The organism is Mesorhizobium sp. LEGMi-168a (assembly GCF_058312955.1).
Window position 1 is genome coordinate 1 of sequence record NZ_JBZEGV010000020.1, and the last position, 57,671, is coordinate 57,671.

General features: G+C 63.7%; 50 protein-coding genes and 1 pseudogene (1 of these 51 running past the window's edge). 27 read left to right on the forward strand and 24 right to left on the reverse strand.

The features are described from left to right. Positions 1–186, forward strand: a pseudogene (locus AC4FWB_RS23065) (hypothetical protein); the annotation flags it as partial. A gap of 117 nt (positions 187–303) precedes the next feature. Here the strand turns inward: AC4FWB_RS23065 and hisG are convergent. The 3 genes from hisG to hisS form a co-directional block, all read right to left on the reverse strand. Beyond that, a complete protein-coding gene (gene hisG / locus AC4FWB_RS23070) occupies positions 304–1,002 on the reverse strand; it encodes an ATP phosphoribosyltransferase (protein WP_491028538.1) in 699 nt (232 codons plus the stop codon). Then, on the reverse strand, positions 999–2,120 hold the full coding sequence (locus AC4FWB_RS23075; RefSeq protein ID WP_491028539.1) for an ATP phosphoribosyltransferase regulatory subunit: 1,122 nt from the start codon (positions 2,118–2,120) through the stop codon (positions 999–1,001). The genes hisG and AC4FWB_RS23075 overlap by 4 nt, the downstream gene beginning before the upstream one ends. A 270-nt stretch (positions 2,121–2,390) precedes the next feature. Next, on the reverse strand, positions 2,391–3,902 hold the full coding sequence (gene hisS, locus AC4FWB_RS23080) for a histidine--tRNA ligase (protein WP_491028540.1): 1,512 nt from the start codon (positions 3,900–3,902) through the stop codon (positions 2,391–2,393). A 497-nt stretch (positions 3,903–4,399) separates the two neighbouring features. On the opposite strand from hisS, the gene AC4FWB_RS23085 reads away from it, so the two are divergent. After that, positions 4,400–4,636 carry a hypothetical protein gene (locus AC4FWB_RS23085; RefSeq protein ID WP_491028541.1) on the forward strand — a complete coding sequence of 79 codons (237 nt, stop codon included), beginning with the start codon at positions 4,400–4,402 and terminating at the stop codon, positions 4,634–4,636. Between the two features lie 82 nt (positions 4,637–4,718). On the opposite strand, the gene AC4FWB_RS23090 is transcribed toward AC4FWB_RS23085, so the two are convergent. After that, on the reverse strand, positions 4,719–5,357 hold the full coding sequence (locus AC4FWB_RS23090; RefSeq protein WP_491028630.1) for a DNA-3-methyladenine glycosylase I: 639 nt from the start codon (positions 5,355–5,357) through the stop codon (positions 4,719–4,721). A 216-nt stretch (positions 5,358–5,573) separates the two neighbouring features. Between AC4FWB_RS23090 and AC4FWB_RS23095 the strand changes: the two genes are divergently transcribed. Together AC4FWB_RS23095 and AC4FWB_RS23100 are read left to right on the forward strand one after the other, a co-directional pair. Then, positions 5,574–6,311 carry a L,D-transpeptidase gene (locus AC4FWB_RS23095; protein ID WP_491028542.1) on the forward strand — a complete coding sequence of 246 codons (738 nt, stop codon included), beginning with the start codon at positions 5,574–5,576 and terminating at the stop codon, positions 6,309–6,311. A 337-nt stretch (positions 6,312–6,648) separates the two neighbouring features. Then, the gene (locus tag AC4FWB_RS23100; protein WP_491028543.1) at positions 6,649–7,569 is read left to right on the forward strand and encodes a bifunctional 5,10-methylenetetrahydrofolate dehydrogenase/5,10-methenyltetrahydrofolate cyclohydrolase; all 921 of its coding nucleotides are present in this window, start codon (positions 6,649–6,651) and stop codon (positions 7,567–7,569) included. Here the strand turns inward: AC4FWB_RS23100 and glcF are convergent, their stop codons facing one another. The 4 genes from glcF to AC4FWB_RS23120 form a co-directional block, all read right to left on the reverse strand. Beyond that, positions 7,570–8,895, reverse strand: coding sequence for a glycolate oxidase subunit GlcF (gene glcF, locus AC4FWB_RS23105; protein ID WP_491028544.1), 1,326 nt, complete (start codon positions 8,893–8,895; stop codon positions 7,570–7,572). It lies immediately after the preceding gene. Between the two features lie 10 nt (positions 8,896–8,905). Then, complete coding sequence (locus tag AC4FWB_RS23110) at positions 8,906–10,111, reverse strand: FAD-binding protein (RefSeq protein WP_491028545.1); 1,206 nt, start codon at positions 10,109–10,111, stop codon at positions 8,906–8,908. A 253-nt stretch (positions 10,112–10,364) separates the two neighbouring features. Beyond that, positions 10,365–11,861: an FAD-linked oxidase C-terminal domain-containing protein gene (locus tag AC4FWB_RS23115; RefSeq protein WP_491028546.1), complete on the reverse strand. Its 1,497-nt coding sequence runs from the start codon at positions 11,859–11,861 to the stop codon at positions 10,365–10,367. 282 nt (positions 11,862–12,143) lie between these two features. After that, on the reverse strand, positions 12,144–13,466 hold the full coding sequence (locus AC4FWB_RS23120; RefSeq protein ID WP_491028547.1) for a DUF3422 family protein: 1,323 nt from the start codon (positions 13,464–13,466) through the stop codon (positions 12,144–12,146). Between the two features lie 213 nt (positions 13,467–13,679). Here AC4FWB_RS23120 and AC4FWB_RS23125 point away from each other — a divergent pair, with 213 nt between their 5' ends. From AC4FWB_RS23125 to AC4FWB_RS23135, 3 genes are read left to right on the forward strand one after another with little or no spacing between them, the layout of a single operon-like run. Next, complete coding sequence (locus tag AC4FWB_RS23125; protein WP_491028548.1) at positions 13,680–14,483, forward strand: FCD domain-containing protein; 804 nt, start codon at positions 13,680–13,682, stop codon at positions 14,481–14,483. Positions 14,484–14,505: 22 nt separating this feature from the next. Further along, positions 14,506–15,642, forward strand: a complete 1,137-nt coding sequence (locus AC4FWB_RS23130; RefSeq protein WP_491028549.1) for an alpha-hydroxy acid oxidase — start codon at positions 14,506–14,508, stop codon at positions 15,640–15,642. Positions 15,643–15,700: 58 nt separating this feature from the next. Further along, positions 15,701–16,471 carry a metallophosphoesterase gene (locus AC4FWB_RS23135; RefSeq protein WP_491028550.1) on the forward strand — a complete coding sequence of 257 codons (771 nt, stop codon included), beginning with the start codon at positions 15,701–15,703 and terminating at the stop codon, positions 16,469–16,471. Between the two features lie 52 nt (positions 16,472–16,523). On the opposite strand, the gene AC4FWB_RS23140 is transcribed toward AC4FWB_RS23135, so the two are convergent. From AC4FWB_RS23140 to AC4FWB_RS23150, 3 genes are all read right to left on the reverse strand, one after another. Then, complete coding sequence (locus tag AC4FWB_RS23140) at positions 16,524–16,664, reverse strand: hypothetical protein (RefSeq protein ID WP_124997890.1); 141 nt, start codon at positions 16,662–16,664, stop codon at positions 16,524–16,526. Between the two features lie 547 nt (positions 16,665–17,211). Further along, positions 17,212–18,507, reverse strand: a complete 1,296-nt coding sequence (locus AC4FWB_RS23145) for an MATE family efflux transporter (RefSeq protein ID WP_491028551.1) — start codon at positions 18,505–18,507, stop codon at positions 17,212–17,214. Between the two features lie 335 nt (positions 18,508–18,842). Then, positions 18,843–19,547, reverse strand: coding sequence for a type 1 glutamine amidotransferase (locus tag AC4FWB_RS23150; protein WP_491028552.1), 705 nt, complete (start codon positions 19,545–19,547; stop codon positions 18,843–18,845). Positions 19,548–19,634: 87 nt separating this feature from the next. Here AC4FWB_RS23150 and AC4FWB_RS23155 point away from each other — a divergent pair, with 87 nt between their 5' ends. The 3 genes from AC4FWB_RS23155 to AC4FWB_RS23165 all read left to right on the forward strand — a co-directional run bounded on the left by AC4FWB_RS23155 (position 19,635) and on the right by AC4FWB_RS23165 (position 22,625). After that, positions 19,635–20,282, forward strand: a complete 648-nt coding sequence (locus AC4FWB_RS23155; RefSeq protein ID WP_491028553.1) for a hypothetical protein — start codon at positions 19,635–19,637, stop codon at positions 20,280–20,282. 31 nt (positions 20,283–20,313) lie between these two features. Continuing rightward, positions 20,314–21,048, forward strand: coding sequence for a 16S rRNA (uracil(1498)-N(3))-methyltransferase (locus tag AC4FWB_RS23160; RefSeq protein ID WP_491028554.1), 735 nt, complete (start codon positions 20,314–20,316; stop codon positions 21,046–21,048). 203 nt (positions 21,049–21,251) lie between these two features. Beyond that, the gene (locus AC4FWB_RS23165; RefSeq protein ID WP_491028555.1) at positions 21,252–22,625 is read left to right on the forward strand and encodes a glutamate--cysteine ligase; all 1,374 of its coding nucleotides are present in this window, start codon (positions 21,252–21,254) and stop codon (positions 22,623–22,625) included. An 83-nt stretch (positions 22,626–22,708) separates the two neighbouring features. Here the strand turns inward: AC4FWB_RS23165 and AC4FWB_RS23170 are convergent, their stop codons facing one another. Next, positions 22,709–23,371, reverse strand: coding sequence for an outer membrane protein (locus AC4FWB_RS23170; protein ID WP_491028556.1), 663 nt, complete (start codon positions 23,369–23,371; stop codon positions 22,709–22,711). A 268-nt stretch (positions 23,372–23,639) separates the two neighbouring features. Here AC4FWB_RS23170 and AC4FWB_RS23175 point away from each other — a divergent pair, with 268 nt between their 5' ends. Then, a complete protein-coding gene (locus tag AC4FWB_RS23175) occupies positions 23,640–24,662 on the forward strand; it encodes a DUF937 domain-containing protein (protein ID WP_491028557.1) in 1,023 nt (340 codons plus the stop codon). Positions 24,663–24,822: 160 nt separating this feature from the next. On the opposite strand, the gene AC4FWB_RS23180 is transcribed toward AC4FWB_RS23175, so the two are convergent. Continuing rightward, a complete protein-coding gene (locus AC4FWB_RS23180; RefSeq protein ID WP_491028558.1) occupies positions 24,823–25,113 on the reverse strand; it encodes a DUF1127 domain-containing protein in 291 nt (96 codons plus the stop codon). A 235-nt stretch (positions 25,114–25,348) separates the two neighbouring features. On the opposite strand from AC4FWB_RS23180, the gene AC4FWB_RS23185 reads away from it, so the two are divergent. The 3 genes from AC4FWB_RS23185 (at position 25,349) to AC4FWB_RS23195 (ending at position 29,107) form a co-directional block, all read left to right on the forward strand. Beyond that, positions 25,349–26,305 (forward strand): LysR substrate-binding domain-containing protein, encoded by a 957-nt coding sequence (locus AC4FWB_RS23185; protein ID WP_491028559.1) that lies wholly within the window; start codon positions 25,349–25,351, stop codon positions 26,303–26,305. A gap of 110 nt (positions 26,306–26,415) precedes the next feature. After that, positions 26,416–27,981, forward strand: a complete 1,566-nt coding sequence (xseA, locus tag AC4FWB_RS23190; RefSeq protein ID WP_491028560.1) for an exodeoxyribonuclease VII large subunit — start codon at positions 26,416–26,418, stop codon at positions 27,979–27,981. A gap of 7 nt (positions 27,982–27,988) precedes the next feature. Beyond that, positions 27,989–29,107, forward strand: coding sequence for a DmpA family aminopeptidase (locus AC4FWB_RS23195; protein WP_491028561.1), 1,119 nt, complete (start codon positions 27,989–27,991; stop codon positions 29,105–29,107). Positions 29,108–29,257: 150 nt separating this feature from the next. On the opposite strand, the gene AC4FWB_RS23200 is transcribed toward AC4FWB_RS23195, so the two are convergent. Then, entirely contained in the window at positions 29,258–29,512 is a 255-nt protein-coding gene (locus AC4FWB_RS23200) for a hypothetical protein (protein ID WP_491028563.1), read from the reverse strand. Positions 29,513–29,549: 37 nt separating this feature from the next. Between AC4FWB_RS23200 and AC4FWB_RS23205 the strand changes: the two genes are divergently transcribed. From AC4FWB_RS23205 to AC4FWB_RS23220, 4 genes are all read left to right on the forward strand, one after another. Next, complete coding sequence (locus AC4FWB_RS23205) at positions 29,550–29,867, forward strand: hypothetical protein (protein ID WP_491028564.1); 318 nt, start codon at positions 29,550–29,552, stop codon at positions 29,865–29,867. 231 nt (positions 29,868–30,098) lie between these two features. Continuing rightward, positions 30,099–31,961, forward strand: coding sequence for an ABC transporter ATP-binding protein (locus AC4FWB_RS23210; RefSeq protein WP_491028565.1), 1,863 nt, complete (start codon positions 30,099–30,101; stop codon positions 31,959–31,961). Continuing rightward, positions 31,961–33,853, forward strand: coding sequence for an ABC transporter ATP-binding protein (locus AC4FWB_RS23215; protein WP_491028566.1), 1,893 nt, complete (start codon positions 31,961–31,963; stop codon positions 33,851–33,853). The genes AC4FWB_RS23210 and AC4FWB_RS23215 overlap by 1 nt, the downstream gene beginning before the upstream one ends. 413 nt (positions 33,854–34,266) lie before the next feature. Continuing rightward, the gene (locus AC4FWB_RS23220; protein ID WP_491028567.1) at positions 34,267–34,395 is read left to right on the forward strand and encodes a hypothetical protein; all 129 of its coding nucleotides are present in this window, start codon (positions 34,267–34,269) and stop codon (positions 34,393–34,395) included. A gap of 164 nt (positions 34,396–34,559) precedes the next feature. Here the strand turns inward: AC4FWB_RS23220 and AC4FWB_RS23225 are convergent, their stop codons facing one another. Both AC4FWB_RS23225 and AC4FWB_RS23230 read right to left on the reverse strand, forming a co-directional pair. After that, positions 34,560–34,808, reverse strand: a complete 249-nt coding sequence (locus AC4FWB_RS23225) for a hypothetical protein (protein WP_491028568.1) — start codon at positions 34,806–34,808, stop codon at positions 34,560–34,562. Positions 34,809–35,171: 363 nt separating this feature from the next. Next, complete coding sequence (locus tag AC4FWB_RS23230; RefSeq protein ID WP_491028569.1) at positions 35,172–35,585, reverse strand: hypothetical protein; 414 nt, start codon at positions 35,583–35,585, stop codon at positions 35,172–35,174. A gap of 556 nt (positions 35,586–36,141) precedes the next feature. Between AC4FWB_RS23230 and AC4FWB_RS23235 the strand changes: the two genes are divergently transcribed. Continuing rightward, on the forward strand, positions 36,142–36,672 hold the full coding sequence (locus AC4FWB_RS23235) for a transglutaminase-like cysteine peptidase (protein ID WP_491028631.1): 531 nt from the start codon (positions 36,142–36,144) through the stop codon (positions 36,670–36,672). A gap of 130 nt (positions 36,673–36,802) precedes the next feature. Here the strand turns inward: AC4FWB_RS23235 and AC4FWB_RS23240 are convergent, their stop codons facing one another. Both AC4FWB_RS23240 and AC4FWB_RS23245 read right to left on the reverse strand, forming a co-directional pair. Continuing rightward, complete coding sequence (locus AC4FWB_RS23240; RefSeq protein ID WP_320274906.1) at positions 36,803–37,285, reverse strand: hypothetical protein; 483 nt, start codon at positions 37,283–37,285, stop codon at positions 36,803–36,805. A gap of 7 nt (positions 37,286–37,292) precedes the next feature. Then, positions 37,293–38,081, reverse strand: coding sequence for a response regulator transcription factor (locus AC4FWB_RS23245; protein WP_491028570.1), 789 nt, complete (start codon positions 38,079–38,081; stop codon positions 37,293–37,295). Positions 38,082–38,696: 615 nt separating this feature from the next. Here AC4FWB_RS23245 and AC4FWB_RS23250 point away from each other — a divergent pair. The 5 genes from AC4FWB_RS23250 to AC4FWB_RS23270 all read left to right on the forward strand — a co-directional run bounded on the left by AC4FWB_RS23250 (position 38,697) and on the right by AC4FWB_RS23270 (position 48,755). After that, positions 38,697–40,601 carry a hypothetical protein gene (locus AC4FWB_RS23250; RefSeq protein ID WP_491028571.1) on the forward strand — a complete coding sequence of 635 codons (1,905 nt, stop codon included), beginning with the start codon at positions 38,697–38,699 and terminating at the stop codon, positions 40,599–40,601. Between the two features lie 133 nt (positions 40,602–40,734). Next, a complete protein-coding gene (locus AC4FWB_RS23255; RefSeq protein ID WP_491028572.1) occupies positions 40,735–42,777 on the forward strand; it encodes a type I secretion protein in 2,043 nt (680 codons plus the stop codon). Between the two features lie 809 nt (positions 42,778–43,586). Then, a complete protein-coding gene (locus AC4FWB_RS23260) occupies positions 43,587–45,749 on the forward strand; it encodes a type I secretion system permease/ATPase (protein ID WP_491028632.1) in 2,163 nt (720 codons plus the stop codon). Positions 45,750–45,761: 12 nt separating this feature from the next. Further along, complete coding sequence (locus tag AC4FWB_RS23265; protein WP_491028573.1) at positions 45,762–47,102, forward strand: HlyD family type I secretion periplasmic adaptor subunit; 1,341 nt, start codon at positions 45,762–45,764, stop codon at positions 47,100–47,102. A 30-nt stretch (positions 47,103–47,132) separates the two neighbouring features. Beyond that, positions 47,133–48,755, forward strand: a complete 1,623-nt coding sequence (locus tag AC4FWB_RS23270; protein WP_491028574.1) for a GNAT family N-acetyltransferase — start codon at positions 47,133–47,135, stop codon at positions 48,753–48,755. Positions 48,756–48,839: 84 nt separating this feature from the next. On the opposite strand, the gene derI is transcribed toward AC4FWB_RS23270, so the two are convergent. Genes derI through AC4FWB_RS23300 form a run of 6 tightly spaced genes read right to left on the reverse strand, consistent with a single transcriptional unit; the run spans position 48,840 to position 55,180 of the window. After that, entirely contained in the window at positions 48,840–49,295 is a 456-nt protein-coding gene (derI, locus tag AC4FWB_RS23275; protein ID WP_491028575.1) for a D-erythrulose-4-phosphate isomerase, read from the reverse strand. Positions 49,296–49,307: 12 nt separating this feature from the next. Then, entirely contained in the window at positions 49,308–50,075 is a 768-nt protein-coding gene (locus AC4FWB_RS23280) for a triose-phosphate isomerase (protein ID WP_491028576.1), read from the reverse strand. Positions 50,076–50,082: 7 nt separating this feature from the next. Continuing rightward, positions 50,083–51,045 (reverse strand): sugar-binding transcriptional regulator, encoded by a 963-nt coding sequence (locus tag AC4FWB_RS23285; protein ID WP_491028577.1) that lies wholly within the window; start codon positions 51,043–51,045, stop codon positions 50,083–50,085. A gap of 43 nt (positions 51,046–51,088) precedes the next feature. Continuing rightward, a complete protein-coding gene (locus AC4FWB_RS23290; protein WP_491028633.1) occupies positions 51,089–52,021 on the reverse strand; it encodes a sugar phosphate isomerase/epimerase family protein in 933 nt (310 codons plus the stop codon). 47 nt (positions 52,022–52,068) lie between these two features. Next, the gene (locus AC4FWB_RS23295) at positions 52,069–53,586 is read right to left on the reverse strand and encodes a glycerol-3-phosphate dehydrogenase (protein WP_491028578.1); all 1,518 of its coding nucleotides are present in this window, start codon (positions 53,584–53,586) and stop codon (positions 52,069–52,071) included. Then, complete coding sequence (locus AC4FWB_RS23300) at positions 53,576–55,180, reverse strand: FGGY-family carbohydrate kinase (protein WP_491028579.1); 1,605 nt, start codon at positions 55,178–55,180, stop codon at positions 53,576–53,578. Before AC4FWB_RS23300 ends, AC4FWB_RS23295 begins: the two co-directional genes overlap by 11 nt. Before the next feature lie 183 nt (positions 55,181–55,363). Between AC4FWB_RS23300 and AC4FWB_RS23305 the strand changes: the two genes are divergently transcribed. From AC4FWB_RS23305 to AC4FWB_RS23315, 3 genes are all read left to right on the forward strand, one after another. Continuing rightward, positions 55,364–55,618 carry a hypothetical protein gene (locus AC4FWB_RS23305; protein ID WP_491028580.1) on the forward strand — a complete coding sequence of 85 codons (255 nt, stop codon included), beginning with the start codon at positions 55,364–55,366 and terminating at the stop codon, positions 55,616–55,618. 341 nt (positions 55,619–55,959) lie between these two features. Beyond that, complete coding sequence (locus tag AC4FWB_RS23310) at positions 55,960–56,616, forward strand: DUF2291 family protein (RefSeq protein WP_491028581.1); 657 nt, start codon at positions 55,960–55,962, stop codon at positions 56,614–56,616. Next, positions 56,613–57,671, forward strand: the 5' portion of a protein-coding gene (locus tag AC4FWB_RS23315; RefSeq protein WP_491028582.1) for a sugar ABC transporter ATP-binding protein. It continues 480 nt past the right edge of the window; only the first 1,059 of its 1,539 coding nucleotides appear in the window; it begins with the start codon at positions 56,613–56,615; its stop codon lies beyond the right edge, outside the window. Before AC4FWB_RS23310 ends, AC4FWB_RS23315 begins: the two co-directional genes overlap by 4 nt.

Sequence of the window (57,671 nt, forward strand, 5' to 3'; positions counted from 1 at the left end):
GCGCTCCGCTTCTATGCCCACCCGCTCGGCATCATCGACGGCAGACACAAGAAACTGGTCCGCCGCAGCCCCATCCAACCCCGACCAGATGGCGCCGCGGCGGACACAAACTCAGGGGGAAAACTGTCACCCATGTATCCGGTTCAAAGTGTTACCCATCTATCGGCTGGACAGCGTCGCCGCTGATTTCGCCAACTACCAACGTCGCAGAAAGAATGCGGAGACCGCGGCCAGCTTCTTTCTCCCCGTTAACGGGGAGAAATGTCCGGCAGGACAATGAGGGGCAGCGCCGACTTCGGCCCGCTATCTCTCCACTGACGCCATCTTCGCCGCAATGTCGAGCAGGACCGCCCTATCAGCCGCATCACGCTGCTTCTTCGAAGCGACCAGACAGGCCTGCGACTGCAGGATCACGCCGTCGCCCAGCACCTTGAGGTGGTTGGCGCGCAGCGTCGAGCCGGTGGTGGTGATGTCGACGATGACGTCCGCCAGGCCAGCCGCCGGCGCGCCCTCGGTGGCGCCGAGGCTCTCGACGATGCGGTAGACCTGGATGCCGTGCTTCAACGAAAAGAACTGCTGCGTCAGCCGCCAGTATTTGGTGGCGATCCTGAGCCGCCTGCCGTGACGCTGGCGGAAATCGGCGGCGACATCGTCGAGATCGGTCATGGTGTCGACGTCGAGCCAGATGTCGGGCACCGCCACCACGACATCGGCATGGCCGAAGCCGAGGCGGGCGACAATCTCGGCGCGCGCCTCCCAGTCGGCGAGGTTCTCGCGCAGCAGGTCCTCGCCGGTGATGCCGAGATCGACCGCGCCCTGGCCGATCTCGCCGGCAATCTCGGAGGCGGAGAGGAAGGCCACCTCGACATTGTCGAGGCCGTCGATGCGGGCGCGGTACTTGCGGTCGTCCTGCGGCAGGGTGACCGCGAGGCCGGCCTTGGCCAGCACTTCGAGAGACTGCTCCTTGAGACGGCCTTTCGACGGGATCGCCAGCGTGATCATCGCGCGCCCTCCCGCAAGGCCTCGATGCGGTCGAGCCAGACCGAGAAGCCGACGCCGGGGATAGGCTTCTTGGCGCCGAGCAGCGTCAGCAGCCTGTCGTAGCGGCCGCCGCCCACCAGCGGCCGGTCGCCGCCCTCGGCCACGATCTCGAAGACGAGGCCGGTGTAATAGTCGAGCGGACGGCCGAAGGCGGCGTCATAGCGAATTTCCGCTATCGGCAGGCCGTGCGCTTCGATCGCCTTGGCGCGGGCGGCGAAATTCTCCAGCGCCGCGCCCAGCGACAGGCCGGTGTCGGCGGCGAATTTTTCGAGTGCTGCGGTCGCGCCACCCAGCGCGACATCGATCTCGAGAAAGCCTTTCAGCGCCGAGAACGCCTCGTCGGACAATCGCACACTGCGCAGTTGCGCTTTCTCGATCAGCCGCCGCGCTATGTCGGCGGGCGTGCGGCCGGATGAAGCGGACAGCCCGGCCTCCTCCATGCCGGCGGCGATATGCTCGGCAAGAGCTCCCGCATCGCCATCGAGCACCAGCGTGGCCACCGGACCCGAGAGCTGGGTGTTGCGCGGCGGGTTGGCGAGATCGGCAAGGGCGGCTTCCAGCATCGCCGCCGAGCCGAAAGCGCGCGCCAGCCGCATGCGCCAGCCCCGCGGCAGGCCGAGCGCCGCCAGCACCGCCTCGAACACGGTCTGGTCGCCGAGCGTGATGGCGAGTGCTTGCTTGGGCAGCGTCAGCGAGAGCAGTGCATGCGCGTCGGCCAGCGAACGGGCATCGGCGGCGGCCGTGTCGCGGTCGCCAAGATCCTCGATGCCGGCCTGGAAGAACTCGTTGCCACCCTCGCGGTGCTGGCGGAACACCTCGCCAAGATAGGAATAGCGGCGCGGCGTGCCGGCCTGGCTGGCGATGTGGTCGAGGCAGACCGGAATGGTGAATTCGGGCCGCAGGCACAGCGTCTTTCCGGTCTCGCTCTCGGTGAGGAAGATGCGGCGGCGCAGGTCTTCGCCCGCCATGTCGAGGAACGGATCGGCGGGCTGCAGCACGGCGACTTCGACCGCGTGGGTGCTGCGCGCGGCGAAGAGTTTTACGATGTCGGCGGCGATGGCGGGGTAGCGGGAGGTCATGCGGCACGCCCTTCCCTACTCCCCTTGTGGGAGACGGTGGATTGGCGCGCCGCGCCACGCCGGATGAGGGGAGCGGCCAAGGTCGGCGCTCTACGACGCCCCCCTCTGTCCTGCCGGACATCTCCCCCACTTGGGGGGAGATTGGCTGTCGCCTCTGCTTTCGCCAATCGCAAACGCTGCAAGACCGGCGCCGACAGTGAAGCTGCCGATCTCCCCCCTTGTGGGGGAGATGTCCGGCAGGACAGAGGGGGGCGCGAAGGAACGCGACCTCTACTTTCCACGTGCCCGCTCCTCGGCCTGCGCAGCGAGAATCTTCCTCACCTCACCAACCAGATCGCCCTCCGCCACCGTAGCCTGCGCCGGGCGCGCGGCGCGCCATTCGGCATTGTCGGTGATCTCGGCCGACAGGCGCGCGCCTTCGATGAGGTCCTTGATTTGCACCTCGCCCTTGGCGCGCTCGTCGCCGCCCTGGATGACGGCGACCGGGCTGCCGCGGCGGTCGGCATATTTCAACTGCGCCTTCATGCCGGCGCCGCCGAGATACATTTCGGAGCGGATGCCGGCGGCGCGGAGCTCTGCGACCATCTTCTGGTAGCGGCCGAGGCTTTCCGTGTCCTTGTCCATGACCAGCACGACGACCGGAGCGACCACGTCCGAGGTGTCGAGCTTGCCGAGGTTCTTCAGCGCCGTCATCAGCCGGGAGACGCCGATGGAGAAGCCCGTCGCCGGCACCGGCTCGCCGCGGAAGCGCGAGACCAACCCGTCATAGCGGCCGCCGCCGCCGACCGAGCCGAAGCGCACGATCTGGCCGTCCTCGTTGGGAATCTCGGCCAGCAGCTCGGCCTCGAAGACCGGGCCGGTGTAGTATTCCAGGCCGCGCACGACGGAACGATCCATCACGATACGATCCTCCCCGTACCCGGCTGCTCTGACCAGCGCTTCAATAGTGGACAACTCCGCAAGACCGTCATTGAAGAATTGGCTGGCTCTCACAGCAGAATCTTGGTGGCCCTCGCTGGCCCGATCTGGCTTCGCGGTGGCAAAAAGAACCGCCTCGGTCTGAACATCATCCAGTCCGGCTCCCTTGGTGAAATCGCCCTCCCCTTCCTTGCCGCCATCCCAGCGACCCTTGCCGAGCAAGAGCTTCACGCCTTCCGGCCCAAACTTATCCAGCTTATCGATGGCCCGCAGCACCTGCAGCCTGCGCCCGATATTTTCGTCTCCGGCGAGACCGATCGTTTCCAACACTCCGTCCAGCACCTTGCGATTGTTGACGCGGATAACATAATCGCCGCGCTTGATGCCTAGCGCTTCCATCACGTCGGCCATCATCATCGCCATCTCGGCGTCGGCTGCTACGCCCGGCGTGCCAATGGTATCGGCGTCGAACTGCATGAACTGGCGGAAGCGGCCGGGGCCGGGCTTCTCGTTGCGGAACACCCAGCCGGAACGATAGCTTCGATAGGGTTTCGGCAGCCTGTCGTAATTCTCGGCAACGAAGCGCGCCGTCGGCGCTGTCAGGTCGTAGCGCAGCGACAGCCACTGGTCGTCGTCGTCCTGGAAGGAAAACACGCCCTCGTTCGGCCGGTCCTGGTCGGGCAGGAATTTGCCGAGCGCATCGGTGTATTCGATCATCGGCTGGTCGACCGGCTCGAAACCGTAGAGCTCATAGACTCTCCGGATGGTCGCCATCATCTTCTCGACGGCGCGGATGTCTTCGGCGCTGCGGTCTGCAAAACCGCGCGGCAGCCGCGCTTTCGTCTTTTCCGATTTGTCGGCCATGGGATGAGTACTCAGTGTTTCGTGGCGCTCGATAGGCAATAGAGCTACCGCTTCCTGCGGCGGGCGTGTCCTAACCGATGCGGCTTGGTGCGGCAAGAGTTTGCGGCCCGGCCCGCCAGGAACCGAAGCCGTTCGATAATTTGCCGGCGCAGCGCCGCCCCTCATCCGCCTGCCGGCACCTTCTCCCCGTATAGTGACGGGGAGAAGGGGGAGACTTCGGCGCGTGCGCCATTGCTCCAATGTAGGCGATCGGCGAAACCGGCGATGACGGCGTCCTTCTCCCCGTCACTATACTGGGAGAAGTGCCCGGCAGGGCGGTGAGGGGCAGCGCCGAGCGAACGAACATTAGTGCCAGTCTTCGTCCTTCGAAGTTTTCGAGAGGCCAACGCCTTTCGAAACAAAACCCCGCCAAAAACGAAACAATTCCGCCATGGCTGCGGCATGCTGCAGACACAATCGAAGACGATAAAACGCGCCGAAACAAGGGGTTCGGGGTCATGACCACGGCGCACGACATCATAGAGAGCGGTAAGCCAGCCAGGCTGCGGCCAGCCGGCAGCGCCGCGCTCAAGCCTGCGCAGCAGCCGGCCGGGCCGTTCGAGGTTGCGGCGGAAGCCCGCAAGCCGACGGTGCGCGACGCGCTGGTGACCGGGCTGCTGGTGATCTACCCGGCCTTCGCGGCCGTGGCGGCCATCATTGCCGGGCTGTTTCTGGCCGGCGCCGGCGGCGCGTGATTTGTCATCTCGAAAGTACGCGCCGCCCCTCATCCGCCCTTCGGGCACCTTCTCCCCGTCAACGGGGAGAAGGGAAAAGCACTCACTTCGGCCTTTTGAACGTCTTCCGTTCCGTTTCCACCTCGGCCCGGCAGACGCAGCCTTCGAGGTGATCGTTGACCAGCCCCATCGCCTGCATGAAGGCGTAGACTGTGGTCGGACCGACGAAGCTCCAGCCGCGCTTCTTCAATTCCTTCGATATCCTGACCGAGACCGCCGTCGTCGGGTTGGCGCGCAGATGCGCGAGGTCGACGATTTCGGGCCGCTCATCGGAACCAGGCTCGAACTTCCAGAACCACGCCGCCAGCGAGCCGAATTCATCGACCATCTCGCGCGCCCGTTTGGCGTTGTTGACGGTCGAGACGATCTTGCCGCGATGGCGGATGATGCCGGCATTGCCGAGCAGGCGCTCGACATCCTGGTCGGTGAATTGAGCCACCTTGTCGAAGTCGAAGCCAGCGAAGGCCTCGCGGAAATTGTCGCGCTTGCGCAGGATGGTGAGCCAGGAAAGGCCCGACTGAAAACCTTCGAGGCAGATCTTTTCGAACAGCCGGCGGTCGTCGGCCACCGGCCGGCCCCATTCATGATCGTGATAGTGGAGGTAATCGGGCAGATTGCCGTGCCAGAAGCAGCGCGCGATACCGTCGGGGCCGTCGAGCAGGCCGGCATTTTCATGTCCCATCACTAGCAAATCCGTTCGTTAATGCGCGTCAGCGCCGGTTTTACCGTGGCTTTACCAGATTCCTGAACCGGCCGGTAACCACACCGAAATGTTTACTGACAAACCGGCATTTTACGCATTCCGATTCATGTTTTGCTTGCGGCTCCGCGCCAAGGATCGCGACACCCGAGGCCTCTTCCCCGCCTCGGACGAGTTCGACGATCAAGGTGCGTTCCGATGAAGACAGCGTTTTGTTCCCTGCTTGGCGCCGTGGCGGTGCTTGCCGCCGGCGCGACGACCTCTTTCGCCGACCGTTATGCCGACAGGCCGCCGGTGATGGTGAGCCCCGACCTTTCGGCGCCCTGGGTGCTGCAGCTTGGCCACGCTCCGGGCGTCGTGCGCCCAACCCGGCAGGCAACGCAGCAGCCGATGCGGCGGCTTTTCCAGGCCCAGCCCGACCGGCAGCGGACGGCGGCCGTGCAGCAGCCCGCCAAACGCATGGTGATGCGGCCGCAGATCGACCCGATCTACCTGCCGCAGGAAGTGGACTATGACGGCGCGCAGAAACCGGGCACCATCGTCATCGATACCCACCAGAATTTCCTCTATCTGGTCGAGAAGAACGGCAAGGCGCGGCGCTACGGCGTCGGCACCGGCAAGCCCGGCTTCGAGTGGTCGGGCACGCACAAGATCACCGACAAGAAGGTGTGGCCGGACTGGCGCCCGCCGGCGGTGATGATCAAGCGCGAGGCAGCCAAGGGCCGCTACCTGCCGACCTATCTGGCCGGCGGCATCGACAACCCGCTCGGCGCGCGCGCGCTCTATCTCGGCACCACCGAGTATCGCATCCACGGCACCAACCAGCCCTGGACGATCGGCGGCGCGGTATCATCCGGCTGCATCCGCATGCGCAACGAGGACGTCGTCGATCTTTACGAGCGTGTGAATGTCGGAACGACCGTCGAGGTGATATAGTGAATGCGAATCAGCCGGTTAGGCAGCGCCAAGCAGTTTTGGCGCGTAGTGTTGCCCTCAAGCCATAGCGCGCTTTTGGGAGACGTGCTTAGACTGGTAATGAGTTAACGGGGGACGGGCCGTGTGGGGATACGGCCAGTCACGAAAGGGCAGCACGGGCAACCGCGCTGCCCTTTACGCTTTCGTGCCGATGCGACCTGGTCGTCACCCCAGGTGCGACCTTGTCGTCACGACTGCGACAGGTCGCCCCGGAAGCACGGTGTTTCGTTTTCAGGGCTGATTTCCGGGCCATGCTCTGCTATTGCAGCGCACAATCGCCCCACCAAAGGTTCGAACTATGTCCCGGTCCGACAACAGCCGCTATCTCAAGGGTGGTCCGGTCGCCCAGCGCATCATCGCTTCCGTGCGCGAGGACGCGGCAATCGCCACCGCCGAAGGTTTTCCGCCGAAGCTTGTCTCGATCACCGTCGGCGACATCGACGCGGTCGACGTCTATGTGCGCAACCAGCGCGCCAAGGCCGGGCTTGCCGGCATCGGCTTCGAGGAAAGGCGCTTTGCCGCCGACATCACGGCGGGCGAGCTGGAAGCCGCCATCCACGGCCTCAACGCCGACCCGCGCGTCACCGGCATCATCATCCAGCGGCCGGTGCCGGCGCACATCCCGATCAAGACGCTGCAGGCGGCGGTGCATCCGCTGAAGGACGTCGAGGGCATGCATCCGGCCTCGATCGGCAACATCGTCTACAACCAGCTCGATCTGGCACCCTGCACGGCGGCGGCCTCGGTCGAGCTGCTCAAGGAAACCGGCCTCGACCTCAAGGGGCTCGAGGTGGTGGTCGTCGGCCATTCCGAGATCGTCGGCAAGCCGATCGCTTTCCTTTTGATGAGCGAAGGCGCGACGGTGACGGTCTGCCATCACATGACCCGGTCGGTCGCGGCGCACGCACGGCGCGCCGACGCGCTGTTCGTCGCCGTCGGCAAGCCGCGGCTAATCAAGGCCGACATGGTGAAACCGGGCGCCTGCGTCATCGACATCGGCATCAATTCGGAAATCGGCCCGGACGGCGAAAGCCGCATCGTCGGCGACGTCGATACCGAAAGCGTCAAGGAGGTCGCCTCCTGGATCACGCCGGTGCCGGGCGGCGTCGGCCCGCTGACGGTCGCGATCCTGCTGCGCAACACGATGGTGGCGCTCAACCGCCAGCGCGCGCTTTACCGCGCGACCTACGGCGTGGCGGACAAGCTCGCGGCGGAATAACTACTCGGCGGCGACCAGCTTCGCGTCTGAAACGCCTTCCGGCTTCGGGCCGCCATAGGCCCAGTCGAGCAGCTTGATCGTGTGCACCACCGGCAGCCTGGCGGCGGACGCGATCTGGGTGATGCAGCCGATGTTGCCGGTGGCGACAATTTCGGCGCCGGTCGCCTCGATATTCCTGACCTTGCGGTCGCGCAGTGTCGCCGAAATCTCGGACTGCAGGATATTGTAGGTGCCGGCCGAGCCGCAGCAGAGATGGCCTTCGCGCGGCTCGCGCACGACGAAGCCCGCCTTGGTCAGAAGCTCCTTCGGCTGGCGGGTGATCTTCTGGCCGTGCTGCATCGAGCAGGCGGAATGATAGGCGACGATCGTGCCGGGCCTGCGCACCGGCTCGGGCATGTCGAGGGTGGCGAGATATTCGGTGATGTCCTTGGCTAAAGCCGAAACGCGCGCGGCCTTTTGCGAATAGGCGGGATCGAGGCGCAGCATGAAGCCGTAGTCCTTGATCGTCGTGCCGCAGCCCGATGCGGTGATGATGATGGCGTCGAGCCCACCCTGATCGATGGCGCGGGTCCAGGCGTCGACATTGCGCCTCGCCGAGGCAAGGGCCTGATCCTCGCGGCCCATGTGATGGACGAGCGCGCCGCAGCAGCCCTCGCCTTCCGGCACCACGACCTCGACGCCGAGCCTGGTCAGCAAGGAGATGGTGGTCACGTTGATGGCGGGATCGAGCACCGATTGCGCGCAGCCGGTGAGGATGGCGACGCGGCCACGTTTTACACCCTGCCCGGCATGGACGCCGGGCGAGGCTAGCGGCGATGCCGGCGGGATCGACGACGGCGCGAGCTTCAGCATGGCTGCGACCGGCTTCAGCGCCGGCAGCTTCTCGAACAGGCCTATGAACGGCCGGCCGAGCCCGGCAAGCCTCAGCGCGGCGCGGAAGCGGCCTGGATAGGGCAGCACGAAAGCCAGCATGGCGCGTGTCAGCCGGTCGAGCAACGGCCGCCTGTAGGTCTGCTCGATATGGGCACGGGCATGGTCGACCAGATGCATGTAGTTGACGCCCGAGGGGCATGTCGTCATGCAGGCAAGGCAGGAGAGACACCGGTCGATATGGGTGACGATCTCCTTGTCGGCCGGGCGGCCGTTCTCCAGCATGTCCTTGATGAGATAGATGCGGCCGCGCGGGGAATCGAGCTCGTTGCCCAAGGTCACATAGGTCGGGCAGGTGGCGGTGCAGAAGCCGCAATGCACGCATTTGCGCAGGATCTTTTCCGATTCCGCGACGTGCGGATCGGCGAGCTGTGCGGCGGAGAAGTTGGTCTGCATCTCTTAGTTCCTAGGCCATGCGGCCGGGGTTGAGAATCTGCTGCGGGTCGAACTCGGCCTTGAGCCGCGCCGACAGCGCCGCCAGATGCGGCGGCTGCGGCTCGAACACCGGCAGAGCCGCGCGATGCGAGGCCGCGGCACGGACCAGCGTCGCATGGCCGCCGCCATGTTTGCGGATCAATCCGCGCAGCAGCCCTGCCTCCGGGTCGTCATCGCGCATCGACAACCAGGCCAAGCCGCCCTGCCAATCGTAGAATGCGTCGACAGCCGCCTGCATGCGCAGCGCCATGACCATATGATGCGCCTGCGACGGCGCCATCGAGACGCGCCACACGGGCCTGGTGCCGCCATCGGCGAAAGGTGCGCAATCGCGGATGTCGCGCCAGATGGTTTTTGACGCCTCGCCCGCGATCTCTTCCAGCGGCCCGGCCTTGCCGAGCAGTTGTTTCAGCGCCTCGATGCGATAGACGACCGACGGGCCAAAGCCCTCGACCCGCAGCAGTGTAGCCGCGTCGCTGCCGAGCTTGCCATCGGCGACGCGCGCGGCGATCCGCTCCGGCAGATGCGCCGCGCTCGAGACTTCGGCGCTGGAGCCTAGCGCCAGCGCCATGGCGGCAACCGCGGCATCGTCGAGCAGACCACGGATGGCCAAAGTCACCTCGGTCTCGGCAGCAGGGAGAACCTTGAAGGTGACGTCGGTCAGCACGGCCAGGGTGCCCCAGCTCCCCGCCATCAGCTTGGAGAGATCGTAGCCGGTGACGTTCTTGACGACGCGGCCGCCCGACTTGAAGGCCTCGCCTCGGCCCGAGACGGCGCTAATGCCAAGAATATGGTCGCGCGCCGCGCCTGCCTTCAGCCGGCGCGGGCCGGACAGGTTCGACGCCAGCACGCCGCCGATGGTGCCTCTGCCCGGCTCGCCGCCGAAGAGCAGGCCATAATCCATCGGCTCGAATGCGAATTGCTGGCCGTTCTCGGCGAGCAATTTTTCGACCTCGGCGAGTGGCATGCCGGCCTTTGCCGAGAGCACCAGCTCGGCCGGCTCGTAGAGGGTGACGCCGACGAGTTTCGACAGGTCGAGCGTGTGCTCGGTCTGCAACGGGCGGCCGATGCCGCGCCTGGAGCCGTGACCGAGGATCTCCAGCGGTGTTTCTTCGGCCGCCGCCCATTGGATGGTGGAGAGGATTTCGGCGGGAGTATCGGGGGTGAAGGTGGTCATGGGTAAGCGCCTTTCCTCGCCCCCGCAACGCGGGGGAGAAGAGTTAGGCCGCGTTCCTTCGCGCCCCCCTCTGTCCTGCCGGACATCTCCCCCACTTGGGGGGAGATTGGCAGCTTGTGCGACCGCGCCTCACTTGCAACGCCGGAGATTAGCGAAGGCCGCGATGACAGCCGATCTCCCCCCTTGTGGGGGAGATGTCCGGCAGGACAGAGGGGGGCGCGACAGAACGCCGGAGTGTGAATTTCAACCCCCATCAAAACCTCGGAATATCCGGAAAAGCCACCTGGCCGCGATGCACGTGCATGCGCCCCAGCTCGGCGCAGCGGCGGAGCTGCGGGAAGACTTTGCCGGGGTTGAGCAGATGGTTGGGGTCGAAGGCGCATTTGACGCGCATTTGCTGGTCGAGGTCGATCTGGTTGAACATTTCGGGCATCAGGTCGCGCTTCTCGACGCCGACGCCGTGCTCGCCGGTGAGCACGCCGCCGACCTCGACGCAAAGCCGCAGGATGTCGGCGCCAAAACTTTCGGCCTTGTCGAGCTCGCCCGGCACGTTGGCGTCATAGAGGATCAGCGGGTGCAGATTGCCGTCGCCGGCGTGGAAGACATTGGCGACGCCAAGTCCGTATTTCTCGGAGAGGTCGCGCATGCCGGCGAGCACCCGCGGCAGTTCCTTGCGCGGGATGGTGCCGTCCATGCAGTAATAGTCGGGCGAGATGCGGCCGACCGCCGGGAAGGCCGCCTTGCGCCCGGCCCAGAAACTCAGCCGCTCCTCTTCCGACTGCGAGATGCGGCAGGTGGTCGAGCCGTTCCTGTAGGCGATCGCCTCGACGAGGCCGATCAGGTGGTCGACCTCGACGCTCGGCCCGTCGAGCTCGACGATGAGCAGCGCCTCGACATCGAGCGGATAGCCGGCATGGACGAAATCCTCCGCCGCGTGGATCGCCGGCCGGTCCATCATCTCCATGCCGCCCGGGATGATGCCGGCGCCGATGATGTCGGCGACGCACTGGCCGCCCTGTTCGCTGGTCGGAAAGCCGATCAAAAGCGCGCGCGCCGTCTCCGGCTTCTTCAGGATGCGCACCGTGACCTCGGTGACGACGCCGAGCAGGCCTTCGGAGCCGGTCATGACGCCGAGCAGGTCATAGCCTTCCTGGTCGAGATGGCTGCCGCCGAGCCGCACCACCTCGCCATTCATCAGCACCATCTCGATGCCGAGCACATTGTTGGCGGTGAGCCCGTATTTCAGGCAGTGCACGCCACCGGAATTCTCCGCGACATTGCCGCCGATCGAGCAGGCGATCTGGGAGGATGGATCGGGGGCGTAGTAAAAGCCCTCCTGCTCGACGGCGGTGGTGATGCCGAGATTGGTGACCCCCGGTTGGGCGACGACAACGCGGTTGGGATAGTCGATTGCAAGGATGCGGTTGAAGCGGCTCATCACCAGAAGCACCGCGTCCTCGATCGGCAGCGCCCCACCTGACAGCGAGGTGCCGGAACCGCGCGGCACGACGCGGATGTTGCGCTCATTGCAGTATTTTAGTACCCGCGAGACCTGCGCCACCGTTTCCGGCAGCACCACCACCAGCGGCAATTGCCGATAGGCGGTGAGGCCGTCGCTCTCGAAGGCGCGCATTTCGTTGGCCGTGTCGACGACGCCCTCGCCCGGCACGATGATGCGCATGTCGGCGACGATCTCGGCGCGCCGGCGCATCGTCTCGGCGTCTGGCTTAGGCATGGCAAGGCCGGACATGGACAGCCTCATCTGGCTTGACTGGTCAAAATCTTTTACCAGCTAGGACCATTCGTTGCAAACGCTGCTTTGGTCGGAATGGGATAGCGAACGATGGCCGAGGTTCCGCAGCGGCAATCTGCCGCTGGCTTCTCCCCCTCGAGGGGAGATGGCCGCATAGCGGCCAGAGGGGGTCCTAGCGCGTGAAGTGCCAACGTGGTCTCTCGTTGGGAGGCGTTGGCGCTCGACGCGCGGCGACCCCCTCTGTCGCCTTCGGCGACATCTCCCCCTCAAGGGGGGAGATTATTCGCCAGGATGCTTTGCCGGCTCGGAGTGCATGCGCCGCACGCGGCGCACGCCCCACCAGACGAGCAGGATGGCGACCGGCACGGAAGCTGCCGTGACGACTTCCGGCGCGAAGGCATGGCCGAAGGTCGAGGCGCCCTTGGCGACATAGCCGATGAGGCCGACGACATAATAGGAGACGGCGGCGACCGAGAGGCCTTCGACGGTCTGCTGCAGGCGCAATTGCAACCGGGCGCGGTTGTTCATCGACGCGAGCAGGTCGCGGTTCTGCTTCTCGACGTCGACATCGACCCAGGTGCGCAGCAGCGTGGTGGCGCGGGTGAGTTTGCGCGACAGGTTGGCCTGGCGTTCCTCGACCGAGCGGCAGGTGCGCATGGCCGGCGCCATGCGCCGCTGCAGGAAGCCAGCCCAGGTGTCGTAGCCTTGCACCGGCTGTTCCTCCAGCGCCCCCAGCCTCTCGGTGACGATGCCGTCATAGGCGCGGCTGGCGCCGAAGCGGTAGAGGCTGGAGGCGGCATCGGCCTCGAGCTCAGCGGCAAGTTCGGTAAGGTCGGCAAGCAAGTTCTGGCTGTCGCGGGTCTCTACCGCCTTCATTTCCAGCGTGGTCTGCGCCAGCCGGTCCTCGATGCGGCGGGCGCGGCCTGACAGCGTCAGCGCCAGCGGCAGGCCAAGCATGGCAAGCGTCCGGTAGGTCTCGATGTCGATCAGCCGCTGCGACAAGGCGCCGGTGCTGGCCGGCGTCAGGCCGCGGTCGAGCACCAGCATGCGGGTCAGGCCGTCGCCGTCCTGGCGGAAGTCGGTGACGATGGCCGCCGCCCCTCGCTCGACAAGCGAATAGCACAGGCTGGTGGGATCGAAGCCGGCGATCAACTTCTCGCTCGCCTGCGTCCATTTGCGGATTTCGAGCCGGATGCCGGAAATCACCGTTCCCGGTGGCGAAAAACCGTTGCCGAAGGGCGAATCCTCCTGGCCACGGCCGTTTTCGGCAAGCGGCCCTTCCCAGAGATAGGTGGAAAATTCCGTGTGCCGTTCCCAGCGCAGCGTGCCCTTGCCCCATCTCATGGCGTGGTGGCGGGCATGACGCTCGGGGGCCGCAATGCCAAGGCGCCGCGACAGTTCCGACAGCACGGCATGGTCGACGCCGGAGCCGCCCTCGGTCATGAAGGAAAGCTGGATGAGCACGCGCGGCTTCTCGACGAGCGGATGCGGCCGGGCATGGACTTCGCCCAATGCGCCGGGGCGGCCCTCATGCGCCGGAAAGCCCATGACGCTGCCCTGGGCGCGCGACTGGAATTCGAGATTGGACGTCTCGTCCGACACGTCTGGTCCCCCTGGTTTCGACCACCCTTCGTGCAATGGCGTTCTCCCTGCGGCAATCGGCAAGGCACGTAAACAGCAAATTTTAGCAGCCGCCGATGCAAGGGCGCTGCGCTGAAACCGACCGGGTCCGGCGAATTGGATAAATAATTTGACCAGTTGGTGACAGAGGCTTTAATCTGCGCGCCATCCGTTCCGTTCCCAGGCGCCCCTCCGTTGAGCGATATCTTCTCCAGGATCGAGCATTCGCGCACCGCCGACGAGGTGGTGCAGCAGATCGAGAACCTGATCCTCGAAGGCGTGCTGCGCACCGGCGACCGGTTGCCCGGCGAGCGCGAGCTGGCGCGACAGTTCGACGTGTCGCGGCCGATCCTGCGCGATGCGCTGAAAGCGCTGGAGGCGCGCGGGCTGCTGACGACCCGGCCTGGCGGCGGCACGCATGTTGCCGACGTCATCGGCCAGCTTTTCACCAGGCCGGTGACCGATCTCATCTCCACGCACCGCAAGGCGGTGACCGACTATCTGGAATACCGGCGCGAGATCGAGGCGGTGGCGGCCGAATATGCGGCGCGGCGTGCGACGCCGGAGGATCTGGCGCTGCTCGACCGCATCATGGCGCGCATGGACGAGGCGCACCGGACCGGCGATTTCGACGACGAAGCGGAAATCGACGTCGAGTTCCATCACGCGGTCTGCGAATGCGCGCACAACATCATCCTTTTGCACACGCTGCGCTCCTGCTACCGGCTGCTTTCCGAGGGCGTGTTCCAAAACCGGCTCTTGGTGTTCACCGTTCCCGGCGCCCGCGAGGCGCTGCTTGAGCAGCACCGGGCGATCCACGCCGCAATCAAGGCGGCAGATCCCATCGCCGCGCGCAAGGCGGCAATGGACCACATCACCTATGTCGAGCGCTCCATGGCGGAAGCCGAGCGCAGCGGCGACTGGCAGCGCGTCTCGCGGCTGAGGCTCAGGCAGCGCTCGGAAGCCGGCGACATCGAACCCACACGCAAACGCTCCTAAGCATCGATCAGCGGGGACCACCATGAGCGACATCCTCACCATCGCCGACCTCAAGGATCTGGCGCGCCGCAAGGTGCCGAAGATGTTCTTCGACTATGCCGATTCCGGCGCCTGGACAGAGAGCACGTACCGCGCCAACGAAGAGGATTTCGGCAAGATAAAATTCCGACAGCGCGTGCTGGTCGACATGAGCAACCGCTCGCTGGAATCGACGATGATCGGCCAGAAGGTGGCGATGCCGGTGGCGCTGGCCCCGACCGGGCTGACCGGCATGCAGCATGCCGACGGCGAGATGCTGGCGGCGCAAGCGGCGGAGGAGTTCGGCGTGCCGTTCACGCTGTCGACGATGAGCATCTGCTCGATCGAGGACGTCGCCTCGGTGACCAAGAAGCCGTTCTGGTTCCAGCTCTACGTGCTGCGCGACAAGGATTTCGTGCTCAATCTCATCGACCGCGCCAAGGCCGCGCAATGCTCGGCGCTGGTGCTGACGCTCGACCTGCAGATCCTCGGCCAGCGCCACAAGGATATCCGCAACGGGCTATCGGCGCCGCCCAAGATGACGCTCGCCAACATCATCGACCTGGCCATCAAACCGCGCTGGTGCCTGGGCATGGCCGGCACGCCACGCCGGACCTTCCGCAACATCGTCGGCCACGCCAAGGGCGTCAGCGACGTCTTTTCGCTGTCGTCCTGGACTACCGAGCAGTTCGACCCGCAGCTGTCGTGGAAGGATGTCGCCTGGATCAAGGAGCGCTGGGGCGGCAAGCTGATCCTGAAGGGCATTCTCGACAAGGAGGACGCGCTGATGGCGGCGGAGACTGGGGCGGACGCGATCGTCGTTTCCAACCATGGCGGGCGGCAGCTCGACGGCGCCGCCTCCTCGATCTCGGTGCTGGAAGAGATCGCCGATGCGGTCGGCGACAAAATCGAGGTGCATATGGATGGCGGCATCCGCTCTGGTCAGGACGTGCTCAAGGCCCTCTGCCTCGGCGCCAAGGGCACCTATATCGGCCGGCCCTTCCTCTACGGGCTCGGCGCGATGGGCAAGGCAGGCGTAACCAAGGCGCTGGAGATCATCCGCAAGGAGATGGACATCACGCTGGCGCTGTGCGGCAAGCGGCTGGTGACCGATATGGGCAAGGATCAGTTGCGGCGCTAGGGGCTTGTTCACCGATCCGCCCTAGTTTCCCCGTGAAGGCGACACGGGAAGACGCTCTTTGACTGAGACAGGCATCCACTATCTCGACGCGCGCGGGCCGGACGGCATGCGGCTCTATGCGATCGGCGACGTGCATGGCCGTCACGACCTTCTCGCCGCCATGCACCGCCGGATCGAGGGCGAACTCCAACACGCACCGTCGTCTGACTGGCGTATCATCCATCTCGGCGACTACACGGACAGGGGGCCCGACTCCAAAGGCGTCATCGATTTCCTGATCGAGGCACGGAAACGTGATCCGCGCAACGTGATGCTCGCCGGCAATCACGATATCGGCTTCCTTGATTTTCTCGACCGTCCCGATCCGGATGGCCTGTTCATGCGCTATGGCGGGGTCCAGACCGCGGCGTCATACGGCGTGAAGCTTTCCGCAGGCAGCAGTTGGTTCGACAAGCCGGACGAGGTGCTGGCGCACGGGCACGCGGCACTGGTCGCCGCGGTGCCGCAAGCCCATGTCGACTTCCTGAGGTTGCTGCACTTTTCAGTGACCTTCGGCGACTTCTTCTTCTGTCATGCCGGCATCAGGCCCGGCATTCCGCTCGAAAGCCAGAGCCTGCAGGACCTGATCTGGATCCGCGACACCTTCCACGACCATCCCGGGCTTTATCCGAAGGTGATCGTGCACGGGCACACGCCGGTGCCGGAGGCCGAAGTGATGGCCAACCGCGTCAATGTCGACACGCTCGCCTGGCAATCGGGAACACTGAGCGCGCTGGCCGTTGTCGACGCGGAAAAGCGTATCCTGACGGTCGAGGGAAAGTCGTTCTAGCCATGATCCCGACCAAGGGATCAGCTTTCCGTGTGTCGGGAAGGATCAGGCTTTAGCGAAGCGCGGCGGTGACGCCGTAGCCGTCGACGGCCTGATGATTGTTGGCCGCGTCGGCAGAATAGATGCCGAGGCCGCACACGACGATGGCAGACAGCATGACAAAAGACAAAAGCGCTGCTTTCACGGACGTCATCTCTAGTTGAGCTTTCTGCATCTGTGCACGAGGCGGTTACCAATGCGTTGAAACGATAAAATGCGTCTCAATGTTTCGACGATTTCGCGCTTCTAAGCAGATTCTGTATCGCCGGTGTGTCGCTTGGATCACACAGAAGGTTCATCGCGGTTGCACGGACGATACAGGGCGGGCGCCTTCTAAGATGGCGAGCGAGCACAAGCCAAGGAGGAAGCAGGTTTTCCCCAGGCGGAACCGCCGTCGCGTGCCAATTATGTCACGCCGTATGGCGGGCAAAGTCTTGCCCGCCGCGTGCTAGTGGTGAAAACCCGACACTTGGTACCCGAAGACAACAGCGCCTGGGGTGGAAAGCAGTCAGTCAGCTTTTGGGGAGGCAAAGAGCAAAGCGGCCCTTCGAGTGCCGCAGCAATCGGCCGCTCAACCTCGACTTTCGCACCTAACTTTTGCGACGGAAATTTCCCCGAAAATTCAGTGCCAGCGATTTTGTCGCGAAACTTAGGACTTGCGCGACAAAGGCGTTGAAAAGCACTGCTCTAGTTCTCGCCCTTTAAAGGAGACAGTTTTCCGAAAATGCCTTCCTGGTTCGATGAGGAAGGACCGCCAGCATAGACAGGCCCCGCATCAGAAGAAAAATATTAAGGGCCAGCCAAAGGCCGTGATTTCCAAGCGTTGGCAACACCGCGAATAGGATCACAAGGTAGGAGATGAGCGCGAACGCCATCGTGTTGCGCATATCGTGCGACCACGTTGCCCCGATGTATACGCCATCCAATTGAAACGCGAGAAACCCCGAAACCGCCGTTAACGCCGCCCATGGCAGATAAGTCGATGCTTCGGCGCGAACATCCGGGGCATTCGTCATGATCGCAATTAGACGGCCTCCCATAAGGAAGAAGGCCAAGGCTAGGGCGACCGCGAGCGCCATGCTCCAGAGAAGAGTTAGCTGAACCCCACGATGAAAAGCTGGTGGGTAATTCGCTCCGATCGCGCGACCGCATATATGTTCGGCCGCCGTCGTAAAGCCATCGGAAAAGAAGCTGGCTACCAGAAAGAACTTAAAGAGGATGGCGTTGGCGGCCAAGGCAACCGGCCCTAGTTGCGCGCCCGTCCGCGTAAAGAATGCGAAAGCCGTGAGTAGCAAGAACGAACGGATCATGATGTCGCGATTGATCGAGAACAAGCGACCAAGGGCGGCCCGGTCCAAGATAGAGCGGGTCGTTGGCAGTGGAGACCGTCGAAACGATGCCGTCACGACCACCATTCCGGCGGCAGCCGCGACGCTCTCAGCAGTCACGGTTCCCCAAGCTACGCCAGCAACCTCCCATTTGAGAGCAAGGCCAAGCCAGATCGACATGGCCATGTTCACGCCGTTCAGCAGGAATTGAATCGAAAGGCCCAGCATTGCCCTTCCCCGGCCGAGCAAGACACCAAGCACGGCATAATTGACTAGCGCCATCGGCGACGAGAGCAGGCGGATAGATAGATAAGTTGACATCGCCTTAGCAACATCCGGCGAGGGCTGCATGAACAGCAGTCCTGCCCCTTTAATGAGCTGAGATGCAGCGATGAGCAGTATTCCAAGCGCCAATGCTATGACTATCGCACGCCAGAACACCGCCTGCTGCTCATCAATGTCACCTTGTCCGAATGCCTGAGCAACCAGCCCCGAAGTGCCAGTCCGCAAGAAATTGAACGAGGCAAAGACGAAACCGAAGACGGTGGAGCCTATAGCAAGACCACCGATCAAGGTCGCATTGCCAAACTGCCCGACCACGGCGGTGTCAACGATGCCTAGCAAGGGTGTGCTCAACGACGCGAAGGCCATCGGAACCGAAATAGCCATGACCATTCGGTTTGTTACTTCGAAAGGTCGAACTCCCTTGCTTATTTGAAGCTCAGTCACCGTCGCACAATCCCAGGTTCATTTTGGCTCTCAGCATACCATCTCCCACCTGAACCCGGGTCTACTCAGCGCCTTTTTTGCGCCCTGTCTTCTGCGATCGACCGTTCCTTGTCGCAAAAACCCCAAAACTCGCGACAGTTATAGACCTTCTCCTAAAACAGATAAGGTCCAAGCTCTATCCCAACGGCAGCTTTCAAAGCGGACCGATCAAACGATGAACCACCGACATTGAGGTCGTTCCCTGCCATTCCAAGCGGGTACCGAGTGTCAGGCTTTCACCACCAGATCGTCGCCACCCAGGCGCGGGCAATCGCCAAACCGGCTGCGTCGGCGTCCGGCCCGTTGCGGGCCATCTCACCGTCGAGCTTGGCGGCCCAGTCGGGATGGCGGTCGGCGATCAGCGGCGCGAAGGAGGTGCTCCAGTCGCGCACAAGCGGGCGATCCGCCTCGAAATGGAACTGGAAGCCGTAGACGGCGCGGCCGATGCGAAAGGCCTGGTTCTGGGCGACATCGTTGCCGGCGAGCCGTACGGCCTGCTCAGGCAGGTCGAACGTATCGTCGTGCCACTGGAAGATCGGGAATTTTTCGGGCAGCGCACCAAGCACGGGGTCGGCCTTGGCCTTATCCGTCAGCGATACGCCGCACCAACCGAATTCAACCGCCCTGCCGATGTGGTTCTCAGCTCCGAAGGCACGGGCGAGCAGTTGGCCGCCCAGGCAGATGCCGAGCACCGACCGGTCCTTGCCGGCGAAATCGCGCGTCAGTTCGAGCAAGGCGGGAAAATAGGGATAGTCCTCGTCGGCCAGCGCATTCTGCCCGCCGCCCAGCACCACCAAGGCATCGTGACCGTTCGCGTCCCGCGGCAGCGGGTCGCCCTGGTAGGGACGGCGCAGGTCGAGTTCGGCGCCAGCCTCGGCAAGAGCGGCGCCGACCTGGCCAAGGCCGGTATTGTCGTAGTTCTGGACCACCAGCACCCGCATGGAAAATCCTGCTGACATGAAAATACTGGGGCGAGCGATATCATGCCCTCTGCATTTCAGCCAAGCTGCGTGCCGGAGAGAAAAGCTATGCCACTGCAGAACCGGGTCGATCCGTTCGGCGCCATCCATGCCGTGCCCGAGCGCGGCCTGTTCATGGGCAATCGCGGCATCATCCACGATCCCGCAACGAAGACGCTTCTGAAGAAGCGCTGGGCCTTGCCGGCCTGGATCATCTGCGCCTGCGAATTCCGCAATGTGCGGCGCGAGCCGATGGGACGCAACCGGCTCGGAGGTAAAGCCGGCTGGACCGAGCTGTTCTTCCTCGACGAGGTGACGGCGCTGGCCGCCGGGCACCGGCCCTGCTTCTTCTGCCGGCGCGAACGGGCGACCGATTTCGTGAGCCGTTTCGGCGAAGCCTTCGGTGTTGCCGAGCCGCGCGCGCCGATGGTCGACAAGCGGCTGCACAAGGAACGACTGGCCTCGGGTGGGCGGCCGCCAGCGGTCACCGCGGAAGGGCTTGCCGGGCTACCGGACGGGACGATGGTGGCCGACGGCGGCACTGCTTACGCGCTCCGCGACGGCAATGCCTTCGGATGGTCGTTCGCGGGCTATGCCGCTCGTGTTCCGTTCAACCGCCTGTCCGAGCGCTCGCTGCGGTTGCTCACGCCCGCCACGAGTGTTTCCGTGCTGGGGCAAGGCTACACGCCGGTCTGGCACCCATCCGCCGATACTTGACGGCAAGCTACGCCTCGCCCATTGCTCGGCCATGCGCGCCAATTACAAAATGCAACGGCTGTTCGTGCCGGACGATCTCGGGCCGGACCTCGAATTCGATGCCGGACAACAGCAGAGCCACTACCTCGCGCATGTACTGCGGCTCGGCGAAGGCGCGGAGCTTCTTCTCTTCAACGGCCGCGACGGCGAATGGTCAGCGGCGATTGCCGCCAGATCCAAGAAGGCGGTCCGGCTCAAGGTGCTTTCCCTGCAGCGGCCGCAGCCGCCGCTGCCCGATCTGGTCTATTGCTTCGCGCCGCTGAAGCAGGGCCGGCTCGATTATCTGGTGCAGAAGGCGGTAGAGATGGGCGCAGGCCTCCTGCAACCGGTCATCACCCAGCACACACAAGTGGCAAAGCCCGGTATCGAGCGGCTGCGCGCCAATGTCGTCGAGGCGGCCGAGCAATGCGGCATCCTGGCCGTGCCGGACGTGCGCGAGGCGGAAAAGCTGGAGCGGCTGCTCGGCAGTTGGGACAAGGAACGGCGGCTGATCTTCTGCGACGAGGATGCCTCGACCAACAATCCGCTGCCGGCCTTGCAGAAGGTAAGTGAGAAAAAACTCGCGCTGCTGGTCGGACCGGAGGGCGGATTTTCCGACGACGAGCGCAAAATGCTGAGGGCGTTGCCCTTCGTCACCGCCATTCCGCTCGGGCCGCGCATCCTGCGCGCCGATACGGCTGCGGTGGCGGCGCTTGCCATGATGCAGGCGACGATCGGCGACTGGTGATCAAATCCTGTTGAGGCGTGGCTCAGGATTTTTTGCTTGATCGGCTGCTGACATTTCGTCCATCTAGCGCCGGCGGCCGTCCGGCCCCTGCAGCGCCACGCCGCCTTTTTTGGTGTGCTAAGAACGCTGTAGCATTAATATCTTGCGCAGGATGCCCGGCGGAAATCGAGGTTGATTTCCGGGCATGCGCTTGGAGGGGCTTCATGGCGCGCGACACAACCGATACCCAGCCCATCGAAGGCATCGACGAGCTCGTCGGCTATCTGGCCGCGGGCAACAAGCCGCGCGACAAATGGCGGATCGGCACCGAGCACGAGAAGTTCCCCTTCTATGTCGACGGCAACGCGCCGGTGCCCTATGGCGGGGAGCGCGGCATCCGCGCCATCCTCGAAGGCATGCAGCAAAAGCTCGGTTGGGATCCGATCATGGATGCTGGCCGCATCATCGGCCTGGTCGAGCCGACAGGCCAGGGCGCGATCTCGCTGGAACCGGGCGGGCAGTTCGAGCTCTCCGGCGCACCGCTGGAATCGATCCACCAGACCTGCCGCGAGGGCAACGCGCATCTGGCGCAGGTGCGCGAGATCGCCGAGCCGCTGGGCATCCGCTTCCTCGGCCTCGGCGGCAGCCCGAAATGGTCGCTCGCCGAAACGCCGAAAATGCCGAAGTCGCGCTACGAGATCATGACCCGCTACATGCCGAAGGTCGGATCGAAGGGCCTCGACATGATGTACCGCACTTGCACGATCCAGGTTAACCTCGACTTCGAGAGCGAGACCGACATGCGGCGCAAGATGCAGGTGTCGCTGAAGCTGCAGCCGTTGTCGACGGCGCTGTTTGCCAATTCGCCTTTCACCGAGAGCCATCCGAATGGGCTGCAAAGCTGGCGCGGCGACATCTGGCGCGACACCGACAACCAGCGCTCCGGCATGCTGGAGTTCTGCTTTGCACCCGATTTCGGCTTCGCCGATTATGTCGAATGGGCGCTCGACGTGCCGATGTATTTCGTCATCCGCGACGGGCAGTATCACGACATGACGCGCTACAGCTTCCGCCAGTTCATGGCGGGCGCCGCGCGCAACGAAGTACCAGATGGACTGCCGACGATGGGCGACTGGGCGAACCACCTGTCGACCCTCTTCCCTGATGTGCGGCTGAAGCGCTTCCTCGAAATGCGCGGCGCCGATGGCGGACCGTGGCGGCGCATCTGCGCGCTGCCGGCATTCTGGGTCGGGCTGCTCTACGACGAGCAGGCGCTGGACGCCGCCGAGACGCTGACCTCGAGCTGGACCTATGAGGAAGCGCTGGCGATGCGCAATGCTGTGCCGGAGCATGGCATTTCGGCGCCCTTCCGCAACGCCACCTTGCGCGACGTCGCCCGCGACGTGCTCGCCATCTCGCGCATGGGGCTGAAGAACCGCGCCAAGAAGAACCGCGACGGCTACGACGAGACGTCATTCCTCAACACGCTCGACGAGGTGGTGGCGCGCGGCACCACCAGCGCCGAGGAGATGCTGTCGGCCTACCACACGCGCTGGGGCGGCTCGATCGAACCGGTGTTCATGGAATATGCGTATTAGGGCTGCCGACCCAAACGAAAAATCGCATAGGTTCGGGCCGCGGAAGCCGGCCGCAATGTGCCATGCTCGTCCGGCCTGTGCGGTCAGTTGAACTTGAAGGCGGCGCCTATACGGAAGATGTCGGCTGCCTTCACGTCGGCGTCATAGTCGCCACCCCCGACATTGTATGAGGTCTTGCCGGGATCGACGTGAAGGTATTCGGCACGGACGGTAATGTTCTGTGTCACGAAGGCCTCGCTACCCAGGCCCGCGACCCAGCCAGTGTGCCATTCACTGTCGGAAAATGCCGGGCCTCGGCCGCTGCCCTCATAGGTCTGCCTGGCAAAGGCCACGCCGGCTGTGCCGTAGACGAGGAAGCGATCAAAGGAAACGCCGGCACGGCCGCGGATGGTTGCGATATCGTCTATGCTGGCGGAGAAGCCAGGGGCGAAATCCGTATCCTTGAGGCTGTTCGACGTCCAGCTCCAATCGCCTTCGACGCCGAACACGTATTGGTCGACCTGCCAGTTGTAGCCGGCAAACACTCCACCCAGGACACCTTTGGTGTAATAGTGGTCATCGAACTCGTCGATATAGCCACCGTTGAACCTGTAGCCCAGATCCGCGCCGACATAGGCGCCGCTCCAGTTGTAGGCTGGGATATCGGTCACTGCCGCTATCCGATCGGCCGCGAAGGCGGACGCCGCGGGCGCAGTCAGGATGGCTGCCAAAAGCAGCCGGTTCGAAACCAGTCTCAATTTCAGCATTGCCCCACTTCCCATCCAATGAGCAGTTCCCCAATCCCCAGTAACAGACATGCCGCAGCTTCGACAGCGATTGCATGAGCGCCCCGGCGGCAATGCCGTGCAAACAAGCTCAAATTGCTGCCATCTGTGGCGCAAAGGCCACTATTTGTTCATTTACTCCGTTGCGGATGAGGGCCTTCGAAACGCCCAGCACGATTCAAAGCCGCTTCAATCAGGGATGGAAAGGAACTAGGTTCCTCCAACGAGGATTTTTCCGGAGGAGAACCCAATGCCTTCCTTGTTCGACATATTCGCGCAAGCCCAGAACGGCAGCGGCATGCAGGCGCTGGCCCAGCAATTCGGCCTCTCGCAGCAGCAGGCGCAGGCCGCGGTGCAGGCACTGCTGCCCGCCTTCTCGCAAGGGCTCCAGCGCAACACCGCCGATCCTTACGGGATGGGCGCCTTCATGACGGCGATGGCGAGCGGCCAGCACGCCAAATATTTCGAGGACGCGACCCGGGCCTTCTCGCCGCAGGGCGTCGATGAAGGCAACGGCATTTTGGGCCATCTGTTCGGCTCGAAGGACCTGTCGCGCGCCGTCGCTGCGCAAGCCGCACAGGCGACCGGCCTTAGCCAGCAAGTGCTGCAGCAGATGCTGCCCGCCATGGCCTCGATGATGATGGGCGGGCTGTTCAAGCAGACCAACAACCAGATGCAAGCCGCCGGCGGCTTCGGCGGCGGCGGCAATCCGCTCGGCGAGATCATCGAACAAATGATGCGGCAGGCGGGAGGCGGCGCGCAGGCCCCGCAGCCGCGTCAGGCGCCGCAACCGGCGCCCAATCCTTATGGCGACAACCCGCTCGGCAAGGTGCTGCAGGACATGTTCGGCGGCGGCGCCCAGCAGTCGCAAAGCCAGCCGCAGCAGGCGCCGAACCCTTACGGCGACAACCCGCTCGGCAAGGTGCTGCAGGATATGTTCGGCGGTGTGCAGCAGCCGCAGCAAACCCAATCGCCGCAAACGCAAAGCCCTTATGGCGACAGTCCGCTCGGCAAGATTTTTGAGGAGATGCTGCGCCAAGGCGGCGGACTGGGCTTGCCGGGCGGGCAGCCGGCGCCGCAACAGCCGCAGCAGCGCCAACCCCAACAGGGTCAGCCGCCGCAGCCGCAAACTAATCCGAGCGGCCGGCCGCGAAACCCGTTCGACGACATTTTCGGCAGGATGTTCGAGACCGGCGCGCAGCAGCGCGACGAGTACCAGAAAGGCATGGAGACCATCTTCGACCAGTTCAAGCGCGGCATGGATCGGCGGTAGCGACATCCCAAAAGAAAAATGCCCGGTCCTGGAGGGGAACCGGGCAATGTGCAGGCAGGCCGGCGGGGAACCGGCTGGGAGTGTGGGAGCCTGCATGAAGCTTGGTCGCTTCGAGCCTTCAAAAGGTTCAAGGCGACCAGAACGCGGGCGGCGCAGCCTATCAGGCCACCTTGCGCGCGAGATCCTCGATCGTGTCGGCGCGGTCGCTGGCGATGGCGCGCAGCTTCGCCGTCGGATCGCGACCGAAGGGAACGGCGACGGCGACATGGAGGTCGGCGCGGGTGAGCCCGATATCGGCAAGCTCGGCATCCGACATCTCGCCGAGGCGATAGAAGGCGCGGCGATTTTTCCAGGCGCGATAGGTATCGGCGACCGCATTGAGCACACGCGTCGCAACGGCCGGACGCGTGGTGATGCGCGGGGTCTCGGAGGCGAATTCGAACGTGGTCATGTCAGTCTCCTTCGGGGACAGAGCGAACGAAACCAAGCGATCGGCGCCTTGGGAGAAGCGTCGTTCCGGTCTCGATACACTTAAAGTGATGCATGTCGTCGCCCCAAAACCGGGAGCCACTTTTGGGCGACATGCAATGCCTTCATGTGGACAATGGCAATTTGCCATCGATCGATTGATTAATCCAACGAATGTTTCTAATCTTTAGCATCAACATCAATGATGGATTGGACCGATGAAAGCGCCGCTCGATCTCGATCAGTTGCAGACCTTCATCTCGATCGCCGACACAGGAAGCTTCACTCGGGCGGCCGAAGAGGTGCACCGCACGCAGTCGGCGGTGTCGATGCAGATGCGCCGGCTGGAGGAGCGGATCGGCAAGCCGCTGTTCGAAAAGGACGGCCGCACCAACAAGCTGACCGAGGAAGGCGACAGGCTGCTTTCCTATGCGAGGCGGCTGATCTACCTCAATCGCGAGACTTTGGCCGCCTTCGACGACCAGCGGCTCGAGGGTACGATCCGCATCGGCACGCCGGACGACTACGCCGACCGCTTCCTGCCCGAGATCATGGCGCGCTTCTCACGCTCCAATCCGCGTGTGGAGCTCACCGTCATCTGCGAGCCGACGCCAGGCCTTGTCGAGCACATCAAGCGCGGCAATCTCGACCTCGCGCTGGTGACGCACAACGATACGCGCGGCCAGTCGGAAGTGGTGCGGCGCGAGCCGCTTTTGTGGGTCACCTCGGCCAACCATGCCACGCATGAGCAGGAGATCCTGCCGATGGCGTTCGGCCGGCCGAACTGCGTCTGGCGGCGCGCGGCGGTCGAGGTGCTCGACCGGCAGAGCCGCGAGTATCGCGTGCTCTTCTCCAGCTTCTCGGCAACCGTCATCACCGCCGCCGTGCTTTCCGGCCTCGCCATCTCGGTGCTGCCGGAATGCGCGCTCAGGCCCGGCATGCGCGTGCTGGGCGAGGCTGACGGATTCGACACGCTGCCGGATTGCCGCATCGGCATCATGCGCGGCCAGACCTCGCAGCCGGAGATCGTCGACGCGCTCGCCCGCCATATCGCGGAAAGCCTCGACAACATCTCGGTGCCGGTCGGCGAGGAAACGGGAAGCTTCGATTTCGCGGCACTCGCCTTCGCCAAGATGAAGCGAACCAAGGCAAACCAGATCCTGCCTGGCTGGTAGGCGCACGCAGCCGTCCGCCACGAGACGTCGGACGAAGACAGGCCCGAGCAGCGCCAGGAAGGATTGCTCCCGACCTTGACGCGGCCCGATAAGCGTTCCCCAATCACGTGATGAGCGAAGCAGCAACCGAATCACGCAGCAACGCCACCGAATATACGGTGAGCGAGATTTCCGGCGCGTTGAAGCGCACGGTCGAGGACGCCTTCGGCAATGTGCGGGTGCGCGGCGAGATTTCCGGCTATCGCGGTCCGCATTCTTCCGGCCACGCCTATTTCGCGCTGAAGGACGACCGCGCGCGGATAGACGCCGTGGTGTGGAAGACCACGATGTCGAAGCTGAAGTTCCGCCCCGAGGAAGGGATGGAGGTGATCGCCAGCGGCAAGCTGACCACCTATCCAGGCAAATCCAACTACCAGATCGTCATCGACAATCTCGAGCCGGCGGGCGCCGGCGCGCTGATGGCGCTGCTGGAGGAGCGCAAGCGCCGGCTGCAGGCCGAGGGCCTGTTCGATGCCGGGCGCAAGCGGCGGCTGCCGTTCATGCCGCGCGTCATCGGCGTCGTCACCTCGCCGACGGGCTCGGTGATCCGCGACATCATCCACCGCGTCAAGGACCGGTTCCCACTCACCGTGCTGGTCTGGCCGGTGAGGGTCCAGGGCGAGACGACGGCCAGGGAAGTGACCGCAGCCGTCAACGGCTTCAACGCGCTCACCTGGGACGGTGCCGTGCGGCAACCCGATCTCCTGATCGTGGCGCGCGGCGGCGGCAGCCTCGAGGACCTTTGGGGCTTCAACGACGAAGGGCTGGCGCGCGCCGTCGCTGACTCGCACATCCCGATAATCTCGGCCGTCGGCCACGAGACCGACTGGACGCTCATCGACTTCGTCGCCGACATGCGCGCGCCGACGCCCACGGGCGCCGCCGAAATCGCTGTGCCCGTCAAGGCCGATCTCGAGGCCACGCTTGCAAGCCTCGGTGCGCGGCTCAGCGCCTGCGCCTCGCGCAATCTCGAACGCAAGCGCCAGGCCGTGCGCGCCGCGGCGCGCGCGCTCCCCTCGCCCGACCAGTTGCTCGCGCTGCCGCGCCGCCGCTTCGACGAGGCGACAAGTCGGCTGGATCGAGGCCTGACGGTGAGCATCGAGCGCAAGCGCGCAAGGCTGGATCGGCAGCGGCTGACGCCGGCGACCTTGTCGCGCCGCCTCAACGAGACGCGCACGCTGACCGGTCGCGACATCGCCCGCGCGCGGGCCGCCTTCTTCGCCATCGTGCGCCAAGGCCGGGCACGCTTCCAGCGCACATCGGTGAGGCTGTCGCCGGCGCCGATCGTCAGGCGGCAGAAGCTGCAGGCCGACACGCTGGCCGGGCTGACCCGCCGCCAGGACCAGGCGATGACGCGGCGGCTGGATAGGCTGCGCGCCGCCCTCACCCAAGCCGACCGGCTGCTCGCCACGCTATCGCACAAGGCCGTGCTGGCGCGCGGCTTCGCGCTGGTCAAGGACGCCGACGGCGCCGTCATCAAGCGGGTCGCCGAATTGGCGCCGGGGGCGGCGCTGCAATTGGAATTCGCCGACGGCAATGCGGAGGCCATCGCCACCAGCGGCGGTGCGCGGCCTAAGCTGGCCGCCAAGCCCTCGGCCAAGGCCAAGGAGCCAGGCAATCAAGGCTCGCTGTTCTGAGGACGGAATGAGCACCGACGACCCGCACCTGCGCACGCCATCGGGCAAGCCACGCCTGCGTTCGTTCGAGATAGCGCTGGACGGCACGCCTGGCCGCTTCAACGCCATCACCGACGTGCCGGGGGTCGCCGTCGGCTATGCAACGCTGATTTCAGGTGACGGCCCGCTCCAGGTCGGCGCGGGGCCGGTGCGAACCGGCGTAACCGCGATCCTGCCAAGGCCACCTGGCGAGCTCGCAACGCCGGTGTTTGCCGGCGTGTTCAGCCAGAACGGCAATGGCGAGTTGACCGGAACGCATATCATCGAGGAAACCGGCGCCTTCAATTTCCCGGTCACCATCACCAACACCCATTCCTGCGGCGTCACGCGCGACGGCACGCTGCGCTGGATGCAAAGCGTATTGCCGGCCGCGCTCGACAGCGGCTGGGGCCTGCCGGTGGCGGCCGAAACCTATGACGGCTTCCTCAACGACATCAACGGCCACCATGTCGGCTTCGAGCATGTCGCTGCCGCGCTCGACAGCGCAACGAGCGGCGCCATCGAGGAAGGCAGCGTCGGCGGCGGCACCGGCATGATAACCTTCGGCTTCAAGGCCGGATCCGGCACCGCCTCACGCATCGTCGAATGGCAGGACAGGCGCTACACGCTTGGCGTGTTCGTGCAGGCCAATTTCGGCAAGCGGCGCAACTTCACCCTTCGTGGCCGGCGCGTCGAGCCGGAGCTCACCGAGCCGGCGATCCGCGAGGCCACGGCGCGCGCCGAAAAGGGCTCGATAATCGCCGTCGTCGCCACCGATGCGCCGTTCCTGCCGCATCAGATGAAACGGCTGGCCAGGCGCGTGCCGCTCGGCATCGCCATGACCGGCGGCTACGGCTACCACAGCTCGGGCGACATTTTTCTCGCCTTCTCGACCGCCAATCCGGAGGCCGCGCTGGCGGTTTCAGGCCGCGTCGCCCGCGCCGATTTCATCCCGGACGTCGATATCGACCCGTTCTTCGACGCGGTGGTGCAAGGGGTGGAGGAAGCGATCCTCAACGCGCTGGTCGCCAATGAGGACATGACGGGGCGCGACGGCAATTTCGTGCCGGCGCTGCCAAGGGAATGGCTGAAGAACAAGTCCGGGTAGAGCGTTTCACGGAAGCGGCGAACCGCTCTATCTCTTTGTTTTGACGCAATTCCGGACGGAAAACCGTTACACACTTTTCCTGGAATTGCTCTAAGCCAGACGCTCAGCTCGTTTGCGGGAGAATGCCGGGTTTCCCGGCAGGCGGGTGTCTTACTCCGACGGCTTGTCCGGCTGCGTTTCGTGCGCGTTCTCCTCGGCGACTTCCTCGAGACGCGATGCGATGAGTTCCTTGATATCGCCGACCTCTTCCTGGATGTCTTCCAGAAGAATGCCTTCCTCGGCGGCCTTGGCGCAGCATTCCTCAGCGAGGGTTTCGGCCTGCTTCTCGATCTTCACTGGCGAATGCTGGCATTGGACCTTTTCGCCAATCCATCCGCGCAAGAACTCGATCGCATGTTCACTCATACTGCTTCTTCCCTAGCGGCAAAGCCGGTTGGTAGTCATGAACGCCCCCACCCCGCTAAAGGATGTCAGTCCCCATTCCAGCCGAGTCGGCCTCGACCGGCAAGAGGTCTTGCCGATGGGACAAGACGTCTTGCCCATGGTCCGCGGAGCCGAAGGATTGGAAAGGTTCAAGGGGCACGTTCAGATTGGTGAGGATGATGATGCCAATGGCTGGGATCGTCCGATATCCAGCGCTACTGTTCCTGTTTGTTTTTTCCCGGTTTTTCAGACCGATTTCCGTCACAACGCGCAACGCATTTACGGCGATCTCGCAGGCGCACCCAAGGGCGAGAAGCCGAAAGCCGCCGCTATATAGTGATATCCTCACACAATGTCGACTCCGGCCGCCGTCCTGCTTCTTTCCGCCGCGTCAGGTGCGGCGGGCAACCGCCGGACAAGAAGCGTTTTTGTCGTGTTCATCAGGCACAGTGCGATGCCGTCATTGGCCCTTGAACGCTCAACTCCGGCACGCGTAACATCATACCGCTCAAACTGAGTCTGTTTCATTCGTCCGGGCTAATGCACGGATCGGTTTGGATATTTTCCTTTGCATACGGATGCAAAAAGCAGCGCGCCGGAGCGCGGCAAATCCTTTGCCCATGTGGCGGAAGCCTCCTGGGGCAAGGGGCTGAGCACCCTGCTGCGCATCATGCGCATGACGCTGCGCCATCCCTGGCAAGTCGCGATCACCATCGTCTCGACCTTCATTGCCGCGACGCTGCAGCTTCTCATTCCACGCCTGCTGGGGCGCGCCATCGATCAGGCGCAAGGCGTGATGACCGCGGGTGCCGGCACTGCCGCGGAACAGGCGCTTTGGAACACGGCGCTTACACTTCTGGTCGTCAGCGTGTTGCGCGGCCTCTTCACCATGGCCCAGAACTACTATGGCGAGGCCGTCGGCCATCGGACCGGCTATGAGCTGCGCCTGGCGTTCTATGAGAAGATCCAGAGGCTGAGCTTTGCCTTCCACGACAGGGTCCATACCGGCGATCTGATCACGCTCGGGCTGCTCGATCTCGACGGCGTGCGCATGTTCTTTTCCACCGGTGTCCTGCGCGTGGTCCTGCTCGGCGTGCTGATCGGCGTCGGCGCCTATCTCTTGATCAGCACCGATCTCGTGCTCGGGCTGCTCAGCCTGAGCTTCGTGCCGTTCGTCGCCTGGCGATCCTCCGTCACCCAGTTGCGGCTGCGCAGCACCTGGCTGACCCTGCAGGAGCGCCTGTCGGTGCTGAGCCGGGTGATGGACGAGAATCTCGGCGGCATCCGCGTCGTGCGCGCTTTTGCTGCGCAGCGCCATGAGCTGAAAAAGTTCGACCGCGCCAAGCAGGACGCGCTGAACCTCGCCAACCAGCGCGTCGATATCCGCGTCAGCAACACCAGCGCCATGAACTTCTCCTTCCTGGCGGCCATGGGCCTCGTGCTCTGGTTCGGCGGCCAGAAGGTGATGTCGGGTCAAATCAGCGTCGGCACGCTGGCTCAGTTCCTCACCTTCATGACCATTCTGCAGATGCCGGTGCGCCAGCTCGGCCTGATGGTCAACTCGTTCGCACGCGCCTCGACCTGCGGCACGCGGCTGTTCGAGCTGCTCGACACCGAGCTCGACATCAAGGACGCGCCGGGCGCCAGCGACCTCGTCGTCACCGAAGGCGTGCTGCGCTTCGACGATGTCGGCTTCCGTTATGCGGGTTCAACTGGGCGGCCGACATTGTCCGGCATTTCCTTCGAGGCCAGGCCCGGCCAGACCATCGGCATCGTCGGGCCGCCCGGCAGCGGCAAGTCGACCATCGCGCATTTGATCCCGCGCTTCTACGATGTGACGTCAGGCGCAATCACCATCGACGGCCAGGACATCCGCGCGGTCACGCTGCAGTCGCTGCGCAAGGCGGTGGGCGTCGTGCAGCAGGACGCGTTCCTGTTCACGACCTCGATCGAGAACAACATCGCCTACGGCAATCCCTGGGCGCGCGAGACCCGCATCGAGCGGGCCGCCGAGTCCGCCCAGTTGCACAACTACATCATCGGGCTTCCGGCCGGCTACGCCACGATCGTCGGCGAACGCGGCGCGTCGCTTTCCGGCGGCCAGCGCCAGCGCCTGACCATCGCCCGCAGCCTGATGCTGCGGCCTTCGGTGCTGGTCTTCGACGATTCCACCGCGGCCATCGATGCCGGCACCGAACAGCGCATCCGGGCGGCGATGAAGCGCTTCGCCAAGGATCGCGTGACGCTGATCATCTCGCACCGACTGAGCTCGCTGATGCATGCCGACCAGATCCTCTTCGTCGAGGGCGGCAGGATCGTCGAACGCGGCACGCATGAGGAGCTGCTGGCCCTGGGCGGACGCTATCGCGCACTTTACGACCTGCAGCTTAGGCCCGACGACGACCGGCCCGCGGCACTGGGAGCCGCGTGATGTCGACCCAGAGCGACGACGAGAAGGAAGACACCAGCGGGCGGCCGGCAAAGGCGGTTGTCGGCTCGCACCGCGACGAGGAGGAGGTTTTCGGCAAGGCCTATGATCCGCGCATCGTGCGGCGCATCTGGAGCTTCGTGAGGCCGTATCGAACCAGGATTTTCATCTCGGTCGCCGCGGTGCTGGTGTTCACGCTGACGCAATTGGCGATCCCGCTGATCATCCGCTACGCCATCGACCATGGCATGGCGACGGGCAGGCTGGACCGGTCGGTGATGGCCTGGGCGACCGGCGCTTTCGCGGCGGTCATCCTTGTGAACTATGCGGCGAGCTACGTGCAGGAAAGCGTCGTCGGCAAGGTGGCCGAGAACGTGCTCTCCGACCTGCGCCGCGCCATGTTCGGCCACCTGCAGCGGGTCTCGTTGAGCTTCATGGACAAGACCGAGGTCGGCCGGCTGATGTCGCGCCTGCAGGGCGACGTCAATTCGATGCAGGAGTTCCTCGAGACATCGGTCATGTCGGTGGGCGACATCGTGTTGTTGTTCGGCATCGTCAGTGTGCTCTTGTGGCTGGATTTCCGGCTTGGGCTATTGACGTTGTCGACCATGCCGATGCTGTTCATCGTTCGCCTGTTCTGGCTGCCGCGCGCCAAGGTCGCCTTCATGGCGGCGCATGAAACCAACTCGATCGCCAACGGCGCGCTGGCCGAAGGCATTCACGGCGTGCGCACCGTGCAGAGCCTCGAGCGCCAGCATGTCAATTTCGACCTCTATGACGAGAAGGTGCTGGCCAATCTCAAGGCCCATCTGCGGTCGGCCAAATATGCGCAGGTGATGGTGCCGATCGTCGATACGCTGACCGGCATGGCCATGGCGACGGTCATCGTCGTCGGCGGTTCGATGGTGCTGTCGCACGGCCTCGACGTTGGCGTCATGGTGGCGTTCCTGTTCTACATCCAGCGCTTCTTCGACCCCATCCGCTCGCTCACTATGCAGTACAGCGTCATGCAGCGCGCCATGGCTTCAGGCCAGCGCATCTCCGAAGTGCTCGACGTGCCGGTGGACGTCAGCGACAGGCAAGGCGCGGTGGCGCTGTCGCGCGACATGGACGGCTCGGTCGAGTTCAGGAACGTCACCTTCGGCTACCGGCGGAACCAGCCGGTGCTGAAGAATGTCAGCTTCCGCGTCAATCCGGGCGAGACCGTAGCGCTTGTCGGTCCGACCGGGTCGGGCAAGTCGAGCTCGATGGCGCTGGCTCACCGCTTCTACGACGTGTGGTCGGGCCAGGTTCTGGTCGGCGGGCACGATGTGCGCCACCTGACGCAGGATTCGCTCGGCGAACAGATGGCGATGGTCCTGCAGGAGCCGTTCCTGTTTTCCGGAACGGTTCTGGAAAACATCCGCTACCACAAGACCGGCGCGACCCGCGAGGAGGTGGTGCGCGCGGCAAAGGCGGTCGGCGCGCACGATTTCATCTCGCACTTGCCCGACGGCTACGACACCGAGCTCGAACAGCGCGGCGGCAATCTCTCGCTCGGCCAGCGACAGTTGATCAGCTTCGCGCGGGCGCTGGTGGCCGACGCCAAGATCCTCGTGCTCGACGAGGCTACGGCCAGCATCGATTCCTACACCGAGATGCTGATCCAGAAGGCGCTGGTAAAACTGCTGGAGGGCCGCACCGGGCTTGTCATCGCCCACCGGCTGGCCACCATCCGCGGCGCCGACCGCATCATCGTGCTGCAGAACGGCGAGATCGTCGAAAGCGGCAACCACGAGCAATTGATGCAGCGAAAGGGCCTCTACGCCCGCCTCTACAACATGAACTACGCCTCGTTCGACGACATTTCGGAGGAGGAGATGGGAATGGACGCGGTTGCCGGCAAAGCGACGTGAGCGTCAAGGGAGCCCGTGATGGCTGGGCTCGCTATCGCAGGCGTTTGCGAAAAAGGCGGACCTGGGGGACACCGGGTCCGCCTTGCCTGCCGACGGGGCTTCGGGGGAGAAGTCTGGGTGCGGCAAACAATCCGAGTGCGATCCCAGCCGGCGTTGGAGTTTCTGCTGAGGCTCGGCAAGCAGGATAGTGAGCTTCTTTCGCCGCTCACTCAATTAGCTCAATGGACTTTAGCTCGATCAGCCTATCCGTTTCAGTGCGACGCACTTTAGCCGGCAACTTATGTTGTCTCTTTCACAGTCAGCGACACGTTCTTGTTACACAACGGAGCGACCTTAATCTCTGGGTGGCAGAGGTAATCGTGGAGATGACATACAAGTCCGTTCAGGAAACCCTCCGTGCAGCGGGAATCGTCATGAGCAAGAAAGGCGATGTCCACCGCATAAACTTCTTCGGCGGCCTGGAAGACACCGCGCATTACACCACAAGCCTCAAGGAGGCGTTGGAACGGGGCCTTGCGATGGCGAAGCCGCAGCGCTCCTAAAGCGCGTCGCGATCTTTCAGATTCGCTCCGTGCGCTTTAGGTTTTTGATTTCACGCATGTCTTTGTCCCGAAACCGGTCCCACTTTCGGGAGACATGCGTTAGCCAGCGCCGTGGATTTGGCGGCGGCTGTCCGATGCGCGAGTATTTTCTTCAGATCATTGGCTCAATTCGGGCGGGAGGCGCAACGGACCGACTCCACGAGATTGAGCAATTCGTCCCAGTAGGGCGAAATGTCGAGGCCGATACCGGCACCGTAGGAAAGCAGAGAGAACTGTTCCGCCAGCTCATGCTGTAGACGCAGTGCTTCATCCGGATCAGAGATGGACGTGGTGGCCATGGCGGCTAGGTCGCGGCACCTGGCATCGGTTTCAAAACCGAGGCCGCCAACGATCACGCCGAGTTCGACCATCATGGATATGAGTCGCACAAGCCCCCTCCGGCGATCTGCGCAACACAAGCGGTAAAAATCAATCACGATTGATCATAAATGGGAAGCCCTATTTCGCGGGTATCCCACAATCTTGTGAAGACGGCATCTCCTCCCAGGAATACTGTGCCAGCAAGTCGTGGCCGCAATAAAAGACGGCTGAGCAAGTAAGGCTTGCGGCTTCACGGATCGCTCTGCTTTGACGAGGCGGCTTTCAGCACTGTCGTGCCGGCGGCTCGCTGCTGGGGTTCCGCCAAGCGCCGACAGGCCGATTGTGGCTCGATGTCCCACCTGCAGAGGAACTGGACAGGCGGATGGGCGCCCAGGCGGGGCGCCCATCCGAAGTCGTCATGGCGTAAACTGCCGGCCGAACTTAGCCGCCGCCACCGGAACCACCCGAGCCGCCACCACCACTGCCACCGGATCCGCCGCTTCCACCGGAGCCGCCTGATCCGCCACTGCCGCCAGAACCACCCGAGCCGCCACTGCCGCCGGAGCCGCCACCGCCGGAGCCACCGGATCCGCCGCTACCACCGCCGGAGCCGCCCGAGCCCCCGCTGCCGCCATCGCCGCCGCCGGAGCCACCACCATCGCCACCGCCGGAGCCGCCGCCATCGCCGCCGCCGGAGCCACCGCCATCGCCGCCGGAGCCACCGCCGCCGGAGCCACCACCATCGCCGCCGCCGGAGCCGCCACCATCGCCGCCGCCGGAGCCGCCGCCGCCGGAGCCGCCACCATCGCCGCCGCCGGAGCCACTACCACCGCCGGAACCTCCGGAACCGCCACCGCCCTTGCCACCCTTGCCGCCCGAGCCGGAGCCGCCGCCCTCGCCGTCGCTGGCAAGGACAGAAGCGATAAGAGCCGTTGTGATCGGCGGGCACATTGCGATTTGTGCACGCGTCAGGATGCTTGTGCGGTTGCTGGCAATGCAGCAAAGCGCGTAGTTGGATTCCGTCAGCGGCTGGCATTGGGCGGCCGTCATCCGCGGCCGAACCTTACTCTGTGCCGATGCGGGGAGTGTCGAATTCACCGCCACAAGGGCGGATGAGACAAGCAAAATTGCGCGAGCCCTGCTCGCGCAGGTTGGGTACAGGTGCATTTCTTCCTCCTAAGGGAAAAAAGGCGCTCCCGTCCCCAAACTGGGCGCTATGTCAAAGTTTCCGACCATCGGAAACAATTTGTTAAGCATACATTGTTTTAGAATCTGTGCAAACACTAATAACGAGGGTTGATTTACCAGGCCCGGCGAAGATGATCTTGGCCCATCGATCCGAGGGGATGGAACGTGATTCGTTTGGCGGCGCTCGTTGCCGCAGCCATGGCTATGGCTGGCTGCAGCGAAACCATGCAGACCTCCGGCACTGCGTCCATGATGGTCACCAAAGGCTACGCCTTCGCCCCGCCCGCCGCTCGCGGCTTCTGCGCCAGGCAGCCAAGGCTCTGCAGCCCCGGCGGACACGTCAAACAGGTGAAGCTCACCGAACGGCGCATGGCCGAGTTGAAGGCGGTCAATAGTTCCGTCAATGCCCGGATTATTGAACGCAACGATTCTTCCGCCGGCATCGGCGACGATTGGCGGATCCCGACGAACGCCGGCGATTGCGAGGACATCGCGATCCTGAAGAAGAGCGAGCTCATGAAGCGCGGCTGGCCGGCGTCGGCCCTCCTGCTGACGGTCGTCACATCGGGCGGCGCGGGCCACACGGTGCTTACCGTTCGCACGGACAAGGGCGACCTTATCCTCGACAACCGAACCGGCGCCGTCAGGAACTGGGCGCAGACCTCCTACCGCTACTTTGCCCGGCAATCCCAGTCCGAAAACGGCAAGTGGCTGCGGATCGAATCCTAAAGCGCATCGCGTTGAAACTGCTTCAGGCGACGCGCTTTAAGTTTTTGTTTTGATGCATGTCGTTCTCCCAGAACCGCTGCACACTTCTGGGGCGACATGCATTAGTCCCGCCGAGATCCACGCGGGCGCCTTATCTCGGGAATGAATTGTCGATAACGATCGACCAGATATCCTTGTTTATTTCCCTGATGTCCTCGATGGAACCGTGGATCCTTCTCATCTCCTCGTCATCGAGCGCTTCGATCTTTCCGTATTTCACCTCGTCCTTCCCGTCCACGATGCGCATCAGCTGGGTGCTTCCGTGCGTCCCGGCTTCGTCGAACGAATAGATGCAGTGGCTGTATTTGTTTCGCAGCTTCGCCTGGCGCGTGAGCTTGCCGGTGACAGCCAGCACCGCCCTACGGCAGGCAGCCGGCGTCTTCGGCATTTTCGCCAGCCGTTCGACCAGCTCGATGCGCGCGCGGGTCGTGTTCAACGTCAGGAAGATGATGATCGCCGTTTCCTTGTCGACCTTCGCCAGGCCGGCAATCAGATAGATCAGCAGGCTTTCAGTGTTGGTCCATGTGTAGTTCAACTGGCCAACGAGGAGCAGGATCTCCTGAAAGCGAGGCATCACCGGCTCATGGCGAAGATTGGACGAGCTGGGGCGAACCCGATCGCTCGATGCCGCCGTGAAAGGTATCTTTGCGCGCATGAAAGACGGCGGCCGCCTCGGTCCTGTTGTGAGCCCCGAGCTTGGTGATGATGTTGTGCAGATGGATCTTGACCGTGTGCTCCGACAGACGAAGGGTCGCGGCGATGATCTTGTTCTGCAATCCGCGGGCCACCATTTCCAGGATCTGGAACTCTCGGTCGGTCAGTTCGCCCATCTCCTCGAAACCGGATCGGTCCGGCGCCGGTTGTTCGGCATGCGCCGAATGATCCGAAGCCTTTTGCGAAAGGCCGCGTGCGTATGACTGGAACATCGCCAAGGGGAAATATTCCCCGCCGCGAAGCATAAGCCGGATGACCGAAAGCCAGACGTCCAGCTTCAAATCCATGGGCAGGACGCTGCGCACGATCTTGAGATCGAGAACGTCCTGGATGGAAACGGGAGCTCGGCTGTCGTGCTGCACCAGGACGATCGGCGCCGCTGGATGACACCGCATCAGTTCGGCGGCATAAGCGTTGATCTTATGCAGCAGCTCGGTGTCGATAAGGATCAAGCAAACGGGATGCTCGAATGCCGCGCAGGCGGCTTCAATGCCTGCAGCCTGCTCGACGACTATGGAGGGGAATTCCCTCTCGATTGCGTATGCGAGACATTCTGGAAAGCTGTCAGTCGAGGAAACAGTCAGGATAATTCTACGCGCCGCCCAACTCTCTCCGGCACCGCTACCCACGATGCTGCGCATGTTGACTCTGGACATGGTTGCCACCCCACCCTAGACCAATACTGTCGGTTTTTCGCTCTTTTCCCTTCTCAGATTGTTGGGGGGGCCTCCACCCCGCGAACAGCTAGCCTTAACGACTTATACACCAAATTAGGCAGCACTGATATAGTTCGGACGAGCTATAGCTAACCTTACTATCGTCGCCGCCGATCGGGGAAACTCGACAGGTCGCCTCAATTCCGATCTGGGCCCGATCCGGGCCGGAATCCCGGCATTTGCGCGGCTGAAGCGCGTCTCCGCGGCAGTCCGGCGAAAGGGCTAGCCCGAACTGTCAGCTTACAATCACCGCCCTCTGGTTCCAAACTTCCCCGGGTTCCATGTGGGATTGGGGCAAATCCAGGACTCTCCCGTTTGAACGACCGGATCCGTGGTGATCCGGCGCTCCCCGGGTCGTGCCTTGGCTCGGCCGCCTCTCCCGAAGTCAACGGGAGGTACTCAAGCAAACCTATGACGAAATTTCGGATTGCGGACCTCAGTCCCCTCGGTCCGGCAATCCATTCACCGCATTAAACGCAACGTCCGCGTACAGCCCAAAGCCGCGTAAGAGAAGAATGCGGTTCGGCAGTCGCGGCTTCAACTGAGGACACGATCATGTCTCTCGACCTCGACAAGAACAACATCAACGCATTCGGTTTGCAGATCGTCGACAGCGAGTTCGGCAACGGCGGTGGTGACAACGAGAACGAAAACAAGAACCACAACACCAACGACGCCAAGAACGAGAACGAGAACAAGGCTGAGAACGAAAACGAAAACAAGTCCGACAACGAAAACGAGAACAAGAACGAAAACAAGTCGGAAAGCCAGAACGAGAATAAGAACGAGAACAAGTCCGAGAGTGAGAACGAAAACAAGAACGAGAACAAGTCCGAGAATCAGAACGAAAACAAGAACGTCAATGAATCCAAGGTCGACGTCGACGTCGACGTTGGCGTTCAGCTCGAAGGCCAGCTCGGAAATTCCGACGACGATTTCGCCGACATTGGCAAGAACAGCACCGGCGACTGGAAGGACAACACAATCATCAGCAACAAGGACGGCAACGTCACTTATGATCCTGGCGACGACGTCACCTTCAAGGACATCCTGAACAATTCGATGACCGGCGCCGGCACCAACACCGCGTCGATCATCAACCAGACCCTGAACATGTATGACAACGACAAGCTCGACAACGCGACCGTCAAGAACGACGCCGATTTCAAGCTCGAGCTCAAGGCTGAAGGCGGCGAGTCCAAGTCCGGCGACGGCATCTCGGCCGGCGGCGGCGGGGGCGACGGCGGCGATGACGCCAAGGCCAGCGGCGGCGAAGGCGGCAATGGCGGCGACGCCAAGTCCGGCGATGTCGAAGCCGGCGACGGCAAGGGCGGCCTGGCGCTCAGCGCAGCCATCGGTGGCGACGCCAAGGGCGACACCAAGGCCGAAGGTGGCGACTCCAAGGGCGGCGAAGCCGACAGCGGCGACGCCAAGGGCGGCGGTGTTGACACCGGCGACGCCAAGGGTAGCGGCGGCGACGGCGGCAATGCCAACGGCGGCGACGGCCTCGGTCTCGGTCTGGGCCTCGGTCTGGGCCTCGGTGTCGGCGCGGCGGAAGCCGGCGATGCCAAGTCGGAAGAAGGCGGCAATGCCAAGGCCGATGCCGGCGACGTGAAGTCGGATGCCGGTGACGCCAAGGCCGATGGCGGCGATGGCGGCGACGGCGGCAATGGCGGCGATGTCTCGGGCGGCGACGCCAAGGCTGATGCCGGCGACGGCTTCGACGCGAAGTTCCCGATCCTGAACTACGGCGAAGGCGGTGATGCCAAGAGCGATGGCGGCGACGCCAAGGGCGGCGGCGGTGGCGGCGGCGGTGGCGGTGGCGGCGGCGGTGCCGACGCTGACGGCGGCGATGCCAAGTCGGATGGCGGTAATGCCAAGGCCGATGGCGGCGACTCCGAGTCCTATGGTGGCGATGCGTTGGGCGCAGGCTACGGCGCAGGCTACGGCGCAGGCGTGGGCGCGGGCACCGGTGGTGCTGGCGGTGCGGGCGGCGCTGGAGATGGCGGCGACGGAACCAGCGGCAACGGGACTGGCGGCAACGCAGCCAGCGGCGCCGCAACCGGCGGCGATAGTCTCGGTGGTTTCGCAACGGCCTTCGGCGGGGATGGCGGCCATGCGCTGAGCGGCGCCTGGGCCGATGGCACCGGCGGCGACGCTCAGGGTGGCTTCACTCTCGCGGGCCACGGCGGCGCCGGCGGCGCCAGTGGCGATGCCTACACTGGTGACGGCGGTGCCGGTGGCGACGGCGGAAGCTGGGGTTCGAACAATGGCGACGACGGCTACGTCACCGGCTCGACCCATGCGTCGGCCGACGGCCTGATCGACGTCAGCGCCTTCAACCAGCAGATCGTGATGGGCGCCAACCTGCAGGAGAACGCGATCGACCAGACCGTGGTCGGTGGCGACTACCACAACACGCTCACTGGTGGGGACTCCGGCGATCACGCGGGCTCGTGATTGACCGTACACGACTGATTTCTCGACGAAATCAGACAGCTTGGGACTGCGCGGAGTTTTCCGCGCAGTCCTTCCATCCGGGAGACATGCCGCCCCGACCGAGCGCCAATGATCTCAAGATACGGAGGCTACCGTGTACGCCACGCAACTGGACAAGATCACCGAGGCCATCTCGCACTTCATTGGCATGTTCGAGATCTCGGTCGAGGGGGCACGGCAGCTAAAGACCTTCGACGACTTCAAGATCGCCGAGGCCGCCAAGGGAGATACGCCCGACCTCCCCAACACCAATGTGAACATTAAGGCGCCTTACACGCTGGACGATTTCGATCCGCATGTTCCCTACATGGGACTGAAGCCGGATCTGGTGCCGAACACGGTCGGCTCGAGCTTCCGGTACACGCCTATCGAAATCCATCAACACGGCCAGTTGCATCCAGGCCACCAACATTTTCACCTTCCTCAGTTGCCCGGTTTCGGTGGCGGCATGATCCTGCCGCATGTCGAGCCGCCAGGCGCGGTCGCCGCTTACTTCAACCAGGAGATCCACCTGTCGGACAACGACTATGTCAGTGCCGGCGGACACGGCTTGACTTTCTCGCCGGTGATCGACCAAAGCAGCCAGATCGCTTCCCTGACGAATGCCGCAGCGGACGTGTCGCCGATAGACGATATATCGCTGCTGGGCCCGCCCGACGACATGGCGGCCGCGGTGGTCACCATGGGCGAACGGATCGAGGCCTATTCCGGCGACTCCAGCGGCGACGCGAACGTCTTCGTGCTGCGCCCTGACGCGGATTCCGGTCCGCTCGCGGGAACCTATGTCAACGGCCATCTGGTCGACGAAGCCGACGCGCCGAAAGCGGAGGATCATCTCAACATCCTCAAGGAACAGCAGCAGGATGACACGGCCGCCAGCGATGGACCCGATAAGGAGGACTACAACACGCCGCCAGACACCTCCGACTTCATGTCGGGCTGGGGCAACGGCCTGCTGAACCCTTGTGTGGAGGTGGAGACCGGCGGCAACACGTTGATCAACTCCGCGGTGTTGAGCAACAACTGGGCGACGACATCGGTCGTCGCGGCTGTCGGCAACAGCTATGAAATCAACGCCATCGTTCAAATCAATGCGCACTGCGACACGGATGCCGTGAGCTCCAGCTTGAACGGGTGGGCGTTGGGCAACGCACCCGATGAGAGCTTCAACATCGCCGCCTTCAAGCACATCGATCCGTCGGCCGGCAGTGTGGCACCGGCACCGGCGGACGGGTTCCCCGCCGCCTGGGTGGTTACCCAGGTCACCGGCGACCTGATCATCACGAACTGGATCCAGCAGTACAGCTTTATAACCGACAACGACGCCACGGTTCTGTCTTCGTCCGGCGTCAGGACCAGCGTGAGCACCGGCGACAACACGGCGATAAACAATGTGTCGCTCAATGAATTGGGCCACTACTACGACCTGATCATCATCGGCGGCAACATCTATGACGCCAACATCATCCACCAGCTCAACATACTGATCGACAACGACGTGGTCGGCGCGGTGGACGGCTTCCAGACATCGGGAGAAGGCTCTTACTCGACCGCCGGAAACCTGCTGTGGAACGATGCCACGATCATCAATGTCGGCGGGCAGAACCACTACGAGGCCCTGCCGACGTCCTATCTGCAGGCAGCTCAGGATCTGGCGGCCGGCAAAGATGCCGGCCCAGGAGATATCCTGAACGACCAAGCCTTCGCGGGCCTCGGTGCCTTGCGGGTCCTCTACATCTCGGGCGACCTGCTGAATGTGCAATACGTGTCGCAGACCAACGTGCTGGGCGACAGCGATCAGGTGGCGCTCGCGATGAACCAGTTCGTCGCCCATCCCGAGGCGGAATGGACAGTGACCACCGGCGGCAACCAGGTCGCCAATTTCGCCGGCATCGTCGACGTCGACGGGACCGACAAGACCTATGTCGGCGGCGAGCACTATTCGCACGAGATCCTGATCCAGGCCGACATCATCTCCAGCGATCCGGAGCTCGGAGGACAGAACCCGGACGCGCTGGTCAACGAAGCAGTCGCCTTCCTGGCCGATGACGCGACGGACGACGACGCGCAGACAGACCATCCGATAGTCCCGACGCCGGACCATGTCCAGGCGGACGGCGTGCATGCATTGGGCTGATCTGAGATCCGGGGGATGTCATGACCGACGATCGCGAGTTGCCTTGGGATAGTTTCGCCGAGGACCTGGAAGCCGCCCTGCAGGAGGACGAGCAGGGAGCGCCAAAGTCGAGTTTCGCCATGCCGCGTAAAACACTTTCAAGCGCCTTGCAGCAGCATGAACGGGCCATCGACCGGACGATGAAAGCTATCGATACCGTCGTTGGCCAATTGCACGACGTTGCGGCCAATCCGGGAGCGAAGTCCGGGCAGGACCCGGCTTTGCCCCAGCCCCGCAGCCAGACCGCCGAGACAGCGCAAACGAAGGCCAGGCCCCCGGTAGAGCAGGCCACACCGCCTGCCGCGGCATCCCAGGCCAAGGCGGCACCATCAGGGGGAACAGCTGGACCTTCTGTCGCATCCGCCGCATCTGCGCCGGCCGGCAGTCAGACCAAGACAACGGCGGCCCCGGCAGATCCAGCCGTGGCGCCGCAGGCTGCGGCGGCAAAAAAGCCGGGCGCCGCCCCTGCCACATCCGGACCTGCCATGCAGGAGAGGCGGCAAGAGGAAAAAGCGCATTCAGTTCAGCAGGCGGCATCGCGTTCCAGCGGCCCGTCGAACGCACCCAGCCAGATACGTCCCGACGGAACGCCTGCGCCAATTTCCAGGCCGGCGCTATCCACCGACAAGCCAAACCTCGCGTCCCAGGACCGGCCAACCAGCGCGGAGCTGACCAAGTCGGAACCGGCCAAGTCAGAACCAGCCCGGCAATCAAGCCCCAGCACCATGATCGGCGCCAGGGAAGTCCGCTCGCCGGTCTCTCCGGAACCCATGCTGCCGGTAACGCCTCCACCTCAGGCCGGACCTGCGCGCCCGGCGCAGGGACCAGGGACGGTTCCCACAGTCGAGAAGAGCGGTGCTCCGGCGGCACCGGCTGCGGCAAAGCCGGAGCCCTCGTCCCAACGTGCTGCCGGACCCGAGGCCGCGGCCGTATCGAAGCAAGGCCTGCCGGCCGCGCAGGCAACGGCAAGGCCGGAACCCGCGCCGCAGCGCACGGCCGAGCCCAAGGCCAAGGCGGTTCCAGAAACGCCCGAGAAACCATCCGAAATGAAGGATGTGCCCAAGTCACCGGGCATGATCACAATAGACGGCGACACCGGTCCAGTCTTGGCAAGACAGCGCACGTCTGATGGCGGCGATCCTCCCCGCGGCGACGACAATGGCCGGCGTGGCGGAGGCGGTGGCGGCGGCAGCGGCGCCTTTCACAAACGCCTCGGCCCGGTCGATTTTAGCCGCGCTCTCAAAGCCGGTCTGAGCGCGGTCAAGAAAAACCTGCTGATCGTGATGATGTTCACGGTCGCGTGCAACATGCTGGTGCTGGCGATCCCGATCTATCTGTTCCAGATTTCGGATCGCGTCCTCACCAGCCGTTCCGCCGACACCCTTATCATGCTGACGATTGTGATCGTCGGTGCCGTATTGCTGCAGGCGCTGTTCGACGCGCTACGCCGCTTCATCCTGATGCGAACGGCGGTGGAGGTCGCGGCCCAACTGGGCGCGCCGATCCTCAGCGCCGCGGCCAGGGCCTCCCTCAACAGCAACGGGAAGGAATATCAGGTTCTGGGCGACCTACAGCAGTTGAGGACTTTCCTGACGTCCGGCACGCTGCTGTCGTTCCTCGACGCGCCGATGGCCCCCATCATGATGCTGGCGGTGTTTCTGATCCACCCGCATCAGGGATTCATCGTCGCCACCTCGGCGCTGCTGCTGCTGATAATCACCCTTGTCAACCAACGCGCAACGGCCGGTGCCTTCGGCGAGGCGAATGCGCACCAGACCAAGGCCAACATCCATCTCGATTCGATGTCGCGCAACTCCCAGATCATCAACGCCCTCGCGATGATTCCCGAGGCGGTGAAGATCTGGGGCAAGGACACGGCAAACTCGCTTCGCGCGCAGGTCATCGCGCAGGATCGCAACATCATGTTTGCCACGCTGTCGAAGGCGGTGCGGCTGCTGACTCAGGTGACGATGCTTGGCTGGGGCGCGCATCTGGCGATCGACGGCGAACTCACCGGCGGCATGGTCATCGCCGCGTCCATCATCGCCGGCCGTGCGCTTGGCCCGATCGAAGGCGCCATCGAGGGCTGGAACCACGTCGTGCATGCGCGCTCCGCTTATGGCCGCATCGCATCGCTGCTGCAGACGTCACCGCTGAATTTCGAACGGCTTAACCTGCCCCGTCCCGAGGGCCGTCTTGACGTGGAACGTCTTCTCTTCGTGCCGCAGGGAACCAAACGCGTCGTGCTCAACGGTCTGTCGTTCTCCCTCTCGCCTGGCGACTCCCTTGCGATCATCGGCAATTCGGGCGCCGGCAAGACGACGCTGGGCAAAATGCTGGTCGGTTCGATCCTGCCGACATCAGGCAACGTCCGGCTGGACCTGATGGACCTGCGCAACTGGGATCCGCGCCAGTTCGGCGAGAACATCGGCTATCTGCCGCAGGACGTTCAGCTGTTTCCCGCCTCGATCAAGGCCAATATCGCCCGCATGCGCGACGACGTGACCGATGCCGAAATCTACCAGGCGGCGGCGCTCGCCGACGTCCACGAAATGATCTCCACCTTGCCGCATGGCTACGAGACCTTCGTCGCCGCCGACGGGGCTCCGCTTTCCGGCGGGCAGAAGCAGCGTGTCGCGCTTGCACGCGCCTTCTTCGGCAATCCGCGCCTGGTCGTGCTCGACGAGCCGAACTCCAACCTCGACTCGGCCGGTGACGCCGCCCTGGAGCGCGCACTCCAGCACGCCAAGGAGAACAAGATCACGGTCATCACCATCACCCAGCGGCCATCGCTGCTGAAGAGCGTCGACAAGATATTGCTGCTCGTCAACGGCACCGTCGCCCTGTTCGGCATGCGCCAGGATGTCCTGCAGGCATTGGCGGGCCGCGGGCTGAGCATCGAAGACGGCTCGTTCGGCCATCAAATCCAGTAGCGGGGCGTGCAAATGACAGCCGACATCGCAAAAGTTCACGACATCGAATGGTACTCGGAGGTGCCACGCTCGATCTGGAAGCAGACAATGATTGGCCTGCTGCTGATTGTGGTGGCATTCGGCGGCTTCGGCACCTGGGCTTCCACGGCGCCACTGGCATCCGCCATCATCGCCCAGGGCAGCTTCGTCGCCACCGGGCAAAACAAGGTCGTCCAGCATCTCGAAGGCGGCATCATCAAGGAAATCCTGGTTAACGAAGGCGATCATGTCAGCCTCGACCAGCCGCTGATCAAGCTCGATGAAACCGCCGCCCAGACCAACGCACGGCAATTGTTCCTAAGGATGGCGAGGCTCGAGGCCATCTCGGCCCGCTTGAATACCGAGGTGCAAGGCAAAGCCAAGATCCAGTTCCCGGCGATCATCCTCGACAACCGGTCAGACCCAGAAATCTCGCCGATCATGGAAAGCCAGCAGCTTAATTTCGAAGCCGCGGAAAGCAAACGCGACAGCGACATAGCGCTGTTCGATCAGAACAAAAAGGCGATGGAATTCCGCAATGAGGGAATCGAGGAGCAGATATCCTCCGTGCGGCGGCAATTGCAATTCCTCAAGGAGGAGTACCAGGGCAAGCAGAAGCTTCTCGACCAGGGGCTGATCCGCGGCACCGAGGTGAAGGCGATCCAGCGCGCGATGGCCGACGCCGACGGTCAGATCGGCAAGATGGTTGCGGAAGTTTCCGAAAACCGCGAACAGATCGTCAGGTTCGAGCAGCAGATCTCCCAGACGAAGGACACCTATCGCCAGGCGGCGCTCCAGGAACTGCAGAGCCTGGAAGCCGAGCTGGACGCCGTGCGCGAGCAGTCGCGCGAGGCGGACAATGTGCTTCGCCGGGTGACCATCAATGCTCCGGTGCCGGGCACGATCATACGCATGTACTACCACACCGCCGGCGGCGTCATCGAAAGCGGCAAGGCGATCCTCGAGATCCTGCCCTCCGATGTGCCCTTGGTCATCGAGGCGCAGGTGCCGCGCACCGACATCGACAACGTCAAGGTCGGGCAGAAGGCCTCGATCCGGCTGATCGCGCTCAACCGCCGCACCACGCCGGTTCTGGAAGGCGAAGTCTACTATGTTTCGGCCGATGCCTTGCCCGAGATGCAAGGCCCGGTGCCAAAGGAAGTCTATCTTGCTCGCGTACGCGTGCCGGCGAGCGAGCTGGCGAAGGTGCATGGTTTTTCACCAACGCCGGGCATGCCGGCCGAAATAATGGTGCAAGAGCATCCGCGGACATTTTTCCGCTATCTGACGAAGCCGATCGCCGACAGCATGGCGCGAGCTTTCATGGAACAGTGAGGCAACAAAGGACAAGGGTCGGGGGAAACCATGCAGATCGACGTCATCACGACAAGGGAGGGTCTGAACGCGCTCCGGCAAAACTGGGATGATCTTTACGAAAGGGATCCCGAAGCTCAGTTTTTCGTCTCCTGGACGTTCCTGTCTTCTTATCTGCGCCGGTTCGAAGGGACCTGGTCGATCCTGGCGGCCCGGACCGGACCGAAAGGATCCCCCTATGTCGCCTTGCTGCCGCTGCGGCTGCGCACCAGGCTGAACAGGAAAACCGGCTTCTGCCACAACGAAATCAACCTGGCCGGCAATTACGCGTCGGAATACGCCGGCATGATCTGCGCGCCCGGGGCTGCAGAGCGCGCGATCCCCGCCCTTGCCAAACATCTGCTGGAGATGAATTGGGCCAAGCTGCATCTCGAAAATCTGCGCATGTCGCAAGCGCGGCGCCGCCTGCTGTTCGACAATCTCGCCGACAAGCGGCTCACCGCCCACAAAATGGACCGCATCAACAAAGCCGACAATGTCGACAACTGCATCTGCACGGCCATCGACCTGCCGGAGGACTGGGACACCTATCTCGAGCAGAAGACCAGCTCGAACACGCGCCAGAAGATCAGGCGCTTCTTGCGGAAGCTGGACGGATCCGACGAATTTCGCATCACGCATGCCGACCTTTCGACCATCGACCGCGACATCGATATCGTCCTCGACATGTGGCGCATCAAATGGGGCTCGCGCAAGGGTAACACCATGCCCGGCCTGATCAGGTCCAACCGCAAGACATTCAAGGATGTCTTCGAGAGCGGATCGCTGTTCATGCCGATCCTGTGGCAGGGGGACAAACCGCTCGGAGGACTGGCGATACTGATTGATCCGGTCAAGAAGGCGATGCTTTTCAACCTCGCCGGACGTGACGAGACCGCCAACCACATGCCACCGGGATTGGTGCTGCATGCCTATTGCATCCGGCGCGCGATCGAACAGGGTTTTCGCGTCTATGACTTCCTGCGCGGCAACGAGCCCTACAAATACGCGTTCGGCGTCGGACAGACAGCGATCCACTGTGTCATGGTCAAGACCATCACCGGGCGCAATCTCGGCGACCGGATTGACGAGAGGTCCGTTGGGAGCGTGCTGGAGCAGGCGACCAAATTCCACGAAGCAGGCAACCTTGCCAACGCCGAAAACGGCTACCGCCAGATATTGGAGGTCAGCCCGAGCCACCCGCGCACGCTCTACGGGTTGGGCCAATTGCTGGCCGCGAAAGGCGATCACTGGTCAGCGGCCGACACTTTCGGATCGCTCGTGGAGATCGCACCGAAATCGGTCAAGGCGTGGTCAAGGCTCGCCATCGAACTTCAGGCGCTCAGCCGGCACGCGGACTCCGCGGAGGCCTTCCGCAAGGTGCTCGAGCTCAATCCGGAGCTTTCCGGAGCGCAATACGGCCTTGGCCGCAGCCTGGCGCAGCTTCGGCAGGTGGACGAAGCGGCAAAGGTGCTCAGTGCGGTCAAGGATCGGCCCGACGGACCTGTCGATCCTGTGCTTCGTGCCAAGGCGCGCATGCAGCTGCAAAAGCTGAAACAGGATGCGGGCCCCTGCTACATCAAGCTGGATCCGGCGAAGGCAAATCCGCCCCTTCTCGAGCCTGTCGGCGCTTGATGGACGGATCTTAATTGCCGTAACGGGTCGGATCTCTACAAGCGATTGTTTTCAATTGCTTTTTTCGACTACATGGCTCCGCAGCTAACGAACGTTGTACTTGGCGTCCACTTCGTCGATGGCGGCGACGTTGCCGGCCGAGCGGCCTTTCGGATCGAAGGCTTCCTTCAGATATGCGTCGGCGATGGCCTTCGCGACTTCCGTGCCGATGACGCGCGCACCCATGGTAATGATCTGGGCATTGTTGGAGAGCGCCGCCCGCTCGGCCGAATAGGTGTCATGGGTGAGAGCGGCGCGAATGCCCGGTACCTTGTTGGCCGAAATGCAGACGCCGATGCCGGTGCCGCAGATCAGGATCGCCCGGTCATACTTTCCTGCCAATAGATCGCTGGCGACGCGGTCCGAAAGATTGGCGTAGAAGGGATCGGGACCGGTCTCGGTGCGCGACACCTCCGACACCTCGTGCTTGTCCTTCAGGTAGTCGGCGAGAACCTTCGCCAAGCTTTCGCCGGCGCTGTCTCCAGCCACTGCAAGTCTCATAGTCAACTCCTTCTACAACGTTGCGGCGCATCTGCCGAGGATGTCGAGATAGCCCTCGACAGCCCATGCGGAGCGCCCGATGAACAGCCCGTCGACATGCGGGCAGGCAATGAGTTCGGCGCAATTGCCGGGATTGACCGAGCCGCCATAGAGGCAGGGCACGCTGCGTTCGAGCACGTCCTCGGCGGCGGCGATGATCTCCGCCTGCCGGGCGTCGGCATAGTCCGAGGTCGCCGGTATGCCGTTGACGCCGATCGCCCACACCGGCTCGTAAGCGAACAGGATCGGCGCGGTCTTCTGCGCGGCGGTAAGTTTCGACAACGCGCCGCGCACCTGCCTGCCGAGCACCTCGCTGGCGCGGCCCGCCTCGCGCTCGGCCAGAGTCTCGCCGATGCAGACAAGCGGAACGAGGCCGTGACGCACCGCGGCTTCCGTCTTGAAGCCCACCGTCTCGTCCGTCTCGCCGAAATGCTCGCGCCGTTCGGAATGGCCGATCTCGACGATATCGAGGTTGCAGTCCTTGAGCATGGTTGGCGAGATTTCGCCCGTCCAGGCGCCTTCGTCGGCCCAGTGCATGTTCTGCGCGCCGACCTTGACAGTGGTGTCATTCAGCATCGCCTTGACCTCGCGCACCGCCGTGAAGGGCGGTATCACGAAACGCTGGATACGCGGATCGCCGGCGGGATCGGACAAAAGCGCGCTGGCGAAGGCGCGCGCCTCGGCGAGCGTCTTGTTCATCTTCCAGCTGGTACCGATCCAGACTTGCTTCGGCTGCGTCATGCGATGGTCATCCTGTTTCGTCGACCAGGGCCCGGGCCGTCGGCTCGTCGGTAATAAGACCCTTCAACCGCGCGCTCTTCAGCACCGCGCGGATCGCCTCAATCTTCGTGGAGCCACCGGCGATGGCGATGATGCGGCTGTCCGCCGGCCCGTCCAGATCGACGGCGAGCGTACGGGCGGTCAAGGTTGTTTCCAGCAACCGGCCGCGCGCGTCGAAAAAGTGGCCGAGCATTTCGCCGACGCCGCCGACGGCAGTGATCTCGGCGATCTCGCGCGGCTCAATCATGCCGGTCGCCACGAGCTGGGCGCCGGCATCCGCCGTGCCGATGCCGACGAATTTCAGCGTCGCCCGGTTCGACATCTCGAAGATTTCGCGCACGCCGCGCTGCGCCAGGAGCACTTCGCGGTCTTCCGCGGAGTTGGCAAAGAAGGGTACCGGCATCACATAGGCCTGTGCGCCGGTCTTTTCGGTCAGCCGATGCATGACGTCATGCGGGTTGGCGGCATAGTTGCGCGTCAGGCCGCCAAGCAACGAGACGAAGCGCACGCCGGCGGCCTCGAAGCGCGGCAGCTGATGCACCGCGGCGGCGAGCGTGCGGCCATGGCCGATACCGATGACGCTGTCCTCGCCGCGCTCGATCTCGCGACGCAGGAAACTGGCGCCCGCGATCCCCAGCGCCCGCAGCGGCAGCCCTTCCTCGCCCAGATCCGGCGCGACCTCGCAGAAGTTCAGCCCGAACCGATCGCAGAGCCGGTTCTCCAGCATGGCGCATTCGACGATCTCGCCGTCGATCGAGACTTTCACCGCGCCGTCGGCCACAGCCCGGGCGATCAGCCGATGCGCCTTCACCGAGGGCAGTCCCAGTCGCTTCGCCACCTCGGCCTGGGTGAGTCCGCCGGCGTAATGCAGCCAGGCGGCGCGGATGGCGAGCGACCCTTCCGGGTCCGGTTGACCTGAGCGTTTCAACATCTGCAGTCCTTCATCGCGCGTTTGGGCGTCACCATCGGCCGGCTCAGATATTCAGGCTTTGCACGCCGGTGTCGATATGGGGCGCCCAGAAGGCTATGCTTTCGGCGATCTGCGGGATGACCTGCCGATCGTCCGGCTCCCGTTCCTTGAAACTCAGCTCCAGGCAGATCTCGTTGTCGACGGCTCCGCCTTCCGCCAGGGCCTTCAGCAGCGGCTCGGGTTGGATGCGGCCCCTGTTATTGAACTCGGCGGTGAAGGGCCGGTGTCCGCCCTTGTCCATAAGGCTTTGCTTGATATGGATGATCGGCGACACCTTGGGGACCGCGCGGGCCCAGGCATAGGGATCATAGTCATCCGGATCGGCGCTGGTCACGTCGCCGTGGTCGATGTCGGCCATCATCCACATCGGCACCGCCATTTCGGCTTTGGTCAGCCTGTCCTGCAGCTTCAGGCATTCGGCGATCGTCTGGCCGAACTCGCGCCCGATGCTCATCGGTTCCCAGAAAACGTACCGCAGGCCAGCCGCCTTGGCGTGCTCAGCCACCTCCGCCCAGCAGTCGACGGCGATCCGGATCAGCTCCTCACGCCGGGCCGGGTCGTCATGGTCCTTGAAGGTGAAGATGGCGAACTGGGTGCCGACGGAAACACCGCCGAGGTCGGCGGTTATGTCGGCGAAGGTCTTGAACCAGTCGACATAGTATCGGCGCACATCGCGGTCGGGATGGCCGAAATGGTTGAGCCGGCCATAGGGGCCGGTCATGCCGCTTAAGACGCGAACGCCGGTGCGCCGCAGCGCCGCCGTCATCAGCCGGGTCAGCCGCCGGATCACCGGCGCCGGCCAGCTTGGATTGATGAACTCGTGCGTCAGTTGCAGGTCGCGCAGCCTGAGCCCGCGGGCGACGGTCTCGATCAGGTCGTCCGGCTCGGCAAAGCGGTTGACCAGCGGGTTGGTGTTCAGGGAAAGCGTCAGCGCCATGACGTGTCGGTCCGCAAGGTAGTTCTGGGTCGAAGTCGCATCGGCATTCACGCTGCCTCGGCAAGGCGCTCGGCCTCGAACCATCTGGCGAAGGCGTGCCGTTCGGCCTCGGTAAGATGCAGGTGGTGCTTGGTACGCCGAAGCAGGATGTCGTCAGGCGTGCGCGCCCATTCCTTGGCGACGAGATAGCGCACCTCAGCTTCGTAGAGCAGGCCGCCGTGATGCCGGCCAAGATCATCCAGGCTTGCCGCATCCTTGACGACGTCCTTGGTGCGCGCGCCGTAGAGCCGCCCGTAGTGATGCACGAGATCGCGTGCCATCCAGGGATAGGCCTCGCGCAGGCCATTGGCGAAGGTCTCGTAGTCGGCATTGGGAATTTCGCCGCCGGGCAGCGGCGCATTCTCGGTCCAGTCCGCGCCCATCTGAGGAAAAATATGCTTCAGCCGGCGCACGCCACGCTCGGCCAGCTCGCGGAAGGTCGTGATCTTGCCGCCGAAGACGTTGAGCAGCGGTGCACCGCCGGTCTCGTCGAGGTCGAAGACGTAGTCGCGCGTCACGGCGGACGGGTTGCCCTTGCCGTCGTCGAACAAAGGCCGCACGCCGGAGAAGGTGTGCAGCACGTCCTGGCGCCTCAGCTTCTCCTTGAAGTAGCGGTTCACCGCCGCGAGCAGATAGTCGATCTCGCTCTCGTCGGTCTTCACGTCCTCGGCACGGCCGTCATAGGCGATATCGGTGGTTCCAATCAGCGCCATTTCCCCTTCATAGGGGTTGATGAAGATGACGCGCCTGTCGTGATTCTGCACCAGATAGGCATTCGCCCCCTGCCAGAACTTCGGCACGATGATGTGGCTGCCTTTGACGAGGCGCACGTTGCGCGACGAGTTCGATCCCGCAACACGGCCAATGACGTCTGAAACCCATGGGCCGGCGGCATTGACGATGCAGCGGGCGCGGAAAATGCGCGTTTGCCCTGTCATCGAATTTCTTGTCGTTACCGTCCAGGCACCATCTTCGCGGCGGGCCGAAACGGCAGGCGAGCGGGTGAGCACCTCGGCCCCGCGCTCGGCCGCGCCGACGGCGTTGAGCACCACGAGCCGCGCGTCATCCACCCAGCAGTCGGAATACTCGAAGCCGCTCGTGTACCGGTCGAGCAACGGCGCTCCTTCCGGATCGCGCCTGAGGTCGAGCGTGCGCGTGCCCGGCAGCTTTTTTCGACCGCCCAGATGGTCGTAGAGAAACAGGCCGAGCCGCACCAGCCAGGCCGGCCGATCCTGCGGACTGTGCGGCAGGACGAAGCGCATCGGCCAGATGATATGGGGCGCGGCCTTGAGCAGCACCTCGCGCTCGATCAGGGCTTCGCGTACCAGCCGGAACTCGTAATATTCGAGATAGCGCAGGCCGCCATGCACCAGCTTGCCGGAGCGCGAGGAGGTACCCTCGGCAAGGTCGTCTTTCTCGCACAGCACGACCGAAAGGCCGCGACCTGCCGCGTCTCGGGCGATGCCGGCGCCATTGATGCCGCCGCCGATGACGAAGAGATCGACCGTGCTCGATTCAAGCCCCATCTCTTGCTCCTTCAGGCGTTTCGGCGGAGGCGCCTGCTGCGTTGCGGCGCGCGGCGGCCAGAGCGTCCCAGGCAGGTCCCAGGACATGGCGCGCCGCGTAGAATGCCGTGAAAAGGCCGTCATAGGCAGCAATCAGCGCTGGATCGGGCGTCTCGACAGGCCCGAGCAGCGGCGTGACCCATTCGGCGATGCAGGCGCTCATGTCAGGATACGCGCCGATGGCGACTGCCGCCATCATCGCGCAACCGGCGGCGCCTGCCTCCTCGCGCGACGAGACACGCACCGGCGCATGAACCGCCGCCGACAGGATGCCGCGCAATCCTTTAGAACGAGCCGCGCCGCCTGAGAGCCGCAGCTCTGACGGCAGATCGCCCATCGCCGCATAGCAGTCGCGTATGGCAAGCCCTAGCCCTTCAATGACGGCACGGACCAGATCCGGATAGCGATGGCTGACCGACAGGCCAACGAACCCGGCGCGGGCGTTGGCGTTGACGAACGGACCGCGCTCGCCGGCCTCTGAAATGTAGGGATGATAGACGACTTGGCCGGGGCGGCTTGCGGCGAGCCACTGATCGATGCGGCTGACCAGATCGCTGTGATTGGCCTCGTGCCCGAATTCCTTCAGCACATCCGCCGCCAGGCCGAGGACCCAGTCGATGTTGAGCGAGGTCGCCATGTTGGTCTGCACCTGCGTCACCAGACCCGGAATGGGCAGGGCAATGACGTAGCCCGAACCCTCCTTGTTGAGGCGGACACTGCCCGTCGGCACGGCACGCATGTGGACGCCGGTCGAGCCGACGATCGAGCAGGCGACGTCTCCCTCGCCGCCGCAGACCCCGGCGCCGAGCGCGGTCATGACCATATCGACATAGCCGAGACTGACCGGAGTGCCCGCTTTCAGGCCTGTCTCGGCCGCTGCCTCGGCGGTAAGCGGATGGGTCGCCATCGTGCCGTCGATGATCTCCGGCAAGAGCTTGCGCCGCCGGGAAAGGCCGAGCGCCTCGACGACCGTATCGTCGTAGCGGCGGGTACGGAAATTGCCGAAGGTGAAGCCCGCCTCCGAGGGGTCGGTGGCGCGCACGCCGGTCAGGTTCAGATAGAGCCAGTCCTTGCAGTGCAGCGCGACTTCGGCATGGTCGAGAAGGTCGGGCGAGTGGCGGTCCATATGCGCCATCTGACTGCCCTGTTGGCAGGTATTCAGCCCTGTTCCCGTCGCCTCGAAGCGGGCGCGGCTGAGCGGGCCGGCAGCCAGGCGCTCGACAGTGGGCGACGCGCGCGCGTCGAGCCAGAGCCATGCATCGGCGACCGGCTTGTTTCCACGACCAACGAGCCAGGTGCCGTCGCCCTGCGCGGTCACCGCGAGAGCGGCGGTGCGCGCCGCCAAGTCTTCAACCTTGTCGCCAAGCCCTCGAATTGCCGCCACGCAGTCGCGCCAGGTCCGGGAGAGCGACTGCGTCGCCGAGCCGTCGGCGCCGGCCGCGTACCGGTTCGGTACCGAAGCCGACGCAATCTGGCGGCCGTTCAGCTCGAAGGCGACCGCCTTGATGACCGACGTGCCGGAATCGATGCCTACGATAACGTCAGCGCCAGCCACGGACCGCTCCGCTTCCGCTGCGAACATGCCTGGATCGGCAACAGGGCATGTCTGTTTTCCTCCTCGTTTTCCGCCTGCGGCTCGCCGCGAACGTGTGGCCGCACGAAGATGCGTCGCTGCGCACTCCCGCGTAACGGCGCTCCTTTGGCTTCATTCTAAATTATCATGGAAATAACACAACTGTTGATTTTTTTTGCAGACATCGAAAATTTTTTCAGCTACGCTCATTTTAGTGAGAATGAAGGCAACGATCCGCCTTACGTCGTCTTCGCCAAGCAAATGGGAGAGCATTCAAACAAGCGACCCGACCCTTCAGCCTTGTTTTCAGTTCGCAGCTCGGCATGGAATGGTGAGATAAAAACGTCGCAAAATCATACATTTATTGAAAATCACTTCGGGACTGCAGCGCCTTCATGCCGCGTCTATGAGGACGGATAGCCGCCCATGATCGGTCACGGTGGCAACCGGCGATGCCCGGTCTCGGCGGGAGGCGGCCTTTGAAAATTCGCATGACTGGAAGCCCTCCCAGCGGGTCAAAATCCATGCCAAAGCGGAACTTCGACTTAACATACTTGACGCAAAAGATAACACGAATATAACATAAGTTTGAACTGGAAAAGATGCAGCGGGGAGGAAGACGCCGCATCGCAGGTCAAGGGTGGAGAAGATCGATGCAAGCAGCTGACCCGAGGATGCCGTGTCACCGACAGGCGGCAGACGTCAGGCCGTGCGCATCAGCCAGTGCCCGCCCCGTTCCGTCGCAAGCAGGTATCTGAACGATGAACGTCATGTCAGCCCAGACGCCGAAGGCTCCTGCCGCGTCGCGCCGCGGCCTGATGATTGCGATCGGTCTCGGCGTCGTAGTCCTTGCCGCGATCGCGCTCGACACCAAGGTCGTCCAGATCGGATCGTCCGCCGACGCCAGCCAGGAGGCGTTTTCGCCCGACCGGTTCGGCGAAAAAGAGTTCCCGCGTATCCAGGCTTTCGTTGTCGAGCACGCCGTCAACGCCGCGACCTTCGGACCGGAGGTCATGGCCGACAAGAACGCAGCCGCCAAACAGTACGGAACTGCCTCATCGACCGGCGCGATCATCCCGATCAGGCTGACGGCGGTGGCAGGCGAAGCGAAGTCCGGCATCTACGACCTCAAGGCCGATGGCGTGCCGGCCGACATCCATGTGCGGCTGCAGACCGGCCCGGCCATCAACGGGACCGACCTGCGCGATGCGCCGGGCGATATCGCCTTCGGCAAGTTCAAGAACCAGATCGAGTTTCAGGACGCCGGCTCGGGCATCAACCGCGCCATGAAGAAGGCGACCCTCGATGGGATCGATACCGCGACCCTCTCGGGCAAGACGCTGGAAGTCTTCGGCGCCTTTCGTCTCATCAACCCGAAGAACTGGCTGATCACGCCGGTGAAGGTCGCCGTCAAATGAGCGACGTTGCGATCTCCCGGCCTGCCGGTGAAGTGGTTCTGGCGGCGCGCAACATCGCCAAGTCCTACAGCGGCGTGAAGGCGCTGAAGGGCGTCAACTTCGACATTCACCGCGGCCAGGTGACGACACTGTTCGGCGAGAACGGAGCCGGCAAGTCGACGCTGATGAAGATCCTCTCCGGTGTGGTGCAGCCGACATCCGGCGAGGTCATTCTCGACGGCCAGCCCATCGTGTTCTCCTCTTCCACAGATGCGCGCAACCACGGCATTTCGATCATTCATCAGGAGCTCAGCCTCGCGCCCAATCTGTCGGTTCGCGACAACATCTTCATGGGCCGCGAGATCAATGGTCCGACCGGCGTCAACTACGCCGAGGAGGAACGCCAGGTCCGCGAGTTGCTGGCGGAACTCGAAGAAGACATCGATCCGCTCACCCCTATCGAGGAGCTGCGCCTCGGACAGCAGCAGATCGTCGAGATCGCCCGGGCGCTTTCGGTCGACAGCCGGATCCTCATCATGGACGAGCCTACATCGGCGCTTTCCGCCACCGAGGTCGAGGTTCTTTTCAATGTGATCCGCGACCTCACCGCCAAGGGCGTGTCGATCGTCTACATCTCGCACCATCTCGAGGAGGCCCTGCAGATCACCGATCATGCCGTGGTGCTGCGGGACGGCAACATGACCGCCTACGCGCCGCGCGCCGACATCGATCTGGAATGGATCGTGCGCAACATGGTCGGCGAGAACTATGATCTGGGCAATCCGCCAACCGGCTACGATTTCGGCCCGGTCATGCTCTCGGTCCGCGACCTGACCGTGCCGGATCCGGCCGGAGGCGGCTACAACGTCGTAGACCGCATGTCGCTCGACGTCAGGGCCGGCGAGATAGTCTGCATCTATGGCCTGATGGGGGCCGGCAGGACGGAACTGCTCGAAACCGTCGCCGGCAAGCTGAGCGCGACGTCCGGCGAGATCGTGCTCGAGGGCAAGGAGATTTCCCATCTTGCCATCGGCGAGCGCATCGCCCGCGGCCTTGCGCTCGTGCCGGAGGATCGC

Coding starts and splice junctions, on each gene's coding strand:
- hisG (WP_491028538.1), bottom strand. CDS start 1,002: ATGATCACGCTGGCGATCCCGTCGAAAGGCCGTCTCAAGGAGCAGTCT.
- AC4FWB_RS23075 (WP_491028539.1), bottom strand. CDS start 2,120: ATGACCTCCCGCTACCCCGCCATCGCCGCCGACATCGTAAAACTCTTC.
- hisS (WP_491028540.1), bottom strand. CDS start 3,902: ATGGCCGACAAATCGGAAAAGACGAAAGCGCGGCTGCCGCGCGGTTTT.
- AC4FWB_RS23085 (WP_491028541.1), top strand. CDS start 4,400: ATGACCACGGCGCACGACATCATAGAGAGCGGTAAGCCAGCCAGGCTG.
- AC4FWB_RS23090 (WP_491028630.1), bottom strand. CDS start 5,357: ATGGGACATGAAAATGCCGGCCTGCTCGACGGCCCCGACGGTATCGCG.
- AC4FWB_RS23095 (WP_491028542.1), top strand. CDS start 5,574: ATGAAGACAGCGTTTTGTTCCCTGCTTGGCGCCGTGGCGGTGCTTGCC.
- AC4FWB_RS23100 (WP_491028543.1), top strand. CDS start 6,649: ATGTCCCGGTCCGACAACAGCCGCTATCTCAAGGGTGGTCCGGTCGCC.
- glcF (WP_491028544.1), bottom strand. CDS start 8,895: ATGCAGACCAACTTCTCCGCCGCACAGCTCGCCGATCCGCACGTCGCG.
- AC4FWB_RS23110 (WP_491028545.1), bottom strand. CDS start 10,111: ATGACCACCTTCACCCCCGATACTCCCGCCGAAATCCTCTCCACCATC.
- AC4FWB_RS23115 (WP_491028546.1), bottom strand. CDS start 11,861: ATGTCCGGCCTTGCCATGCCTAAGCCAGACGCCGAGACGATGCGCCGG.
- AC4FWB_RS23130 (WP_491028549.1), top strand. CDS start 14,506: ATGAGCGACATCCTCACCATCGCCGACCTCAAGGATCTGGCGCGCCGC.
- AC4FWB_RS23140 (WP_124997890.1), bottom strand. CDS start 16,664: ATGACGTCCGTGAAAGCAGCGCTTTTGTCTTTTGTCATGCTGTCTGCC.
- AC4FWB_RS23145 (WP_491028551.1), bottom strand. CDS start 18,507: ATGGCTATTTCGGTTCCGATGGCCTTCGCGTCGTTGAGCACACCCTTG.
- AC4FWB_RS23150 (WP_491028552.1), bottom strand. CDS start 19,547: ATGCGGGTGCTGGTGGTCCAGAACTACGACAATACCGGCCTTGGCCAG.
- AC4FWB_RS23155 (WP_491028553.1), top strand. CDS start 19,635: ATGCCACTGCAGAACCGGGTCGATCCGTTCGGCGCCATCCATGCCGTG.
- AC4FWB_RS23160 (WP_491028554.1), top strand. CDS start 20,314: ATGCGCGCCAATTACAAAATGCAACGGCTGTTCGTGCCGGACGATCTC.
- AC4FWB_RS23165 (WP_491028555.1), top strand. CDS start 21,252: ATGGCGCGCGACACAACCGATACCCAGCCCATCGAAGGCATCGACGAG.
- AC4FWB_RS23170 (WP_491028556.1), bottom strand. CDS start 23,371: ATGCTGAAATTGAGACTGGTTTCGAACCGGCTGCTTTTGGCAGCCATC.
- AC4FWB_RS23175 (WP_491028557.1), top strand. CDS start 23,640: ATGCCTTCCTTGTTCGACATATTCGCGCAAGCCCAGAACGGCAGCGGC.
- AC4FWB_RS23180 (WP_491028558.1), bottom strand. CDS start 25,113: ATGACCACGTTCGAATTCGCCTCCGAGACCCCGCGCATCACCACGCGT.
- AC4FWB_RS23185 (WP_491028559.1), top strand. CDS start 25,349: ATGAAAGCGCCGCTCGATCTCGATCAGTTGCAGACCTTCATCTCGATC.
- xseA (WP_491028560.1), top strand. CDS start 26,416: ATGAGCGAAGCAGCAACCGAATCACGCAGCAACGCCACCGAATATACG.
- AC4FWB_RS23195 (WP_491028561.1), top strand. CDS start 27,989: ATGAGCACCGACGACCCGCACCTGCGCACGCCATCGGGCAAGCCACGC.
- AC4FWB_RS23200 (WP_491028563.1), bottom strand. CDS start 29,512: ATGAGTGAACATGCGATCGAGTTCTTGCGCGGATGGATTGGCGAAAAG.
- AC4FWB_RS23205 (WP_491028564.1), top strand. CDS start 29,550: ATGAACGCCCCCACCCCGCTAAAGGATGTCAGTCCCCATTCCAGCCGA.
- AC4FWB_RS23215 (WP_491028566.1), top strand. CDS start 31,961: ATGTCGACCCAGAGCGACGACGAGAAGGAAGACACCAGCGGGCGGCCG.
- AC4FWB_RS23220 (WP_491028567.1), top strand. CDS start 34,267: ATGAGCAAGAAAGGCGATGTCCACCGCATAAACTTCTTCGGCGGCCTG.
- AC4FWB_RS23225 (WP_491028568.1), bottom strand. CDS start 34,808: ATGATGGTCGAACTCGGCGTGATCGTTGGCGGCCTCGGTTTTGAAACC.
- AC4FWB_RS23235 (WP_491028631.1), top strand. CDS start 36,142: ATGGCTATGGCTGGCTGCAGCGAAACCATGCAGACCTCCGGCACTGCG.
- AC4FWB_RS23240 (WP_320274906.1), bottom strand. CDS start 37,285: ATGCCTCGCTTTCAGGAGATCCTGCTCCTCGTTGGCCAGTTGAACTAC.
- AC4FWB_RS23245 (WP_491028570.1), bottom strand. CDS start 38,081: ATGTCCAGAGTCAACATGCGCAGCATCGTGGGTAGCGGTGCCGGAGAG.
- AC4FWB_RS23250 (WP_491028571.1), top strand. CDS start 38,697: ATGTCTCTCGACCTCGACAAGAACAACATCAACGCATTCGGTTTGCAG.
- AC4FWB_RS23260 (WP_491028632.1), top strand. CDS start 43,587: ATGCTGCCGGTAACGCCTCCACCTCAGGCCGGACCTGCGCGCCCGGCG.
- AC4FWB_RS23265 (WP_491028573.1), top strand. CDS start 45,762: ATGACAGCCGACATCGCAAAAGTTCACGACATCGAATGGTACTCGGAG.
- AC4FWB_RS23270 (WP_491028574.1), top strand. CDS start 47,133: ATGCAGATCGACGTCATCACGACAAGGGAGGGTCTGAACGCGCTCCGG.
- derI (WP_491028575.1), bottom strand. CDS start 49,295: ATGAGACTTGCAGTGGCTGGAGACAGCGCCGGCGAAAGCTTGGCGAAG.
- AC4FWB_RS23280 (WP_491028576.1), bottom strand. CDS start 50,075: ATGACGCAGCCGAAGCAAGTCTGGATCGGTACCAGCTGGAAGATGAAC.
- AC4FWB_RS23285 (WP_491028577.1), bottom strand. CDS start 51,045: ATGTTGAAACGCTCAGGTCAACCGGACCCGGAAGGGTCGCTCGCCATC.
- AC4FWB_RS23290 (WP_491028633.1), bottom strand. CDS start 52,021: ATGGCGCTGACGCTTTCCCTGAACACCAACCCGCTGGTCAACCGCTTT.
- AC4FWB_RS23295 (WP_491028578.1), bottom strand. CDS start 53,586: ATGGGGCTTGAATCGAGCACGGTCGATCTCTTCGTCATCGGCGGCGGC.
- AC4FWB_RS23310 (WP_491028581.1), top strand. CDS start 55,960: ATGAACGTCATGTCAGCCCAGACGCCGAAGGCTCCTGCCGCGTCGCGC.